Source organism: Haemophilus sp. THUN1692 (assembly GCF_059704395.1).
The window spans coordinates 1603718-1661388 of record NZ_AP046579.1 but is presented as its reverse complement, the minus strand read 5'-3'; the positions used below and the strand labels follow the sequence as shown (position 1 = coordinate 1661388).

The window sequence follows — 57671 nt, the reverse complement described above, 5'->3', positions numbered from 1 at the left end:
CTGAAACCGTATGGCGTCAAGCTAACAAATATGAAGTTCCGCGTATTGCGTTTGTAAACAAAATGGACCGTACTGGTGCTAACTTCTTACGTGTTGTTGAACAATTAAAAACTCGCTTAGGTGCTAATGCGGTTCCACTTCAACTTCCAATTGGTGCAGAAGAAAACTTCACAGGTGTAGTTGACCTGATCAAAATGAAAGCGATCAACTGGAATGAAGCTGATCAAGGTATGACTTTCACTTATGAAGATGTGCCTGCAAATATGCAAGCAGACTGTGAAGAATGGCGTCAAAACCTTGTAGAAGCCGCAGCTGAAGCGTCTGAGGAATTAATGGAGAAATACTTAGGCGGTGAAGACTTAACTGAAGAAGAAATTAAGTCTGCATTACGTCAGCGTGTATTAGCAAGTGAAATTATCTTAGTAACCTGTGGTTCTGCGTTCAAAAACAAAGGTGTTCAAGCTATGCTAGATGCCGTTGTTGAATATTTACCAGCGCCAACAGATATTCCAGCTATTAAAGGTATCAATCCAGATGAAACTGAAGGCGAACGTCATGCAAGTGATGAGGAACCATTCTCTTCATTAGCGTTTAAAATTGCAACTGACCCGTTCGTAGGTAACTTAACCTTCTTCCGTGTATATTCTGGTGTTATTAATTCTGGTGATACAGTATTAAACTCTGTACGTCAAAAACGTGAACGTTTTGGTCGTATCGTACAGATGCATGCTAACAAACGTGAAGAAATTAAAGAAGTTCGCGCAGGTGACATCGCAGCTGCTATCGGCTTAAAAGATGTAACTACTGGTGATACATTATGTGCAATTGAAGCACCAATCATCCTTGAGCGTATGGAATTCCCAGAGCCAGTAATTTCTGTTGCGGTAGAACCAAAAACTAAAGCTGACCAAGAAAAAATGGGCTTAGCATTAGGTCGTTTAGCGCAAGAAGACCCTTCATTCCGTGTTCACACTGATGAAGAATCTGGTGAAACCATCATTTCTGGTATGGGTGAATTACACTTAGATATCATCGTTGACCGTATGAAACGTGAGTTTAAAGTGGAAGCTAACATCGGTAAACCACAAGTATCTTACCGTGAAACTATCCGCACTCGTGTTAACGATGTGGAAGGTAAACACGCAAAACAATCTGGTGGTCGCGGTCAATATGGTCACGTTGTTATCGACTTATATCCATTAGATCCAGAAGGTCCTGGTTATGAATTTGTAAACGAAATCAAAGGTGGTGTAATCCCTGGTGAATACATTCCTGCGGTTGATAAAGGTATCCAAGAGCAACTTAAATCTGGTCCGTTAGCGGGTTACCCAGTAGTAGATCTTGGTGTACGTTTACACTTCGGTTCATACCATGATGTTGACTCATCTGAATTAGCGTTTAAATTAGCCGCTTCTTTAGCATTTAAAGCAGCGTTTGCTAAAGCAAACCCAGTTCTACTTGAGCCAATCATGAAAGTTGAAGTAGAAACTCCACCTGAGTATGTTGGTGATGTAATCGGTGACTTAAGCCGTCGTCGTGCTATGGTTAACGGTCAAGAAGCGAACGAATTCGTTGTTAAAATCGATGCAGAAGTTCCACTTTCTGAGATGTTTGGTTATGCAACAGACTTACGTTCACAAACTCAAGGTCGTGCATCATACTCAATGGAACCGTTAAAATATGCTGAAGCTCCAACAAGTGTTGCTGCTGCAGTAATTGAAGCGCGTAAAAAATAATTTTTTGTAACAATCCGCTCTATAAGTCGAATGGCTTATAGAGCATTTTCTAGGAAACTAAACAAATGTCTAAAGAAAAATTTGAACGTACAAAACCGCACGTAAACGTGGGTACAATCGGCCACGTTGACCACGGTAAAACAACTTTAACAGCAGCAATCACAACCGTATTAGCAAAACACTACGGTGGTGCAGCTCGTGCATTCGACCAAATTGATAACGCGCCAGAAGAAAAAGCGCGTGGTATCACCATCAACACCTCACACGTTGAATACGATACTCCAACTCGCCACTACGCACACGTTGACTGCCCAGGACACGCGGACTATGTTAAAAACATGATTACTGGTGCGGCACAAATGGATGGTGCTATCTTAGTAGTAGCAGCAACTGATGGTCCTATGCCACAAACTCGTGAGCACATCTTATTAGGTCGCCAAGTAGGTGTTCCATACATCATCGTATTCTTAAACAAATGCGACATGGTAGATGACGAAGAGTTATTAGAATTAGTAGAAATGGAAGTTCGTGAACTTCTTTCTCAATATGACTTCCCAGGTGACGATACTCCAATCGTACGTGGTTCTGCATTACAAGCATTAAACGGCGTAGCAGAATGGGAAGAAAAAATTCTTGAGTTAGCAAACCACTTAGATACTTACATCCCAGAGCCAGAGCGTGCGATTGACCAACCGTTCCTTCTTCCAATCGAAGATGTGTTCTCAATCTCAGGTCGTGGTACCGTAGTAACTGGTCGTGTTGAGCGTGGTATCATCCGTACTGGTGATGAAGTTGAAATCGTAGGTATCAAACCAACAGCGAAAACAACTGTAACTGGTGTTGAAATGTTCCGTAAATTACTTGACGAAGGTCGTGCAGGTGAGAACATCGGTGCATTATTACGTGGTACAAAACGTGAAGAAATCGAACGTGGTCAAGTATTAGCGAAACCAGGTTCAATCACTCCACACACTGATTTCGAATCAGAAGTTTACGTATTATCAAAAGATGAAGGTGGTCGTCACACTCCATTCTTCAAAGGTTACCGTCCACAATTCTATTTCCGTACAACTGACGTAACTGGTACAATCGAATTACCAGAAGGCGTGGAAATGGTAATGCCTGGTGATAACATCAAAATGACAGTAAGCTTAATCCACCCAATCGCGATGGACCAAGGTTTACGTTTCGCAATCCGTGAAGGTGGCCGTACAGTAGGTGCTGGCGTTGTTGCGAAAATCATCAAATAATTGATGTATTCTTGAATGTCTTAAGGACATAGAGAAGACAAAAGAAAGTGCGGGGAAAGTTCTTCGCACTTTTTGTTTATTCTATATCTGATAATTCGCTTGAGTATTTACTAGATTATTTGATTTTATAGTGATAGCTGCGGTGAATAATTTTCAGTGATTCCAACAAGTTCTTCTATTGAAATTAGTTTCATCTTGCTGTTTTGAGGTAAAAGTGCGGTGAGATTTCTTGCTAAAATATCTTGTTTCAATATCATGCAATTCCCTTTACATTTGACAAAATAATCAGGGTATTTTACTGCCAATAGCACACCATCTTGCCATAATACTACCGCATCTTTTTCTGTAATATATAAAAAGTAATCATCTAGTTCAGTTTTGGGGTAATCTGACTGGGAAAATGTATAAAGCATAATATTCCTTAGAAAGTGAACAATTTTTCTGTTTGATTAAGCTTTTCTATTAATAAAGAGCGGTCAATTTTTTCACAAGATAGGATGAGTTGCTTATCCTCTAGCTTAAATTTCTGTAAAGACTCCGTGCAGATAAAGCGTTGTTCTACATCATATAAATCTAATAATTTAAAGGTTCTAATGAAGTCTTTCTGTTGAATGAGTTCAGGTTGTTGATGATTAATAAGATTTAGTACACCATCATCTATAAAAAATACGCCAATGTCATCTGGATCACAAAAAGCTGTTGCGGCAAGAATTGCATCTAAGCCTTCTCGTGAAATGGATGTGCCATGTGGAGATGTACGAAATAAAAAGGCTATCTTCATAGGATTATTACTCGATCTGCTTTTAAACTTGCTGCCATAAATTCACCAAGACCTGCAATCGTGAATCCCTCTGCAAGATTATAGTCTTCTGTGGTTGGTGTGGTTAAGTTATCGACGACACCTCGTCGTTGAGATGCTGCAACACATAAATGCAAAGGAACATTGTGGGTTACGGAAAACATTTGCCAATGTTTTTGTAAATTAACTTCATCATTGGCTGGATACACTAATGCATTTCCGTTACTCACTCCATCTTGAAAGAAAAAAATCTGTGAGATTTCGTGTCCTTTTTTGATTAAAGCGTCTGCAAATTGATAAGCTAAAAATGCCCCCTGCTTTCCGTAAATAGGGCTTTTGACGGCGATAACATAGCGCATTATTCTTGCTCTTGTTTGATTTGGCGGATGTACAGGTAAACCGTATGTCGGGAAATATCTAAGCGTTCTGCTACTAAGTTAATTGCATCTTTAATATCAAAAATGCCTTTTTCGTAAAGAGAAAGAACGATTTGTCGGTTTTTCGTATTATTGGCAACAGAGCGATCCGCATTGACTTCTTCTATTGTTTTTTCAATAGTCTGCGCAACCAAGTCTTCCACTGAACTCGCAAAGTTCACTGAAGAGGTTTCATTCGTATGCTCCATTGGCATAAAGCATTGCAAAAATTGAGATATGGGTACATCTAAATTGATATTGATACAAAGCAAACCAATAATACGTTGAGTTTTATTACGAATGGCAATAGTGACTGATTTCATCAGTACGCTACCTTTTGCTCGTGTAAAATAAGGCTTTGAAACACTTTCGCTTTGCATATTTCGTAGCGAACGTAAGGCAAGATCGGTGATTGGCGAACCAACTTGTCGATTAGTGTTATGTCCGTTAGCAATACAAATAGCAGAATGTTCAATATCTTCTAGAGAATGAAGCACGATTTCGCAGTGTTCGCCAATCAGTGCGCTTACACCATCAACGACCGCTTTGTAGGAATTTATGATAGTACGATCTTCATCAGTGAAAGGATATTTTTCGTTTAAAGTCATGGTGTTAGGTTAAAAGTGCGGTAAAAATTCCGCTCGTTTTTATAATAAAAAGCACGCGTTAAAGAACGCGCGCTATTAAACTCATTAATTATTTTGCAGTTTTTGGATTGACGTCTAATACTTCCACATCAAAAATTAATGTTGAATTTGGTGGAATAGATGCGCCAGCACCTTGTTCGCCATAGCCTAATTCAGGAGCAATGACTAATTGAATTTTTCCGCCTTTTTTCACTAATTGAAGACCTTCAGTCCAGCCTTTAATTACCTGATCAAGTTGGAATTCTACAGGTTGACCACGCTCTACGGAGCTATCAAATACTTTTCCATTTGGTAATTTACCCGTGTAATGTACTTTAACTGTATCTGTTGCTTTGATTGCATCGCCTTTACCAGAATTTTCAATTTTGTACATTAAACCAGATTGTGTAGTTTTTACATCTTTACCTTTAGCAAATTCAGCACGGAATTTATCACCTTCTTCTTTTGCTTGTTTAGCAATCGATTCTGCTTTTGCTTTTGATGCAGCCATTAATTTTGCTTCAATAGATTCTAAGGTTTTTTGGATTTTTTCATCTTTACGAACATCCACTTTACCTTCTAAGGCATCTTTTAAACCATCTAAAATACGAGCATTATCATATTTGATGACTTCTTTGTGTGAATCTACAAGATCTTTCATTTGACCGCCCATGAGCGTACCCACGGCATAAGATGCTGCTTTCTCATCGAATGCACTATCTTCTGCAAAAACTTGGCCAGAAATCACCGCACTTACCATTAATGCTACGATAGATAATTTTTGAATTTTTAACATATGAGTTAATCCTTTATAATGAATGGAATAGTACGAGGAATAGATTAAATGGCTTTCTATCTATTCTCAACTTTTTTTTAGAATTTAGAGAAAATTTATGCAAATTCAACAAATGTTAGAAAATCGCATCGAGGAACTTGAAACGAAAATTGCATTTCAGGAACAGTTATTAGATGAATTAAATCACGCTTTAGTTCAACAGCAATTTGATATTGATAAAATGCAAGTCCAATTACGTTATATGGCAAATAAATTAAAAGATTTTCAACCGTCTAACATTGCAAGCCAATCTGAAGAAACACCCCCGCCACATTATTAAATTTTGCAATAAAATCGTACAAATGAAAAGGGCGCTTAATGCGCCCTTTAAATTACATTCCCAAATAATAATCAGCTAAATACTTGCCTTCTTATGCAAAGTATTTTTCCAAATCGTCGCTACCGCCAATGTGTTTACCACCGATAAATACTTGTGGAACAGTAGTACGACCTGAAACTGCACGTACGCTCACGATTGTTGCATCGTGACCTAATACGATTTCTTCGAAACTTAGGCCTTTATCGTGTAAAAGTTGTTTTGCTTTTGCACAGAAAGGACAGCCAGGTTTTGTGAAGATTGAAATAGACTCTTGCACTTGGTGTTGTGGCGCAAGGTATTTCAACATAGTGTCAGCATCTGATACTTTGAACGGATCGCCTGGTTCGTTTGGTTCGATAAACATTTTTTCAACTACGCCGTTTTTTACAAGCATAGAATAACGCCATGAACGTTTACCGAAACCTAAATCTTCTTTATCAACTAACATACCCATGCCTTCGGTAAATTCGCCATTACCATCTGGAATGAAAGTGATGTTTTCAGATTTTTCATCTTCTTTCCATGCGTTCATTACGAAAGTATCATTTACAGATACAACGAGAATATCATCTACACCGTATTTTTTGAATACTGGTGCTAATTCGTTGTAACGTGGTAAGTGTGATGATGAGCAAGTTGGAGTGAATGCGCCCGGTAATGAGAACACGATCACTGTTTTATTATCAAATAATTCAGAGGTAGTTACATCAACCCATTTATCACCCTGACGAGTGCGGAATGTCACTTGAGGGACTTTTTTTCTTTCCATACTAGACATTGTTTTTTCTCCTATTGGTTGTTAATTTAAATTTTACGCGCTGTATTATAGGGAAAATTATGATATAGTCATAATCAATTAATTCTATTCTTTTAATTGAATTTTTCTATAGGGAAAATCTCATGAATATCCGTGATCTAGAATATCTTGTTGCCTTATCTGAATATAAACATTTCCGCCGTGCTGCCGATTCTTGTAATGTGAGCCAACCAACATTAAGTGGTCAAATTCGTAAATTAGAAGATGAGCTCGGTATTATCTTGTTAGAGCGCACTAGCCGTAAAGTGTTGTTTACTCAATCTGGGATGTTATTGGTTGATCAGGCTCGCACAGTTCTTCGAGAAGTAAAATTATTGAAAGAAATGGCGAGTAATCAAGGTAAAGAAATGACAGGGCCATTACACATCGGTTTAATCCCAACAGTTGGTCCTTATTTGCTTCATTATATTGTGCCAACGTTAAAAGCGGCATTCCCTGATTTAGAAGTTTTTCTTTATGAAGCGCAAACGCATCAATTATTAGAACAATTGGAAACAGGGCGTTTAGATTGTGCCATCGTTGCAACTGTTCCTGAAACTGAGGCTTTTATTGAAGTACCTATTTTCAACGAGAAAATGTTACTTGCTGTATCTGAGCATCATCCTTGGGCTCAAGAAAGTAAACTTCCAATGAACCAGTTAAATGGGCAAGAAATGTTAATGCTTGATGATGGTCATTGTTTGCGTAATCAAGCGTTAGATTATTGTTTCACTGCTGGCGCAAAAGAAAATTCCCATTTCCAAGCAACTAGTCTTGAAACTTTGCGCAATATGGTGGCTGCAAATGCAGGTATCACTTTTATGCCTGAATTAGCGGTACTGAATGAAGGCTCGCGCAAAGGTGTGAAATATATTCCTTGTTATTCGCCTGAGCCATCACGCACCATTGCGTTGGTTTATCGTCCTGGTTCACCATTACGTAATCGTTATGAGCGTGTGGCAAGTGCGGTCAGCGATGAAGTTAAATCTATTCTAGGTGGGTTGAAATAATGGCTGGTGTTCGTGCTGTTCAAAAAGAAAAAACTCGTCGCGCTTTAGTGGATGCGGCATTTAATCAACTTAGCGCAGAAAAAAGTTTTTCTAATTTGAGTTTGAGAGAAGTTGCTCGCGAGGCTGGAATTGCGCCTACGTCTTTTTATCGCCATTTTAGTGATATGGATGAACTCGGCTTGGAAATGGTGGATGAAGCTGGTTTGATGTTGCGCCAACTAATGCGTCAAGCGCGTAAACGTATTGATGCTGGCGGTAGCGTTATTTCTGTTTCTGTGGATACATTTTTTGAATTTATCACTAACAGTACGAACGTTTTCCGCTTGCTATTACGCGAAAGCTCTGGAACTTCCCAAGCTTTTCGTACTGCGGCAGCACGTGAAATTAAGCATTTTGTTGATGAGTTAGCAGAATATATTTCCTATAAACATCAATATTCGCAATATGTTGCTTATGTTCAAGCGGAAGGTATCGTAACAATTGTATTCACTGCAGGGGCTAATGCTTTAGATATGAGTAAAGCTGAACGTGAGCAACTTAAAACTCGTGTGATTTTGCAGTTGAGAATGCTTGCAAAAGGTGCTGATTTTGCTGCGAATAAGGAAAGAGGCAAGTAAGATAGTTTATATCTAGCGTATTAGTTTTCTCTTTGTGCTTAGATATTCACTATCTTTTATTTTTCCGAATTATTTCTCATACCAAATTTTATTCACATAAAGTGTGATAAAACCTGAGGGCGTTTCTACCCGCACTTCGTCGTCTAATGTTTTTCCGATTAAAGCTCGAGCAACTGGGGAGTCAATGGATATCCAATTTTTCACAGGGGCAAATTCATCGCAACCGACGATACGATATTGCTTGATTTCACCATCTTCATTTTCCAATTCTACCCATGCCCCGAAGAAAACTTTTCCTTCTTGCTTTGGGTTGTAATCGACAATTTGTAGCACCTCTAATCTTTTAGTTAAAAAACGTACACGACGATCAATTTCACGTAAGCGGCGTTTACCATAAATATATTCGGCATTTTCGCTACGATCGCCTAAAGCAGCTGCATCGGAGACTGCTTGAGTGACTTTTGGGCGTTCTTCTTTCCACAAAAACTTAAGTTCTTGGTCAAGCTCATTCCAGCCTTGACGGGTAATATAATTTGATTTTGCCATAATAAAAATAAAAGAAAGTTTTTCGAATTATATTTGAGCCAACAGCCTAAAACCAGTATTCTATCCTCGTTTTTTCTCGAATCCTTTCATAACAAAGAAGTATGACAATGTTAAATCAACAAATTAGCCAAATTATTGCGGCTGAATTAACCGTTCAGCCTCAACAAATCCTTGCCGCTATTCAATTATTAGATGATGGCAACACCATTCCATTTATCGCCCGTTATCGTAAAGAAGCCACAGGTGGCTTAGATGACACCCAACTTCGTCATTTTGAAACGCGTTTAATTTATTTGCGTGAATTAGAAGATCGTCGTCAAACCATTTTGAAATCTATTGAAGAGCAAGGGAAATTGACCGATGAATTGTGTGACAAAATCCATGCGACACAAAGTAAAACCGAATTAGAAGATTTGTATTTGCCATACAAACCAAAACGTCGCACGAAAGGGCAAATTGCGATTGAGGCAGGTCTTGAACCATTGGCTGATTTACTTTGGAATGAGCCGAAAAATGACCCAGAATCAACCGCACTTTCCTTTGTTGATGCTGAAAAAGGCGTAGCTGATAGCAAAGCTGCGCTAGACGGTGCTCGCTATATTTTAATGGAACGTTTTGCTGAGGATGCGGGTTTATTAGCGAAAGTCCGCGATTATTTAGCAAAAAATGCCGTTATCGTATCGAAAGTGATCGAAGGCAAAGAAACGGAAGGGGCAAAATTCCAAGATTATTTCGACCATCAAGAATTATTGAAAAATGTGCCTTCTCACCGTGCATTGGCGATGTTCCGCGGACGTAATGAGGGCATTTTACAATTAAGCTTAAATGCTGATCCTGATGCGGAAGAGGGAAGTCGCCAAAGTTATTGCGAAGAAATTATTCGTGATTATTTAGATGTACGTTTCACGGGGCAGCCTGCGGATAAATGGCGTGAGCAAGTGATTGCGTGGACGTGGAAAATCAAAGTTTCGTTGCATTTAGAAACGGAATTAATGGCAAGTTTACGTGAAAAAGCGGAAGAAGAAGCCATTGATGTTTTCGCTCGAAATCTGACCGCACTTTTAATGGCGGCACCTGCTGGCGCGAAATGCACCATGGGCTTGGACCCAGGCTTGCGTACAGGTGTTAAAATCGCGGTGGTGGATAACACAGGTAAATTATTAGATACCACCACCATTTATCCACACACAGGCCGTGAAGCCGAAGCGCAAGTGGCGATTTTCAGCTTAATCCGCAAACATAACGTGGAATTAATTGCCATTGGTAACGGTACAGCTTCTCGTGAAACCGAACGTTTTGCGAAAGACGTGATTAAAGAAATTAAAGAAAATAAACCGCAAACCGTTGTGGTGAGCGAAGCGGGCGCATCGGTTTATTCCGCCTCTGAATTTGCGGCAAATGAATTCCCGAATTTAGATGTATCTTTACGTGGTGCGGTCTCTATTGCACGTCGTTTACAAGATCCATTGGCAGAATTAGTGAAAATAGAACCGAAAGCCATTGGTGTAGGGCAATATCAGCACGATGTAAACCAAACCCAACTTGCGCGTAAACTCGATGCGGTGGTGGAAGACTGTGTAAACGCGGTGGGTGTGGATTTGAATACAGCATCCGCACCATTATTAGCTCGCGTGGCGGGGATGACAAAAACTTTAGCGCAAAACATTGTGGAATATCGTGATGAAAATGGCCGTTTTGAAAGTCGCAGCGAATTGAAAAAAGTGTCGCGTTTAGGACCAAAAGCTTTTGAACAATGTGCAGGCTTTATGCGTATTGCAGACGGGAAAAATCCACTTGATGCTTCAGGTGTTCACCCAGAAGCTTACCCTGTGGTGGAAAAAATCTTACAAGCCACTGCGCAATCTATTCAAGATTTAATGGGTAATGCGGGTGTGGTACGTCAGCTTGATGCAAAACAATTTATTGATGAGCAATTTGGTTTACCGACTGTTCAAGATATTTTCAAAGAATTGGAAAAACCAGGGCGCGATCCGCGTGGTGAGTTTAAAACTGCTGTATTCGCAGAAGGCGTGGAAGAAATCACTGATTTAAAACCGGGCATGATTTTAGAAGGTACTGTCACTAATGTAACCAACTTCGGCGCATTTGTGGATATTGGGGTTCACCAAGACGGTTTAGTACACATTTCATCATTAAGCGATAAATTCGTGGAAGATCCACATCAAGTGGTGAAAACTGGCGATATCGTGAAAGTGAAAGTCTTGGAAGTGGATGTGCCGCGTAAACGTATTGCCTTGACGATGCGATTAGATGAAAGTGCGGTCAAAAATGACGGCAAATTTGACCGCACTTTATCTGCAAGACCTCGTGGAAATACGCAGCGAGAGGAGCGTAATTCAAGAGGTAATAATGCGATGGGCAATGCCTTTGCTGATGCGCTAAAAAATTGGAAAAAATAACAAGTTATAGGGCGAGATTATTCGCCCTTTTTTTATATCTTTCCTTTCCCGAAAAGCATCGCCAAAACGGCGATTTTTTGCTATAATTCCGCCTAGTTTTTATTTACAAAAGAATGAGATAAATTATGTCAGAAACGACCAATGATAACTATGGTGCATCGAGCATTAAAGTATTAAAAGGCCTTGATGCGGTGCGTAAACGTCCTGGTATGTATATCGGTGATACCGATGACGGTACTGGTTTGCACCATATGGTATTTGAAGTGGTGGATAATGCCATTGATGAAGCCCTCGCTGGCCATTGTTCCGATATTATCGTGACAATTCATGACGATAATTCAGTATCGGTGCAAGATGATGGGCGTGGTATTCCTGTGGATATTCACCCTGAAGAAGGCGTTTCTGCAGCAGAAGTGATTATGACCGTGCTTCACGCAGGTGGTAAATTTGACGATAACTCTTATAAAGTATCGGGTGGTTTACACGGTGTGGGTGTATCAGTGGTGAATGCGCTTTCTGATAAATTACAGTTAACCATTCGTCGTCAAGGTCACGTTCATGAGCAATTTTATCATTTAGGTGAGCCACAAGCGCCATTAACAGTGATTGGTGACACAGAGGCAACGGGGACAACGGTTCGTTTCTGGCCAAGCTCAGATATTTTTGCTATCACAACCTTTGATTACAAAATCTTAGCAAAACGCTTACGCGAGCTTTCTTTCTTGAATTCTGGCGTATCTATTCGTTTAATTGATAAACGTGATGGCTCTGAAGATCATTTCCATTACGAAGGCGGCATTCAAGCATTCGTAGAATATTTGAACAAAAATAAAAACCCAATTCATCCAAAGCCATTTTATTTTACAGCTGAGAAAGATGGCATCGGCGTAGAAGTCGCATTGCAGTGGAATGATGGTGTAAATGAAAACGTGTATTGCTTTACTAATAATATTCCTCAACGTGATGGCGGTACTCACCTAGCAGGTTTTCGTGGAGCTTTAACCCGTAGCTTAAATAGCTACATGGAAAACGAAGGTATGCTGAAAAAAGAAAAAGTGGCCACTTCAGGTGATGATGCTCGTGAAGGTTTGGTGGCGATTATTTCAGTTAAAGTGCCTGATCCAAAATTTTCATCTCAAACTAAAGATAAACTCGTGTCTTCAGAAGTGAAAAGTGCGGTGGAATCTGCGATGAATGAAAAAATGCAGGAATATTTATTGGAAAATCCTGCAGATGCAAAAATCATTGTAAACCAAATTATTATGGCTGCTCGTGCGCGTGAAGCAGCACGTAAAGCCCGTGAAATGACGCGCCGTAAAGGGGCATTAGATATTGCAGGTTTGCCAGGTAAACTTGCAGACTGCCAAGAAAAAGATCCTGCGCTTTCTGAACTTTACTTAGTGGAGGGGGACTCTGCAGGTGGTTCTGCAAAAGTTGGTCGTGATCGTAAAACTCAAGCAATTTTGCCATTGAAAGGTAAAATCTTAAACGTAGAAAAAGCACGTTTCGACAAAATGTTGTCTTCTCAAGAGGTGGGAACATTGATTACTGCCTTAGGTTGCGGTATTGGTCGTGATGAATATAACCCTGATAAATTACGCTATCATCATATCATTATCATGACCGATGCTGACGTGGATGGTTCTCACATTCGTACGCTGCTTTTAACATTCTTCTATCGTCAAATGCCTGAGCTTATTGAGCGTGGTTATGTTTACATTGCTCAGCCGCCACTTTACAAAGTGAAAAAAGGAAAACAAGAACGCTACATTAAAGATGCGGATGAAATGGAGCAATATGAATTAATGCTTGCGTTAGATGGCGCAGAATTACATATTAGCGCAAATGCACCAGCAATGAATGCCCTTGTATTTGAAAGATTGGTGGCAGAATATAACAGCGTACAAAAACTTATCGGTCGATTAAGTCGCCATTATCCAACGCCTGTGTTGCAAGGATTAATTTATCAGTCGCCAATTTCTGTTGAAATGATGAAAGACGAAAGTGCGGTTGAAAATTGGGGTAAATCTTTTTTTGAACAACTGACTGCAAAAGAAACAGAAGCACATCAATATTCAGTGCGTACACAATTTAACGCGGAACGCCAAGTATATGAAGCGGTGATTACAGTTCGTAAACACGGTATTGATACAGATTATTTCTTGAATTTTGATTTTGTTCACGGCAATGAATACGCGAAAATTGTTTCTCTTAATAAACAACTCAATGGTTTATTAGAAGAAGGCGCTTATGTCACACGTGGTGAAAAAGTACAACCAGTACGTAGTTTTGAACAAGCTGTTGAATGGCTAGTGAAAGAATCTCGTAAAGGCCTTGAAGTACAACGTTATAAAGGACTTGGTGAAATGAACGCAGACCAACTTTGGGAAACCACAATGGATCCAAATTCACGTCGTATGTTGAAGGTTTCCATTAAGGATGCCGTTGCTGCGGATCAACTCTTCACGACCTTAATGGGTGATGAAGTTGAGCCACGCCGTGAGTTCATTGAGTTGAATGCGTTAAGAGCAAATCTGGACGTGTAAATTTCCGTCTATTTTATATTAATAACTGAAAGGGCACTCAACTGCCCTTTCTTTGTTTATCTTATTATTTCATATCAGGATTACTATTGGTTTTTTGAACTTAAGTGAGTAAACTAAATGCACTCATTTTCTCAATGGAGAACCTTTATGAAACCTTATCTTATCGCCCCATCAATTCTTTCTGCCGATCTCGCTCGTCTTGGTGATGATGTACAAAACGTACTTAATGCAGGCGCGGATGTTATTCATTTTGATGTTATGGATAATCATTATGTACCTAATCTCACTTTTGGGCCTGCGGTATGTCAAGCTTTACGTGATTATGGCATTACTGCACCGATAGATGTGCATTTGATGGTAAAACCAGTCGATCGCATTATTCCCGATTTTGCTAAAGCAGGTGCGAACTACATCACTTTCCACCCAGAATCTAGCGAACATATTGACCGCTCTTTGCAGCTTATTCGTGATTGTGGTTGTAAATCTGGATTAGTTTTTAATCCTGCGACGCCGTTGAGTTACTTAGATTACGTTTTGGATAAAGTGGATGTGGTTTTATTAATGTCAGTGAATCCTGGATTTGGCGGACAATCTTTTATTCCAGCAACATTGAAGAAATTACAACAGGCTCGTAAGATCATTGATGAAAGTGGTTATGATATTCGTCTTGAAGTAGATGGCGGTGTGAAGGTTGATAATATTGCGGAAATCGCGGCGGCGGGGGCAGATATGTTCGTGGCAGGTTCTGCAATTTTTGGTAAGCCAGATTATAAACAAGTTATTGACCAAATGCGTACACAGTTAGCGAGTGTGAGCGCATAACCGTCGTTTTAATGAAATGCGATTGCAATAGAACAGAGAAAAACAATGAATACACAATTTAAACTTATTGGCTTTGATTTAGATGGCACTTTGGTAAATAGCCTGCCTGATTTAGCGCTATCCGTAAATTCAGCCTTAGCTGAGTTTGATTTACCGCAAGCGCCAGAAGAATTAGTGTTAACTTGGATCGGTAATGGTGCACCTGTATTAATTTCCCGTGCGTTAGATTGGGCGCAAAAACAAACAGGAAGAGTTTTAACTGAAGAAGAGATTAAACAGGTAACAGAGCGTTTTAATTTTTATTATGGCGAGAATTTATGTAATGTCAGTCGCCTGTATCCAAATGTAAAAGAAACTTTAGAAACCTTGAAAGAAAAAGGTTATGTCTTAGCAGTTGTTACCAATAAACCCACAAGACATGTTCAGCCAGTATTGGCCGCATTTGGAATTGATCATTTATTTAGTGAAATGTTAGGCGGTCAGTCTTTACCTGCTATTAAACCACATCCAGGTCCGCTTTATTATTTATGCGGAAAATTTGGTTTTGAACCACGCCAAGTGCTTTTCGTAGGCGATTCTAAAAATGATATTATCGCAGGTCACGCTGCGGGCTGTGCAGTTGTTGGTTTAACTTACGGTTACAATTACAATATCCCTATCAGTGAATCCAATCCAGATTGGGTGTTTGATGATTTTGCCCAGCTATTAACGATTCTTTAAGTTTCTTATCTAACAATAAAGTGCGGTTAACCTTGAGCTTCCCCAAAAACAGTTCGCACCGATGTGACAGAATTTCGAGTTGGGCAAAATAAACTCTATTTTGTCCCATTAATAGACTTATAAAAAAGCTGAGTCCCGTACAATACGGAACTCAGTATTTGATTAACTGTTCAATTTTGGGATATAGATCCAAAATTCACCACACTTTTATATGTAAGATCTTTATCATTAAAGAATAAAACGACTCAAGTCTTCATTTTCAACCACTTCGCCAAGTGCATCCGCTACATAAGCCGCATCAATATTGACCGTTTGACCATTCATATCGCTTGCGCTGAAAGAAATTTTATCCATTAAACGTTCCATTACCGTATGCAAACGACGCGCACCGATATTTTCCGTTTTTTCATTCACACGGAATGCAGCCTCAGCAATTTTCTTCACTGCATCGGTTGTAAATTCAATATTCACCCCTTCTGTTGCCATCAAAGCTTTATATTGCTCGGTTAAAGAGGCATTTGGCTCCGTTAAAATACGCTCAAAATCAGCCGCACTTAATGCGGTAAGTTCAACGCGAATCGGCAAACGCCCCTGTAACTCAGGAATTAAATCTGAAGGGCGAGCAACTTGGAATGCACCAGACGCAATAAATAAGATGTGATCGGTTTTTACCATTCCATGTTTGGTACTAACGGTCGAGCCTTCCACTAACGGAAGTAAATCACGTTGCACACCTTCACGTGATACATCAGCACCACTGTATTCACCTTTCTTACAAATTTTGTCAATTTCATCGATAAAGACAATACCATTTTGTTCTACCGCATCAATCGCTTTTTGTTTAAGTTCTTCAGAGTTAATTAATTTCGCTGCTTCATCATCAATCAACGCTTTCAACGCATCTTTAATTTTCATTTTGCGTTTTTTCGTTTTATCTGAACCCAAATTTTGGAACAATGATTGTAACTGGTTTGTCATTTCTTCCATGCCTGGAGGAGCCATAATTTCAACACCCATAGACACGCCCGCTGACACATCAATTTCGATTTCTTTATCATCTAATTGACCTTCACGTAATTTTTTACGGAACGCTTGGCGAGTACTGCTGTGACTATCATGGCTTTCAACTTCTCCCCATTGATTTTTTGCTGGAGGAAGTAAAGCATCCAAGATACGCTCTTCAGCCGCATCTTCAGCTCGCGCTCTGTTCTTCGCAATTTCCTGCTGACGAACAAGCTTCATCGCACTATCCGTTAAATCACGAATAATGGAATCCACCTCTTTCCCCACATAACCCACTTCGGTAAATTTCGTTGCTTCTACTTTGATAAATGGCGCGTTAGCTAATTTTGCCAAACGGCGCGCAATTTCAGTTTTACCCACACCAGTCGGGCCAATCATTAAAATATTTTTTGGGGTCACTTCATGACGCAAAGGTTCTTGAAGCTGCATACGACGCCAACGGTTACGCAACGCAATCGCCACAGCACGTTTTGCATCAGCTTGACCAATAATATGTTGATCTAATTCAGAAACTATTTCGCGAGGAGTCATTTCAGACATAGCTTTTTCCTTAATTCGGTAATTCTTCAATAGTGAAATTGGTATTTGTGAACACGCAAATATCACCAGCAATTTTCAAAGATTTTTCAACAATTTCACGAGCAGAAAGTTCGGTATTTTCCACCAATGCACGTGCTGCAGACAACGCATAGTTACCACCAGATCCGATTGCTAAAATTTGATCTTCTTCTGGTTGAACCACGTCGCCAATACCCGTGATGATTAAACTTTCTTTTTCATCTGCCACAATTAGCATAGCTTCTAACTTACGGAGTGCACGATCTGTACGCCAATCTTTTGCTAATTCCACCGCACTTTTTAGCAAGTGCCCTTGGTGCATTTCAAGTTTACGTTCAAATAATTCGAAAAGTGTAAATGCATCTGCAGTACCGCCCGCAAAACCAGCAATCACTTTGCCATTATATAAACGGCGCACTTTTCGTGCATTGCCTTTCATGACGGTATTACCCAAAGAAACTTGTCCATCACCGCCTACGACGACTTGCCCATTGCGACGTACGCTTACAATCGTTGTCATTGTTCTGTCCTTTATAAAGTGAAAAGTTGTTCGTTATATGGCGGTAAATTAACAAAATTCAAGGAAAAATACTCTTTTGCCTATTTATTCGCCAAAAATAATCAAAAAATGTGAGCCAGATCATACTTCAAGATAGCAAACGTTTGCTTTAAATTGATATAAAACATAGAATGTATATGATGCATAGCATTCAATGACCATCTAACTAGGAGTTTTTATGAAAAATATGATTAAGCTATCTGTCGTAGCTTTATTAACCGCAGCAGCAATTCCAGCTATGGCAGGAAAAACTGAGCCTTATACTCAATCAGGTACAAATGCACGTGAAATGTTGCAAGAACAACCAATTCACTGGATCTCAGTAGATCAAATCAAAAAAGAATTAGAAGGCAAAGGCCCAATTAATGTCAGCTTTGATATTGATGACACCGTACTTTTCAGCAGCCCTTGTTTCCATTATGGTCAACAAAAATATTCTCCAGGTAAACAAGACTACTTGAAAAACCAAGATTTCTGGAATGAAGTTAACGCAGGTTGCGACAAATACTCAATTCCAAAACAAATCGGCGTTGATTTGATCAAAATGCACCAAGAACGTGGAGACCAAATTTATTTTATTACAGGTCGTACTACAGGGAACGTGGATGGCGTAACACCTGTATTACAAAAAGCGTTTGATATTAAAAATATGCACCCTGTTGAATTTATGGGCGGACGTGAACGCACAACTAAATACAACAAAACCCCAGGCATTATTGCACATAAAGTTACCATTCACTATGGCGACAGCGATGATGATGTATTAGCAGCTAAAGAAGCGGGTATTCGTGGTATTCGTTTAATGCGTGCAGCAAACTCAACTTATCAACCAATGCCGACTTTAGGTGGCTACGGTGAAGAAGTGTTAATCAATTCAAGCTATTAATTGACCGCACTTTAACAACAAAAAAGGCAAGTTAGGATTCCTAGCTTGCCTTTTGTTTTACTACTTAATTAGTGTTTAGTTTGACCTTCTTCAGATTTTTCTTCTGCATTTTCTGCTTGTTGACGATTCATATATTCAACAAACAATGCATCAAAGTTTACTGGAGATAAATTCAACGCAGGGAACGTGCCGCGATTTACTAAGTTAGACACTAATTCACGCGCATAAGGGAAAAGCATATTCGGGCATTGAGAAGTTAAACAATGCGCCATTTGAACATCTTCTAAACCGCTAATAGTGAATACGCCCGCTTGTTTTACTTCACAAATAAATGCGACATCACCACTATCTTCAAGTGTAGTTTCAACAGAAATGTTTAATACTACTTCATATAAGTCATCACCAACTTGGGTTGTTTCTGTGCTTAAATCAAAACCAAGTTTTGGTTTCCATTCTTGTTGGAAAATATGTGGAAGATTCGGTGCTTCAAAAGATACATCTTTCACATAAATACGTTGAATTTGAAGAACGGGTTGTTGTTCTTCTGTTGCTGCAACATCTTGTTTTTGTTCTGACATTTTCTATTCCTTATTATTTATGTTTTTTAACTAAAGGTAAATTTGCCGCTGCCCATGCAGAAATGCCTTCTTTTAACACAAACACACGGTTAAAACCTTGTTTCGCTAAAAGTGTAGCTGAAGCTGGTGCGGAAACACCGTTAATATCCACCAACACAATTGCTTTCTCTTTGTGTTGTTCAATTTTACCGATGTTTTGATTTTTAATTTCGCTTGGAAGTAAATTAATGCTATCAATGATATGACCACGTTGAAATTCTTCAATACTACGTAAATCCACCACAATAGCTTCATCCGCATTTATTAAACGAATCACCTCATTGTGAGTGATGACTTTAAATTTACTCGTTGCGCCCTTATAGAAGGTATAAATTACCATCACTAAAATCGCAAACCAAGAAACCACTAAAAGAGTATGTTTTTGAGCAAACTCTGTTGCCATTGGGATAAATTCTTGCATTGTTTTCTCTACTGATTAAGTACGTCAAAATAGGGCTCAAGTATAACCGCACTTGGATTATCTTTCAAAAAAATTATGCTTAAATTCCGTACTTGCATAAAGGTTATACAATCAACAAAAAATTATGTGATCGGGATCATAAATTTACTTTTTCATTATTCAGAATGGCTCAATTTAGTTAGATCATTAGAAAGGAATTTTTATTCATTAGGAGAAATCTATGAAATTAACTAAATTAGCCTTATGTACTTTATTTGGTCTAGGTATTTCAATAGCAAATGCAGCAGACTTGCCAAATATTACTATCTTGGCAACGGGTGGTACCATTGCAGGAAGCGGGCAAAGTTCGGTAAATTCTGCGTATAAAGCTGGACAATTAAGTATTGATACTTTAATTGAAGCTGTACCAGAAATGAAAAATATTGCCAACATTAAAGGTGAGCAAATTGTAAAAATAGGTTCACAAGACATGAATGACGAAGTCTGGCTAAAACTTGCAAAAGCCATCAATGCTCAATGTAAAAGTACTGATGGATTTGTCATTACCCATGGTACAGATACCATGGAAGAGACGGCTTATTTCTTAGATTTAACCGCAAAATGTGAAAAACCGATTGTTCTCGTAGGGGCTATGCGTCCTGTAACAGAAAAAAGTGCTGATGGTCCATTAAATCTTTACAATGCAGTTGTTGTCGCAGCAGACAAAAAATCGAGTGGTCGTGGTGTTTTAGTCGCAATGAATAATGAAGTACTAGGTGCTCGCGATGTCACAAAAACCAGTACGACCGCAGTGCAAACTTTCCATTCACCAAATTATGGTTCTCTAGGCTATATTCATAACAGCAAAGTGGACTATGAACGTTCCCCAGAAAGCAAACATACCATCAACACTCCGTTTAACGTAGAAAAATTAGATAGCCTACCAAAAGTGGGAATTATTTATGCCTATTCAAATGCACCAGTTGAACCACTAAATGCATTACTCAACGCTGGCTATCAAGGGATTGTATCTGCTGGCGTTGGCAATGGAAATGTTAATGCTGCACACTTAGATCGCTTAGAAAAAGCTGCGAAAGATGGCGTCGTTGTAGTTCGTTCTTCTCGTGTACCAACTGGCTATACAACTCGTGATGCTGAAGTTGATGATAGTAAATATGGCTTTGTAGCATCAGGTACTTTAAATCCACAGAAAGCCCGCGTGCTCTTGCAATTAGCTTTAACTCAAACTAAAGATCCAAAAGTAATTCAACAATATTTCGAAGACTTCTAAGATCAATTGTAATAAACAAAAGTGCGGTTATAAATAACCGCACTTTTGACCACAATTGATTGATCCATGTTATGGAATCGATACCTATTTGTTGCTATATTAAGCACTGTTTTAACAAATAAAACAAAGATGTTTTTTCATTAACTTAGGGGGCAGTATGTCTGCAATGTTCTTACTACAATTTGCCATCGTATTATTGTGTATCTTTGTGGGTGCACGAGTAGGTGGTATCGGTTTAGGTGTATTTGGTGGTTTAGGTCTTGCTATTCTTTCTTTTGGCTTTGGTCTAAAACCAGCAGGTTTACCTATTGATGTTATGTTTATGATTATGGCTGTAGTAGCAGCGGCAGCGGCAATGCAAGCAGCTGGCGGTTTAGACTATATGATCAAAATCGCAACCAAAATCTTGCGTCGAAATCCTAAACACATTACTTTTATCGCTCCAGCAGTAACTTGGTTATTCACTTTCTTAGCGGGCACTGGCCATGTAGCATATTCTGTATTACCAGTTATCGCTGAAGTGAGCCGTCAAAATGGTATCCGTCCAGAACGTCCAATGTCAATGGCGGTAATCGCATCACAATTTGCTATCGTAGCAAGCCCTATTGCGGCAGCTGTTGTAGCGGTCGTTGCTTACCTTGAACCTCAAGGCATCCATCTTGGCGACGTATTAATGGTAACTATTCCTTCAACCATCTTAGGTATTTTTATTGCTTGTTTATTTGTAAACAAAATGGGTAAAGAATTAAAAGATGATCCGGAATATCAACGTCGCTTAAATGATCCAAAATATGCAGATACTTTTGCTTCTACCACTTCAGTTAAAGAAGTAGAAGTGAGAAAAACCGCTAAAATTTCTGTTTTTTTATTCTTATTTGGTGCATTACTTGTTGTAATCATGGGGGCAGTTCCATCTTTACGTCCAGTATTCGATGGCAAACCAATGGGTATGGCGCACACTATCGAAATCATTATGCTAGCGATTGGTGCATTAATCATCTTAACTTGTAAACCTGATGGCACTGAAATCACTAAAGGTTCTGTATTCCACGCTGGCATGCGTGCAGTAATCGCAATCTTCGGTATTGCATGGTTAGGCGATACATTGATGCAAGCGCACATGACTGAAGTAAAAGAAATGGTGAAAGGCTTAGTTGAAACTGCACCATGGGCATTTGCTTTCGCGCTATTTGTACTTTCAGTATTAGTAAACAGCCAAGGTGCAACAGTAGCCACATTGTTCCCACTTGGTATCGCATTAGGTATCCCAGCACCAGTATTAATCGGTGTATTTGTGGCAGTAAATGGTTACTTCTTTATCCCTAACTATGGCCCAATCATTGCGTCTCTTGACTTCGATACCACAGGTACAACCAAAATCGGTAAATACATTTTAAACCACAGCTTTATGATTCCTGGTTTATTGAGCATGCTTTTCTGCTTATTAATCGGTTTAGGTCTTTCTCACGTTATTCTTTAAAATGTGATTCGATAACAAAGAACGGTGCTGAAATAGCACCGTTTTTTATTTCCCAAATATAAACAAAAAAGAGATAAAAAATTACCGCACTTTAATATCTCAAAGTGCGGTAATTTTTATCAATATTTTTAACTACACATCATAAGTGGTAGAGGCTATATTCCCACCCCGACCAGTCCAGTTAGTATGGAAGAATTCGCCACGTGGTTTATCAGTACGCTCGTAAGTGTGCGCCCCGAAGTAGTCACGTTGTGCTTGCAATAAGTTTGCTGGTAAATGTGCTGAAGTATAACCATCTAAGAAAGTGATTGCAGACGCCATACAAGGCATTGGGATACCTACTTCGATAGATTTTGCCACCACTTTACGCCAGTCACTTAATGCATTTTCTAAAATGCCTTTGAAGTAACTATCTGAACCTAAGAAGATTAAATCTGGGTTCGCTTTGTATGCATCACGAATGTTACCTAAGAAACGGCTACGGATAATACAACCTTCACGCCATAATAACGCTGTTGCGCCGTAATTGATGTTCCAGCCGAATTGTTCAGAGGCTTCACGAATCAGCATAAAGCCTTGTGCGTAAGAAATGATTTTTGACGCCAATAAGGCTTTACGTACCGCTTCAATCCAAACTTTTTTATCGCCTTCAACAGGTTGAATTGTTTTGCCAAATAATTGGTTAGCGGCAACACGTTGATCTTTAAATGAAGAGACGCAACGAGCAAAGACAGATTCAGTGATTAAGGTTAATGGAATACCAAAATCTAATGCGTTGATACCCGTCCATTTACCTGTCCCTTTTTGACCAGCGGTATCTAAGATTTTTTCAACTAATGGCTCACCATCGGCATCTTTATAACCAAGAATGTCGGTAGTGATATCGATTAGATAGCTATCAAGTTCAGTTTTTTTCCATTCTGCGAAGATAGCTTGCATTTCGTCATAGCTTAAGCCTAAACCTTCTTTTAAGAATTGGTAAGCTTCACAGATTAATTGCATATCGCCGTATTCGATACCATTGTGAACCATTTTCACGAAGTGGCCTGCGCCTTCACCACCAACCCAGTCACAGCAAGGTTCGCCTTGTTCTGTTTTAGCAGAGATTGCTTGGAAGATTGGTTTAACATATGGCCATGCTTCGTGGTTACCACCAGGCATGATAGATGGTCCATGACGCGCGCCTTCTTCACCACCTGAAACCCCCGAGCCAATAAAGCGAATACCTTTCTCTGCCAATGCTTTTACACGACGATTTGTATCTGGGTAGTTTGAGTTACCGCCATCGATAATGATGTCACCTTTTTCTAAGTGCGGTAATAATGCCTCAATAAACTGATCAACTACCTCACCTGCACGCACCATTAACATCACTTTACGTGGTTTTTCTAATTTAGCAGCTAAATCTTCTAAAGAATATGCGCCAATAATATTGGTGCCTTTTGCCGAACCTTGTAAAAATTCATCCACTTTAGATGTGGTACGATTATATGCCACCACTTTAAAGCCGTGATCATTCATATTTAAAATGAGGTTTTGCCCCATTACGGCCAAGCCGATAACACCGATGTCGCCTTTTACTGACATTGTTTTCTCCTGTTTGTGAGGTACGGATGCACCTATCATTTAGTTATTTATTGTAAAGTATAAGAAGGTTGTCTCAGATATTCTATAGCAAAACTTCTTTTAAATTTCTCTAATTAAAGAGCTGCCTTGCTCTAACGTGTCTAGCCACTGCCATTTTTCATGACCGATGAGTTTACTATTTTCTAAAGAAAATGTTGTACAGCAACGCCCCAAACGATTTTCTAGAGATTGATTTAAATGTTGATATGTAAATTCAATTTGAGTATTGTCAATCCATTTCCCAATTAAAAAGCCTTTTAAAATTTCACCGCCACCATATTCGGCCCAAATCATTTTACCTTGTTGATGGTAATGAAATTCTGTTTGGCTACTCACCTCACCATTTGATGTATTTTCAACAGCAACGAATTTTTTATTATCTAAATTCAACATTAAAATCGCTCCGAATCTGATTCATCTATATCTTATTTTAATCCGTACAATGCTAATAAATTAACTCTTCGTCCATGCGCTCATATGTTGAGTAAATCCAATATGCGGATAATAATCCACGGCTTGTGGCGCCGATAACAGCACGATTTTGGCTTGTGGATGTAAGGCTTGTTTAGTATGTTCAATTAACTGTAAACCGATACCTTGTTTTTGATATTGTTCATCAACCGCTAAATCAGATAAATAACAGCAATAGGCAAAATCCGTCACGGAACGTGCTATGCCCACTAATTGTTCACCATCCCAAGCTGTGATTAATAAATCCGCATGATGCAACATCGCTGCGATTCGTTTTTCATCCTCTAACGGACGGCGTGCTCCGAGCGTTGTTTTATTTAGCAATTCAATAAATTGTTTAACTGAAATCGGTTCATTCACTTTGTAGTCTATCATTTTGCAAGCCTGTAATATTTGATGCCAACCTGTTATAGCAATTTAGCCGCCGCTTTATCTAAATACCATTCCGTCACGCCATTTTTTGCTTTAATTTTTGCAGCAGGGTAAGGTAGGTTTTCTGCTGGAGTCGTTTGGATTTCTTTTAAAATATCCGCTTTGCTTTCGCCCGTTACTAAGTAGGTAATGCGTTTGGCTTGTTCAATGAGTTTAGCTGTTTTAGAAATGCGAATTTGACCACTTTCAGGATGTTTTGCAATGACCGCAAGGTTTTCATCATCAAAATTGGTTTGATGTGGGAAGAGAGAAACGGTATGACCGTCAGTTCCCATACCTAAAATAATCCAATCAAAAACACCGTTTGGAATGACCGCACTTAATTCTTCTTCGAAGCGTTTTAGTTCAAAGTGCGGTTCATTTTCGCCACAAATTCGGTGAATATTTTCTGCTGGAATTTGAATATGATCGAATAAAAGTTTTTGCACTTCGCCATAGTTGCTTTCAGGATCAGATGGCGGAACCATACGATCATCTCCCCACCAAAAATGCAGATTTTTCCAGTTAATTTGTTCTGCATAAGGTGATTTGGCTAAAGTTTTAAATAGCAACTTAGGCGTTGAACCACCAGAAAGGGAAATATGCACAGGGTGAGTTAATTGGCTATAAATCACAAATTCTTGTGCAATTTTATCGACTGCGTGTTGAGCCGTTGGGAAGCTGATATAGTTCATTGATTTTCCGTAGAGTGGGGTTTAGCCCACAATTTATTATGTTCGATATTAAGATAGGTGGGCTAAAGCCCACCCTACATTAGATGAATTAAACTTTTTTCTTCATTAAACCTGTCGGTTTACGCCAAACCTTGCCTTGTTTTGCAATTAATTTATCGGCAGCCACAGGACCCCAAGTGCCTGCTTCATACTCATGAATACGACCACCATTAGCTTTGTAATCTAAAATCGGTTGCACAAATTTCCATGCGGCATGCACAGCATCAGTACGAGCAAACAAGGTGGCATCGCCTTTCATCGCATCTAACAATAAGCGTTCATAAGCGGTTAATACTTGTGCGCCTGCTAAATCTGCATAACGGAAATCCATTGATACTTCTTTCGCTTCAAAACCTGCACCTGGTTTTTTCAAACCAAAACGCATTGAAATCGCTTCATCAGGTTGAATACGAATAATCAATTTATTCTCTGGTGCATTTTGACTGAATACAGGATGTGGCGTAGTTTTAAAATGGATCACAATTTCAGTCACACGAGCCAGTAAGCGTTTACCCGTACGGACATAGAATGGCACACCAGCCCAACGCCAGTTTTCAATTTCACAACGCAATGCGATGTAGGTTTCAGTGCGAGAATCTGCTGGTACACCTTTTTCTTCTAGATAGCCGTTTTCCATTTTGCCGTTAATTTCAGCCGCAGTGTATTGACCCAAAACAAGGTTATTCTCCATATCTTCGGCAGTTAATGGACGCAAACTATGCATCACTTTTGCCACTTCATCACGCATTGAATTCGCATTAATAATCGCTGGCGGCTCCATTGCCACCATCGCTAATACTTGCAATAAATGGTTTTGGAACATATCGCGCATTGCGCCAGAACCATCATAATAGCCACCGCGCTCTTCCACGCCTATAGATTCTGCACCAGTAATTTCTACATAATCAATGAAATTACGGTTCCAAAGCGGTTCAAACCAACCATTTGAAAAACGTAATACGAGCAAGTTTTGAACGGTTTCTTTACCTAAATAATGGTCGATACGATAAATTTGGTGTTCTTCAAAGAAACGATGGATTTGTACGTCTAACGCTTGCGCTGTTTTTTCATCGTAACCAAAAGGTTTTTCAACAATAATACGCTTCCAGCCATATTCTTCCGTATTTAAACCATGTGCAGCCAAACACTCAGGAATCACTCCATAAAGACTTGGCGGAGTAGACATATAGTAAAGCGTGTTACCACAAGTTTTATATTTATCATGAAGATCATCTAAGCGTGGAACAAGTTTGCCATAATCTTGAGCATCCGAAGTATTCACAGCTTGGTAATAAAGATGGGAGCAGAAAGCATCTAAGGTTTCTGGTGTTGTTTCTTCATTATGGATTAACGCCTCACGCATTTTTTCGCGGAAAGTTTCATCGTTCAAGTCAGAACGTGCAACACCTAGAACGGAAAAGTTTTCACTCAAACGCCCGATTTTGTAGAGATTATAAAGGGCTGGAATGAGTTTACGGTGAGTTAAGTCACCAGACGCGCCAAAAATGACGATACAGTTATTATCAGTTTGCATAATTATTCCTTATAAGATTCCGAGTAATGTCGAAAATAATGCCGTATTCTAGAGAAAAAAACCAATCGAACCAATCAATTAAATTGAAAGATAGAACGCCAATCGAGCGATTGATCGCCCACCATGACAAAATGCGGATTAATCAAGGTTTCACGTTGGTTATAGGTTAAAGGCTCAAAATGAGAGTCAAAAATGGCACCGTGAGTTTCACCCAGCAGCACTTCAGCACCAGCGGTATCCCATTCGCCTGTTTGTCCTAGACGAACATAACAATCTACTGCACCTTCAGCCACTAAACCGCTTTTTAAGCTACTTGAACCAACCACAACAAATTCATAAGGAAAATCCTTCGGCAAAATTGACCGCACTTTTTCTTGTGAAGTGGTTGCACCTACCGCAATTCGTAAAGGGCGGTCAAAATTTGTCGTGTTTTTAGTGAGTTTTTTTACCTGATCCAGTTGTTTTTTAAACGCTCCGAAATTATCCATTGCATAATAAGTTGTCGATAAAATTGGTGCATGAATAATGCTTAATACTGGTTTATTTTTACGAACTAAGGTTATCAAAACAGAAAATTGATCGGTGCGATTAATAAATTGTTGTGTGCCATCAAGAGGATCAATCAACCAATATTCTTTCCAATTTTTACGTTCTTCAAAGGAAATATGACAATTTTCTTCCGAAAGAACAGGGACATTAGGGAAAAGTGCGGTCAATTTTTCGGTTAAAAATTGACTCACAAAAAGATCCGCTTCCGTCACAGGTGTGTTGTCTTCTTTCAATTCAACATGAACTTGTTTTTGATAAAACTGTTGCAAATGCTTACCCGCTTGATAAGCCATCAGCAATACTTGATTAAGTAAATGTTCGTTTAGCGTCAGCATAAAATTATTCTCTTGTTTTTGGCAGCAACCACGGCATCACAAATAGAGCATAAAACACCATTCCGCATGTGCTTATTAGCCCGAGGGATAATCCCCCTTCGGTCAACCAGCTCCAAAAGGAAATGTCTTGTTCGCCGAGCAATAGCAAATAAAAATAAGATGCCATATTGCAGTAAACAAATGAAATGATCGATGAAACTAATACAATCGAAGCAATGTTATAACGTGTGTAACGGAATTTTGCGGCTAAAAGTGCGGTTAAAAATGCAGGAATGGTGGCAAGAAGAAATGCTGTGAGAGCATAGCTAGAAAAAGGAACGATAACGCCACTTGAATCATCATCGAACCAAATCAAAAGTGCGGTGACGATTACCTGTAAAATCAGAGGGAAAAAAATAAGTGTTTTTAAATAAGATTTCATAATAAAAAAATAGGCTATCTAAAAGGTAGCCTATTCTAAAATAAATTTAAAGATTAATCAGATTTTTTCGCACGCAATACGCGAGATGCAAAAATCACAATGCCCACGATAAATACGATTAAACCTAACCACTCGCCAATAGTATCCCAATTTTCAAGATTTAAGGATAATGGCGCTTCAGAACCACCAGTGGTAACAGAAGCCGCAATAATGAATGCTAAAATGACACCCATTAAACTTTCACCTACGATTAAACCTGCAGAGAAAAGCGTACCGAAACGTTCTGCTTTAGCTGACACTTCTTTATTACCAAGTTTTGCAATATGACGAGTCATGATCCACGCTAAGAATGCACCAACAATAACAGGCATATTAATTGATGGTGGTAAGTAAATACCAATCCCCACAGCAATAACTGGCAAGCCAAAGACTTTATTGCTGACTTTTTTCAAGAATGCATCAATCGTAATTAACACAGCACCTAAACCTACACCAGTTAAGATGTAAGTCCATTCCAATTTATTTGTGAAAATACCTTGAGAAATGGTGGTCATTAATGTTGCTTGTGGTGCAGATAGAGCCTGTGAAGGATCCATATCTGGACGTGGCAACGCACCGCTGAAACCATACGCGTGATATAAGATTTCTAATACTGGTGCGATAACAAGCGCACCGACAAAGCAGCCGATAATTAATGCTACTTGTTGACGCCAAGGTGTCGCATCTACTAATAAACCGGTTTTTAAATCTTGCAAGTTATCATTAGAAATCGTTGCTGTGGTTAATACAATTGACGCAGTAAAGAGTGTAAGTGCGGTCAAAAATTTCTGACCATCTACGGTTTCAAATAAGCCAGATGCATTACCGATTGACACCAACACCAATGAAATCACGATAACAGAAATAATCCCGATACCAGAAATTGGGCTTGAAGATGAACCCACTAAACCCGCCATATAACCAGAAGCTGCAGCTACGAAGAAGCCGATAAATACCGCTAAGAAAGTACAAACTACAACTAATAAAATGGAAAGCTCAGGTGAAATCGGTGCAGATGCGATAAAGTGATGTAATGAAATAACAATTAACACAACTGTCGCGATTAAGATATAAATCATCGTTTTTGGAGAAAGGTCGATATCAACGCGATGCTCAGATTCAGCCTGTCCACCTTTCAACATACGGAAAGAATGTACCATCCCTTCAATCATTGGTTTCATTAAAATAAGTAATGTCCAAATCGCTGCGATACCAATTGTACCTACACCAATAAAGCGTACTTTCGTTTTCCAAACCACCATTGCGGCATCAATTAAGCTTGCATCTGCTGCGATATCACCAGACATAGTGAAATATGGCACAGCCACACCCCAAGTCAAAATAACACCGATCAACATCGCAATACCACCTACGATACCAATTAAATAACCCGCACCAAGTAAGGCAAGTGAGAAGCCCATTGGTAATTGGAAAGCTGCTTTACCAGTTTGAATCCAAGCGCTTGCGCCATCAGCCATAATGCGTAAACCATTAGTTAAAAATGCAACTAATCCCGCTAAAACACCACCGTAAGCAATATCTTTCACGCCATCTGCATGATTACCCGCTTTTAAGATTTCTGCAGCCGCTACACCTTCAGGGTAAGGTAAATCACTGTTTACCACCATCGCACGGCGTAATGGAATGGTGAATAACACGCCCAATGTACCACCCGCAGCACAAATCAACATAGTTTGCCAGAACGGGAAGTCTTGCCAGTAACCCATCATTAATAAGCCTGGTAAGACGAAAATCACAGAAGAAAGTGTTCCCGCTGAAGATGCTTGTGTTTGCACCATGTTATTTTCAAGAATACTGGAATCTTTGAAAAATTTGAGTACCGCCATAGAAATGACGGCCGCTGGAATAGATGAAGCAAATGTCATCCCCACTTTTAAACCGAGATACACATTGGATGCAGTGAAAATCACCGTAATCAATGCGCCGAGGATGATCCCTCGCACGGTCAATTCTTTTAAGTTTTCGTTATGCATAAAAATGTTCCTTGAGTAAAAAAAGAAAACACCTAAACATTGTCAAAAATCGAGTATTTTTTCAAGTTTTTTAAAGGGAAATTTGAGCTTATTAGAAAATATTTAATAAAAAGGGGAATATTTGAATGATATTTTATTTATAGATAAGCGAAGAAGGCTAACTCAGAGTGATGTTCATCTGGCTAGCCATGATTTTCCCCTTCAAAAGGGGAAAATGAGAGAACGATAATTAAATTAAGCCTATTATTTTTGGCTTAAATAATCTTTCAAAGAATAAAGTGCGGTCAAATTTCTAGCTTCATTGAAATTGGGCTCTGCAAGTAATTCATCGATTTTTGACAACGGAAAGCGGACAATTTCTAACGGTTCTGGCTCATCACCTTCTAACTGGCAAGGATAAAAATCCTGAGCAACAAAAATATGCATAACGCTACGCATATAACTTGGATTGGTCACCGTACGCAAAAGAAATCAATTTTATTAGCCCTCAGCCTCAACTCTTCCTTTAATTCACGATTTGCTGCATCTTTCGGTTCTTCATCTTTATCTACGCCGCCTTTAGGAAATCCTAATTCATAACGTTCTGTGCCAACTGAATATTCGCGAATCAATAACAGATCATCTCCATCAATGGGAACCATCATAACAACCTGTTGATTACCTGGTTTGAAACGCTCATAAGTACGTAATTCCCCATTAGAAAACGCTAAATCAACAGACTTAATTTCAAATAAACGAGACTTAGCAACGACTTGTGCGGTAAGAATTTTAGGTGATTTTTTGGATGAATCGGATAACATAAGTTTTCCTTTATTTTATGATAGGATTGGGACAAACTGTACCACAAAATAGCAAAAGAGAAATTCACAAATGGAAGAAAAAGAAGTCAGATTAGATAAATGGTTGTGGGCTGCACGATTTTACAAAACACGTAGTATTGCCAAAGCCATGATTGAAAGTGGTAAAGTGCATTACAACAACCAACGCGCGAAGGTAAGTAAAATTGTGGAAGTGGGCGCAATGTTAAAACTTCGCCAAGGAAACGAAGAAAAAGAAATAAAAATTATCGCCTTAAGCGATCAACGCCGAGGTGCGCCAGAAGCACAATTACTCTATCAAGAAACCGAAAACAGCGTGAAAAAAAGAGAAGAAATCGCGTGGGCAAGAAAAAACAATTCACTTTCAATGCCCCATCCTGATCGTCGCCCAAACAAAAAAGAGCGGAGAGATTTATTGAAATTTAAGCATCAGGATAAATTTGAATAAAAATTTCACCGCAATTTCTATGTTTTTAAGGTTTAATATCTCGCAAAATTGGATTTTGCATTGAAATCAAGGTTTCAGTGGACTGAATTTCATCTATTAACTGAATCTTGGTCGCCAAAACAGAATGTAATTCTGCGATTGTGTGAGTCATCACCTTTAAGAAAATCGAGTAATTGCCCGTTGTATAATAGGCTTCCACCACCTCATCGAAACTTTCTAACTTTTTGATCACTTTGTCATAATCTTTTGCGCTTTTTAGAATAATGCCGATAAAACAGCATACGTCATAACCTAATTTGCGCTCATCAATGATCACCTTCGTGCCTTCGATAATGCCCGATTGGCGCATTTTTTCAACTCTCACATGAATCGTTCCCGGGCTGACACCAAAGTTTTTAGCCATTTCGGCATAGGGAGTTCTCGCATCTTTGGTGAGTACACGTAAGATTTGCTGATCTAAACTATCGATGTTGTGCATAAAACCTTCTCCTTTAGATTTTATTTAATTTTTTCCCAAAAAATTAGATAATATTCAACTAAAAAAAAAAGTAAACAAAATACTTGAAATAAAATCATCATTTACTGAATAATACTCAAAAATATTATTTTTCTTTAAAAAAGGTTATCAAAATGAAAAAGACATTTATTTTACAACAACAAGAAATCAGCTTTGTGAAGAACACTTTTACCCAAAATCTTATTGAACAACTTGGCATTATTGAAGTGCAAGGTCCTATCTTGAGCCAAGTGGGTAACGGAATGCAAGATAACTTATCTGGCATTGAAAAAGCAGTGCAGGTTAATGTGAAATGTATTCCAAATGCCATATTTGAAGTTGTTCATTCCCTTGCGAAATGGAAACGCCATACATTGGCTCGCTTCCACTTTAAAGAAGGCGAAGGCTTGTTTGTTCATATGAAAGCATTACGCCCAGATGAAGATTCTCTTGACCCAACTCACTCTGTTTATGTGGATCAGTGGGACTGGGAAAAAGTGATTCCTGAAGGTCGTCGTAATTTTGCATACTTAAAAGAAACGGTAAATTCTATTTATCGTGCTATTCGTTTAACGGAATTAGCCGTAGAAGCACGTTTTGATATACCTTCAATTCTTCCAAAACACATTACCTTTGTGCACAGCGAAGATTTAGTAAAACGCTATCCAGATTTAAGCAGTAAAGAACGTGAAAACGCAATTTGTAAAGAATACGGCGCAGTATTTTTGATCGGGATTGGCGGCAAACTTTCAGATGGTAAACCTCACGATGGTCGTGCACCAGATTATGATGACTGGACAACCGAATCTGAAAATGGCTATAAAGGCTTAAATGGCGACATTTTGGTATGGAACGACCAATTAGGCAAAGCCTTTGAACTTTCCTCAATGGGTATCCGAGTAGATGAAAGTGCATTACGTTTACAAGTTGGCTTAACAGGCGATGAAGACCGTTTAAAAATGGATTGGCACCAAGATTTATTAAACGGGAAATTGCCATTAACTATCGGCGGTGGTATCGGTCAATCTCGCTTAGCGATGCTTTTACTTCGTAAAAAACATATCGGTGAAGTCCAATCAAGCGTATGGTCAAAAGAAATGTTAGAGGAATTTTCAAATATTCTGTAAATTGATTTGCCCCAAAACCTAGACTCTTTAATTAAGGACTGGTGACGATATTGTGTCGAATTCAGTCCTTTTAATTTCAGTTAAATTCATCGATAAGTCGCCATTTGATACGCCAGCCTTGGTTTGATCCATTGAGCTTATTTATTATAAAAACTAGCAGTATCTCTGATACTCATTTTCCTATTCAGAATTGGTTGGAGACCCTATTTTAAATTTGATTGTGTAATGTTTACCCGTAATAAAATCTTCACCTCAATGGTTGGTTTGCTTAGCCTAGCTTTTGGGATACAAATAAAATTTACCGCTCTTTTTTCTACCTATAAAAACAAAAAATGCACTTTCATTACAAAGTGCATTTTTCTTATTGTTAAGCATCCATCGACATACAAAGTAAGGTTAATGGGTGAATACAGGTCACGTTAGATGACATATCAATTTGCCATTTACAGGTTTGGCATTCCGATATGACGTAATCAAACCCACCTTCGTTAATATTATCGAATAGATTTTTACCAATAGATTGTGAAACCTCATAGTTTTCTGATTTAAAACCGTAAGTCCCTGCAATACCACAGCATTGGCTAGGTAACATAATGATTTCTAAACCAGGAATTTTTTTCAACACTTCCAAAGTATAAGGTGCCCAGCCTGCTTTATCTACGTGACAAGCGGTGTGATAAGCCACTCGAAGTTTGAGTGGTTTCAACGGTAATGTTTTACCTTCTTTGAACAGTTGGTATAGGAATGGCGTCACCATATGAATATGCGGACGCACTTTAGCATTGTCGATACCTAAAATATGATGGTATTCGTCACGCAGATTAAGTGAACAGCTTGATGCTTCACTGATCACGTCTAGTCCATTTTCGTCTACCATTTTTCCAATGTAATCGGTATTGAACTGTGCGATATTACGTGCACGTTCAGGGAAACCGTTCACCATTAATGGTAAACCGCAGCATTTTTCTTTTTCCAGTAACATCACCCCAATGTTCATCGTATTGAACACTTTAAGGAATTCTTTACCAAGCTGCGGATTATTATAGTTAACGTAGCAACCATGATAATACGCGACTTTACGCTCAAATTTTTGTTGGTCTTGTAACGCATTTTTCATATACCAGCTACGGAACGTGCCAAACGCATATTTAGGTAAAGTACGTTCTTTACTGATTTTAAGCGTTTTTTCCAACATAAATTTGGTGGCTTTTAGGCTCGTAATGGTGTTTACAATGGGCGCTAATGGCGTATTGATTTTCCCCATTACATCCGTGTTACTTAAAATCGCATCACGCAATTTATTCATTAACGGTTTTTTAGACTGCGCTAAGTGGTTATTACGCGCACGCACAATTAAATCACCGATTTTCACATCAGACGGACAAGCCACTTCACAACGTTTACAGTTGGTACAATATTTAAGTGCTTCATCGTAAAGCTCAGCTGATTTCAAGCGTAAACGCTCACCATCTGGACCAGATTGTTTTGGACCAGGATAAAGTGGGTTGTTACGTGAAACCGGACAAACAGCGGTACAAGCCGTACATTTAATACAGCTTTCAAAACTTTCGTCGATATATTTATGACTTTCAGGTGAATTAAGGGATTGTTTTGCACTATCAATGAGTCGTTGAATATTATTATCCATATTATTCCCCCTATTTCGCCAAGATTTCATCAGCAACCGCCAAGGCAGTTACAACTGCGACACCCGAACCACAACCAAGCTCAAGCGCATTAAACCCACCAATTACATTACCGACGGCATATAAATTCGTTAAATATTGACAGCTCTTTTTCACTTGGCATTGAGCATTAATTGCCACACCAGCAGATTGATAAGGTTGTGGATGAGCAAAACGATGAGCAGTCCAAGTGAAACGATCTTTATCGTTAAACCCTTCAACACCGATAATATCGGATTTAAAAACTGGCTCATAAATTTTATCGAATTCAGCAATGAGTCCTTTACTGAAAAAACTTCCTGAAGCCAGTACGAAATTATCTGCAGTAATTTCTTCATCTTCGAGCAAACGAGTGTTGATACAACGTACTTGATTTCCTTCAAATGTTGCACTCAATGCACTATCACCGTTAATCATTAAACCACCAAGAGATTCAAATTTACGGCGTAATTGAATACGCTGGCGCATACCGAGTAATGATGGTGGCAATGTTGGTAATTCAAATAATGCGAGCTTAGTTGCATCACGAAGTGCGGTCATAAATTCTTGGTTTTCTAAACCAAAACAAGCCGGTAAAAATACGGCTTCTGCACCTTGCGCTGATTCAATAATTTCTTTAACGAGATCATTGAATGCAAGTTTGTGCTCTAGAAGTTGAGAGATGTTTACACTACGGAACTCACGAGCATTTTTGCGAAGTTCATCTAATTGTGGAATATTTAAGAAACCACTGGTCACCTCACAATGCTCAAATTGTGGGTTTAACACTAAATTTGCCGCTAAAAGTTGCGGTTGAAAATCGTGATAACCTTCGATACCAAGCACAGCAATACGTTTATGCGGAAAACGTTCATTGCCTTGTACAGTTGGCACACTATTTGGTGAAAGCCACGCACCACGTAAACTGCCTAAGCCTGTTACACGCCAATGGTTCTTTTCCGTAGAACCAATTAAATCAAGATTTAATTCATTGGCTAAACGTTCAAAATCTTGTGCTTTAGCAAGCACTTTCTCTGCGCCCAATAAACTATAAGGATGGGCTGGTAATTCATTACGAAGTGCGGTGATATTTTCTTTTAAATTTTCTACCGCACGACTTTCCCCATTTGGAGTTGATGGTATACGGCTTAATAAATCTAAAGAACCAGATGCAAAATCAATGGCTGCTTGACCGTTGTTGATAATCACGCAACGTTTGCCGCGTTGTTGAAGAGCGATGCCACAGGTTAAACCCGCCAAACCACCGCCAATAATGGCTACATCAAAATTCATTGCTATCCGTCCCTTGTTGTGCTTGTTCATCAAGCGGTTTCACATCATTTAAACCTAATACGCTACCATACATCCAAGATGTAAATTCGGCTTCGCGAATAGCTTCACCCCAAGCAATCGGCTCAATACCGCGCCAGCGTTCTTCCATAAAGGCAGAAAGTTGAGTGGTTGATTGAGTTGGTGTTGCCACTTCAAAACGGTTCATTAAGCCTGCAGCACGACATGCACAAAGCTCAGCTTGGCAAGTCCCCATACCAACACGAGTACGGCGGCGTAAATCCACAATGTTATTTACACCTAGTTCATCAATCGCATAACGAACTTCGCCCACCGTCACCGCTTCACATTCGCACACCATTGAACGATCTAAACGTTCTTTTTCAAGCAAACGAGTAGCGCGTGAACCATGACGATACACGGCGGAATAACGAATGGTACTTGGTAATGAAATGACTTTTCGATTGGTTTCTTGACGGCTTTCAGTAGAGCCAGGCAAAGGTTGCTCTGCAGTTACACAACGTGCCGTTTTATTGAGTTTTTCACAAACAAGGTCGGTCGCCCATTCAGCCATTAAACGATAAGTCATTAACTTACCACCAGTGATAGTAATAAAGCCATCTAAGCCATCACGTTCTGCGTGGTCAAGTAGCACAATACCACGACTCACATTACGACCAGATGGATCATCATCGCTTGCAACTAATGGTCGCACCCCAGCATAAGCACGTAATACGCGAGTATGACGCAAGCTCGGTGCAAGTTTTTCACCTTCACGGAAAAGAATATCTACTTCTTCTGGCGTCACTTGCATGTTATCGATTTGATCATAAGGAACACGACTTGACGTTGTACCAATAACACAAATTGTATCGCCTGGAACAAGAATATCCGCATCAGCTGGTTTACGACAGCGGTTAATTACAAGTTTATTAATACGATGACCCATTACGAGCAATGCACCTTTCGCGGGGAACATCTTGATTTTGAGATCAGCATATTCCGCAATCCCTTGTCCCCAAATACCACCAGCATTCACAACAAGTGGTGCAAAAAATTGGCGTTCTCTACGATTTTTATGATCGTACACATTCACACCAATCACTTTTCCACCTTCACGAATCAAATTTTTTACTTCGCAATAAGTGAACATTTTTGCGCCGTTTTCTGTCGCATCCATCATATTAGAGGCTGTTAAACGGAATGGGTCAATAGAACCATCTGGCACAACAACTGCCCCCACTAAATCTGGGTTTACAGAAGGCTCCATAATTTTAGCTAAATCCGGATCAATGGCTTGCGCATCGATTCCAGATTTTGCACAGCTCTCAAGGAAGGTTTTTTGATAGTCGAGAGAATCTTCAGGCAACGTGATAAATAAGCCTTCCGTTTCATCTACGCAATGACGCGCAATTTTGCGCAAAATGCGGTTTTCTTTAATACATTCTTCAGCAGATTCTTGGTCGTTCACGGCATAACGTGCACCACTGTGTAATAATCCGTGGTTACGTCCTGTCGCACCCGTTGCGATGTCTCGGCGTTCCAATAAAATACAATCAATGCCACGAAGTGCACAGTCACGCGCAATACCTGCACCCGTTGCGCCACCACCGATAATAATGACATCGGTACTGAGTGGCGAGAAATCTCCAACATCTTTGTACATGCTAGGCGATAATCCCATGTTTACCCCCAATTCCCAAAATTTAACAAAAAAATAATATAAAAATCACAGGCATTGTAGAGAAGTGCGACCAAATTAACAACATTTTGAGCGCAAAAGAAAACAATTTTGTGATACTGATCACTATAATTTTCGCTTTCGCTCAAATGGTGTAAAAATTTTGTGAAACACTTCACATTTTTTACTTTTTTTACTTCCTTATTTTTTATTTTCTTTTATCATGCGCCCATCCCTTACTGTCTAATAAAGGGTGGATAAAACTTACACATAATTAAAAGTTGGAGAAAAAAATTATGTTTGGACCATTCAAACCCGCTCCGCATATTGCGGAACTTCCAGCGGAAAAAATTGATTCCACGTATAGACGCTTACGTTGGCAAGTATTCGCAGGGATCTTCTTTGGTTATGCCGCATACTATTTCGTGCGTGCAAACTTTGACTTAGCACAACCTGGTTTAATTCAAGCTGGTCTTTATACAAAAGCTGAGCTTGGTGTAATCGGTTCTGCAGCTGGTCTTGCTTACGGTTTATCAAAATTCGTAATGGCTGGTATGTCTGACCGTTCTAACCCTCGTGTATTCCTACCATTTGGTTTATTACTATCTGGTTTATGTATGACCTTAATGGGTCTATTCCCATGGGCAACCTCTGGCATCGCTATCATGTGGGCGATGATCTTCTTAAATGGTTGGTTCCAAGGTATGGGATGGCCTCCATGTGGTCGTACTATGGTGCACTGGTGGTCTAAATCTGAACGCGGTACTATCGTGTCAATTTGGAATACTGCGCACAATATCGGTGGTATGATGCCTGGTGCAATGGTGTTATTAGCTAGTGCAATTTTCTTCAGCACTCACGGTATTGAAGCGCAAGCAAAAGACATCTGGCAACAATCTTTATACTACCCTGGTATTGCAGCAATGATCTGTGCAATTCCTGTGTACTTCGTCATGCGCGATACTCCACAATCTTGTGGTTTACCATCAATCGAAAAATGGCGTAATGATTACCCTGATGACTATAACGAAAAAACTTACGAAAACGATTTAACTGCAAAAGAAATCTTCGTAACTTATGTATTAAAAAACAAATTGTTATGGTACATCGCGATTGCTAACGTATTCGTATATTTAATCCGCTACGGCGTATTAAAATGGTCTCCCGTTTACTTGAGCGAAGTAAAACACTTCAACATCAAAGGTACCGCATGGGCATACACAATCTATGAATTAGCAGCAGTTCCAGGTACATTATTATGTGGTTGGGTATCAGATAAAGTGTTCAAAGGTAAACGTGGTTTAACAGGTTTCATCTTCATGATCTTAACTACTGCAGCGGTTGTTGCGTACTGGATGAACCCAGCTACACCAGAAGCTGAGTTAGCGAACTACAGCGCATGGTATCAAAACCCATACCAATTAACTGACTTCATTTTAATGACTTTAATCGGTTTCTTAATCTATGGTCCTGTAATGTTAATCGGTTTACATGCTCTTGAGTTAGCACCGAAAAAAGCAGCAGGTACTGCAGCAGGTTTCACCGGTTTATTCGGTTACTTAGGTGGTACAGTTTCTGCATCTGTAGTTATCGGTTGGGCAGCTCAACATTACGGATGGGACGGTGGTTTCTACGTAATGATCGGCGGTGGCGTATTAGCAGTGTTATTACTCTTAGTCGTAATGGTTGAAGAAGGTAAACATAAAGCTAAATTAGGCGATACCTATGGAACTAAATAATTAGTTTAAAAAAGGTGGCGGGCAAATTGCTTGGTCGCCTTTTTTGTAACTAAAATCTAAAAAATCCATAAAAATTTACCGCACTCTTAAGGAGAAAATACTTATGAAACTTAAAACTTTAGCGCTTTCTTTATTAGCAGCTGGTGTACTTGCAGGTTGTAGCAGCCATTCATCAAGCATGGCAAACACCCAAATGAAATCAGATAAAATCATTATTGCTCACCGTGGTGCTAGCGGTTATTTACCAGAGCATACTTTAGAATCTAAAGCACTTGCGTTTGCACAACATGCTGATTATTTAGAGCAAGATTTAGCAATGACTAAAGATGGTCGCTTAGTGGTTATTCACGATCACTTTTTAGATGGTTTGACTGATGTAGCGAAAAAATTCCCACATCGTCACCGTAAAGATGGTCGTTACTATGTCATCGACTTTACCTTAAAAGAAATTCAAAGTTTAGAAATGACAGAAAACTTTGAAACCAAAGATGGCAAACAAGCACAGGTTTATCCTGGTCGTTTCCCACTTTGGAAATCACACTTCAGAATTCACACCTTTGAAGATGAAATTGAATTTATCCAAGGCTTAGAAAAATCTACAGGCAAAAAAGTAGGGATTTATCCAGAAATCAAAGCACCTTGGTTCCACCATCAAAATGGCAAAGATATTGCAGCTGAAACCCTCAAAGTGTTGAAAAAATATGGCTATGATAAGAAAACCGATATGGTTTACTTACAAACTTTCGACTTTAATGAGTTAAAACGTATCAAAACTGAATTACTTCCAAAAATGGGCATGGATTTGAAATTAGTTCAATTAGTAGCTTATACAGATTGGAAAGAAACGCAAGAAAAAGATGCGAAAGGTAAATGGGTAAACTACGATTACGATTGGATGTTTAAACCAGGTGCAATGGCAGAAGTGGTGAAATATGCTAATGGTGTTGGTCCAGGTTGGTATATGTTAGTAGATAAAGAACAATCTAAACCAGGCAACATTGTATACACACCATTAGTAAAAGAGCTTGCTCAATACAAAGTTGAACTTCATCCATATACAGTGCGTAAAGACGCATTGCCAGAATTCTTCACAGACGTAAATCAAATGTACGATGCATTATTGAATAAATCAGGTGCAACAGGCGTATTTACTGATTTCCCAGATACTGGCGTGGAATTCTTAAAAGGGAAAAATAATATCCCTCATAACCGTGGGTAAACATACCCACGGTTAAATAGGTTTCTATATCGTAGAAACTAAAAATCTACTCTAACAGAGTAACATCATAATCAATCTAGGTGTTCTAACCTAGAATTCAAATAAGGAGGCTATTTCAAAACACTCCGTATTCTTTTTTAATAGATTCTTCTTCCCTTTTATTTAGGGAAAACACCCTTCGTTTCAACCGCACTTCTAAGGAGTGATCTATGGATAAATCATTAAAAGCTAACTGTATTGGCGAGTTTTTAGGTACAGCCTTATTGATTTTCTTTGGTGTGGGCTGCGTTGCAGCACTAAAAGTAGCAGGCGCTAGTTTTGGCTTGTGGGAAATCAGCATTATGTGGGGGATGGGCGTTGCTCTTGCAGTATATGCAACAGCTGGTTTATCTGGCGCTCATTTAAACCCAGCAGTAACCATTGCCCTTTGGAAATTTGCTTGCTTTGACGGCAAAAAAGTAATTCCTTACATCATTTCACAAATGCTCGGCGCATTCTTTGCTGCAGCATTAGTTTATGCCTTATACCGTAATGTTTTTATCGATTATGAAACAGCCCACAATATTGTTCGTGGTACACAAGAAAGTTTGAGCCTTGCGGGTACATTCTCCACTTATCCTTATCCAAGTTTAAGCATTGGTGGAGCCTTTGCTGTGGAATTTGTGATTACTGCAATTCTTATGGCATTAATTATGGCATTAACTGACGATGGAAACGGTGTACCTCGTGGTCCACTTGCCCCATTACTAATTGGTGTATTAATCGCAGTTCTCGGCGGTGCTATGGGCCCTTTAACCGGTTTTGCCATGAATCCAGCACGCGACTTCGGACCAAAATTCTTTGCTTATCTCGCTGGCTGGGGCGAACTCGCTTTAACTGGCGGACGTGAAATCCCTTATTTTATCGTTCCAATGGTTGCACCTGTTTTAGGCGCATTAGCTGGTGCATGGTTATACAAAAAAGCAATTGGCGGCAATTTACCTTGTAATTGCGGCTGCGAATAATTATTTGAAGGAGTAATACTATGACAGACAAAAAATACATCATTGCATTAGACCAAGGTACAACAAGCTCTCGCGCAGTATTATTAGATCATAATGCGAATGTGGTTGAAATTGCACAACGTGAATTTACCCAAATCTACCCTCGAGCTGGTTGGGTAGAACATAACCCAATGGAAATTTGGGCAACTCAAAGCTCAACCTTAAACGAAGTCGTTGCAAAAGCGGGCATTACATCTGATGAAATTGCCGCTATCGGTATCACCAACCAACGTGAAACCACCATTGTATGGGAAAAAGCAACTGGTACACCTGTTTACAACGCTATCGTATGGCAATGCCGCCGTACAGCAGACATTACCGATAAATTAAAAGACGATGGTCATGAGGAATACATTCGTAATACCACAGGCTTAGTGGTTGACCCTTACTTCTCTGGTACAAAAGTAAAATGGATTTTGGATAACGTTGAAGGTGCTAGAGAAAAAGCAGAACGAGGCGAATTATTATTTGGTACCGTTGATACTTGGCTTGTATGGAAACTGACTCAAGGCCGAGTGCATGTAACAGATTATACCAATGCATCTCGTACCATGTTATTCAACATTCACACCAAGCAATGGGACGACAAGATGCTTGAAATCTTGAATATTCCACGTTCAATGTTACCTGAGGTACGTAATTCTTCTGAAATTTACGGCCAAACCAATATCGGTGGTAAAGGTGGTGTTCGTATTCCTGTTGCAGGGATTGCAGGTGACCAACAAGCCGCTCTTTACGGACATCTTTGCGTACATGCAGGCCAAGCCAAAAACACTTACGGCACAGGCTGCTTTATGTTGCTCCACACAGGTAATAAAGCCATTACATCCAAAAATGGACTTCTCACAACCATTGCCTGTAATGCAAAAGGCGAACCAGAATATGCCTTAGAAGGTTCTGTATTTATCGCGGGTGCATCAATACAATGGCTCCGTGATGAACTCAAAATTGTTCACGACAGTTTTGACTCTGAATACTTTGCACAAAAAGTGACTGATAGTAATGGCGTATATGTTGTTCCAGCTTTCACGGGTTTAGGTGCACCATATTGGGATCCATATGCGCGCGGTGCAATTTTTGGTCTTTCTCGCGGTGCAAACCGTAATCACATCGTTCGTGCAACCTTAGAATCTATTGCTTACCAAACCCGTGATGTCTTAGAGGCTATGCAATCAGATTCTGGTGAACGTTTACAATATCTCCGTGTGGATGGTGGCGCGACAAACAATAACTTCTTAATGCAATTCCAAGCTGATATTTTAGATGTAAATGTTGAGCGTCCAGTCGTGAAAGAAGTGACCGCTCTAGGTGCTGCTTATCTTGCTGGTTTAGCAACAGGCTTCTGGAAAGATTTAGACGAGCTTCGCGATAAAGCCCGTGTAGAACGCACTTTCAGTCCAGACAGCGACAATGACAAACGCGAACGTCGCTACAAAGGCTGGAAAAAAGCCGTTAAACGCTCATTAGAATGGGCAAAAGAAGATGAAGAATAATTTATAATTCTCATATAAAGAGCGGTCAAAACTTCTTTTATTTTGACCGCTCTTTTATTCTGTATCTGTATAAAAATTATTTTCTAGATAGAGGTGGAACAAAGGTTAAACCTAAATCCCAAGGTTGCTCAATCCAAGTATTTTGTGGAATATCAATCACGTAATCATCCACTAATTCTGCACCTGCAGGTTTTGCAAATACAGTCACAAATTTTGCATTAGGGTACATTTGACGAATCGCACGCGCTGTATTACCGGTATCAACTAAATCATCTACAACGATAAATCCTTCACCACCATTTGGCACCTGAGCAGCATGAAGAACTTGTAATTCACCTTGATTGTTATGATCATGATAACTAGCGATACAAACAGTCTCAATATGGCGAAGGCCTAACTCGCGAGCCAAAACAGCTGCTGGAAATAAACCACCACGGCTCACCGCAATAATACCTTTCCATTGAGAAGCCGGAAGTAAACGTTCAGATAATTTGCGGGCATGCATTTGGAACATATCCCAAGTCACCACATATTTTTCGCTCATAATTGCACCTTAGAAATTTATCGATAAATAAAAATTGCGTAAGGATAACCCGAAATGGCGTTTTATGCTATTATTTCATGAAATTTTTCAGTAAAAAGGAGTGACTATGTCTGAAATTACAATACTTAAACCAGCATTACTGTGGAAATGGTTCGATCAAATCTGTGCAATCCCTCATCCTTCTCATCATGAAGATGCGTTAGCTAACTTTATTGTAAACTGGGCGAAAGAAAAGCATTTTTTTGTTGAACGCGATGAGGTGGGGAATGTCCTCATTCGTAAACCCGCAACAAAAGGAATGGAAAATCACACGCCTGTTGTTCTACAAGCGCACTTAGATATGGTGCCGCAAGCTAATGAAGGCAATCCACATGATTTTACCAAAGATCCGATTCAACCTTATATTGACGGGGAATGGGTGAAAGCACGAGGTACAACGTTAGGATCTGACAATGGTATCGGTTTAGCCTCTACTTTAGCGGTGTTAGAAAGCGATGATTTAGCGCATCCACCTCTTGAAGTGCTTTTAACAATGACAGAAGAAACCGGCATGGATGGCGCGAAAGGTTTGCGTCATAACTGGTTACAATCTGAGATTTTAATCAATACAGATACCGAAGAAATTGGCGAAATTTACATTGGTTGTGCGGGCGGGATTAACGCAAACTTCGAAATTCCAGTTCAATATGAAACCAATACGTTTGAGCACAGCGCACAAATCACCCTTAAAGGTTTACGTGGCGGCCACTCTGGCGGCGATATCCATACAGGGCGTGCAAATGCAATCAAAGTGTTAGCGCGAGTATTAGCAAAACTCTCTCAAAATGAACCGCACTTTGCGCTCTCTGAAATTCGTGGTGGCTCAATTCGTAATGCAATTCCTCGAGAAGCTGTAGCCGTATTAGCCTTTAATGGTAATGTAAAAGCCATAGAAAGTGCGGTAGAAAATCTAGCAGCTGTTCTTAAAGAAGAATTAGCAATTGCAGAACCTAATTTCTCACTTTTTGTAGAGTCAGCAGAAAAAGCCCATACCGTATTCACTACACAAAGTACTCAAACGGTAATTAACGCACTCAACGTATTGCCAAACGGTGTAATCCGCAATAGTGATGTAGTTAAAAATGTTGTAGAAAGTTCATTAAGTGTTGGCGTATTGAAAACAGAAGGTAACGCTGTAAAAAGCACCATTTTAGTTCGTTCATTAATTGAAAGCGGTAAATATTCTGTAACAGAAATGCTTAGCTCACTTGCAATCTTAGCGAATGCAAAAGTCGAGTTTTCTGCGCCTTATCCAGGCTGGCAACCTGTAAATGATTCAGTTATCTTAGACGTTACTCGCAAACATTATGCTGAAGTGCTAGGCGAGCAACCTGTTGTGAAAGTCATTCACGCAGGATTAGAATGTGGTCTTTTAAAAGAACATTATCCACACATTGAAATGATTTCTATCGGGCCAACAATTCGAAATGCTCACTCACCAGATGAGAAAGTGGAAATTGCAACGGTACAAACCTATTGGGATTTATTGACGAGAGTATTAGCGGACATTCCAGCAAAGTAATCCAGTATTAATCAAAAAGGGCGGTCAAAATTAAAAACGGTTTTGACCGCTATTTATTTTTATAAAAAATAGAAATGATAAAAATGAAATATTGAAGAAATATACAGGATTAGCGGAGGGAATGGGAGTTGAATTTCAGCTGTAACATTATGAAAAACAAGGATATTATTTTTTAGCATCAAAAATATAGTACAAAATATGGTACTAAAAAAATTTTTTCGTTAATTTTTGATTGCTTTTTAAGCAAATTTGAGAGCAACCCTAAATGATGATTTACCAGTGCCAAAAATCAAACTTTAAACATCTTAACCACGTAATGATAGCTCACTATCTTTTATAGTAAAAAATAAAAATTTTCGCGGGAGATTTTTTTTGTGAAGTTTAATCACTTATTCACTTCTAACGGTCATTTTTCATCGTAAACATTTGATTATAAAAGACAAAAAGACAAGTGATTAACAAGTGATACACAAGTGATAAAGTGATTAATGAAAGTGATTTATCACTTTTTTTGCCATTTAATCACTTCTAGCCACCAGCAAAAAAGAAAAATGCGATCTATTTGACCGCACTTTATTATTTGATATTTGCTTGGCTGTTTTCCTTAATCCACGTTTGAAAATATGGGCTGTTTATTTTTATTGTGCCGTTCGTGTTACGTGTAATCAGCTCTTTTCTTTCTAGCTTTCTCACTTTCCCTTGTATTGTGCTTGAGCTAATATCTTCTACTCCTAACGCCTTAGCAAAATAGGATCGTTTTTCTTTGCTATATAGCGCATTTTCGCCATTTACAACGCTCTTTAATATTTCCTGCTCTATTGAGCTTAATTCGCTCCATATCTTCATATGGTCGCCTAATTCACTCATTTGAGCAAGTCTATATTCTGATGCCTGTTTAAGTGATAGATTAGGGTTGATAATCATATCTTGAGCGATTGAGCGCATATAAAGAGGGGTAAAATTAAATCGTTCAAAGAGTTCATAAAACTGACGCTTGTCGATTTCTTGCCCTGTTCTGCTGTGATAAATATCGGCTAGAAAATCAGTAAAATCCTTGCCTAAATTTGGGAAATCTAAAGGGTGTGCAAAATGAAAAAACGGTGCTTTGTTGTCATTAAACATTGCCCGCAATCCATTTGTGCTACTCCCTGTGAAAATCACTTTTATCTTTTGTTGATTTATATCTAAACCAGTGCGCAATGAACGAATCAGACCTACTGTATGGCTCACTCTCGCCAGCTCTTGAACTTCATCAAGTAACATTAAAACGGGTTTATTGCTAGATTCTGTAATGGCATTAATAATCTGAACAAGGCTTAATTCATCAAGTTTAGTTTGAGTTTTATCTTGTAATTCAACGCCTACACCCATTAAGTCAATGGCTTTTAGTTTATCAAACAAGTTATTAGTTTTACCGTCCACCTCATCAAGAAAATGTATTAACTCGCGCGTAAAAACATTGCCCAATTCGTTACTAGTGCGATCCATAAAACTAAAATAGAACACATTAAACCCTAATTTCTCTGCTTTCGGCTTTACGTCATTAAGCAAGAATTGGGTTTTTCCCATTCTACGGGGAGCAAAAAGGGTTATAGCGTGCAATATTCCGTCTTTTAGACTTGATAATAACCGCTCTGCTAATTCAGAACGGGGGAAATAAAGCGGGTCTGCCTGTGTCATTTTTAGCCTCTTTATATTATTTTATACTCTCTTTGTATAATTATACGTTCAATGTATAAAAATGTATAAAACTTTATACTATTTCTGCTGCTTGTCGTGCAATGATGAGTGATGATTATCGCTAGTAGCTAGAGATTAAAAGGTACTCCTAAGAGGATCCCCTTTCCACGGGGTTTCGGGCGCGCGGTTTTCGGCTAATTTTTAGGTTTCTAGGCATCATCATCTTTCATCTAAAATATTAATTTTGCGGTTGTAAAAATTGAGTTGAATGTACGGTTTTGACAGGTAAGCCCATAGCGATTTTACCCCTCGCGTGCGCGTACTGGTCGCAAAACTCAATAAAAAAACGCCTAAAGTAGGCGTTCTATCATTAATAGCGTTGATGATTGATTATTATATCCCAGCGATAAGCTCAAAGGTTTGCGGTGCTTTATCCACCATACGCAACAATAAAGAGGCGTGCGCGCTAGGTTTGGTTTTGCCCTGCTCCCAACCTTGATAGGTTCTTACACTGGTTCGTAACTTCTGCGCAAAGACAGCTTGAGAAAGGTTTAATTTCTCTCTAATAGCTTTCACTTCCTCTGCCGTAATGCTTGCAGGTTCGATTCGTTCGCGAGTCTCTACTCTTAGCGTTATTTTCCCCTGTGTAAAGTCTTTATAGGCATTTAGCCCCTCTATAAGCTCATCAAATAATTCACTCATTGCTCTAGCTCCTTTGCACTAGCTAGATTTGGTATCGTGTCAAAATCATCATTTACGCGTTGCGTTATTCGCTCTAAATCATAAGTAAAAGAATAATGATTGATTTTACCAACCTGTGTGCGAAAGAATGATTTTAATAGGGATATTGAAATTATTTTGTTTTTCCCCGCCTCGTAAGTTTGTAACCACGGCTCTTCTTCGTGTGTCATATCCCTTAATTTCCATGCGGAGAATTGACCGTACTCACAATAAACATCATCTAATAGCTTGCCTATATGTTTAGGATAAATAGACTCATCAAAGTTACTAGGGGTTGGCAAAGCATCAGATTTATAGGTTTTATATGATTGATAGAGTGCGCTAACAACTGGGCCGTAATCCCATGCCTCTATAGGGTCATTAAATAATGGCTCATCGAATAATGCGATAGAAAACCCTTGCGCATAATAAACTAACTTTTGAAGTTTTAAGTTTGAGATTAAGTCATTTTCTTTAGAAGATGTGCCATATTTTGCTAGAAAATAATTTGCTACATCATAACAAGTCAGCATAATCTCCCCCCTTTTTTTAATTCATGTTTCTCTTAGGCGTTCCCCTCGATTGAGCAAGAATTTTACAGGCACATCATCAAAAAGCAACATTCAAAGGTCGTTATTTAAATATAAACGGGTGTAAATAGTGATTTATATTGCTTTATAACAAAAAAGGCTCAATGCACTGCACTAAGCCTTGTTCTTATCTCCACTACGTTTAGTAAAGTTTTACCTATGAATCAATCAGAGCTATCCACCACCTAAAAAAATAAAAAAGTGTATAGATAACTAAAAAACACCGGGCACGCTGGGCATTTGGGCACGCACCTTTAAAATCAATAACTTAAATGCGATTTTCGTGCCCAATGCACTGGGCACGGCTGGGCACAAATTGGGCACGGTGAAAGATTGATTATTTTTTGACTGGGCACGGAAAGCCTATTTTTGGGCACGGAAAGCCTATTTTTGGGCACGGAAAGGGGTAATTTGGGCACGCTATTTTTTATAAGTTATTGATATATTTATATTTTGTTGTTCTCGTGCCCAAAATGCCCAATATTTTTTAACTCATCTACACACGGAAAAAATTTTTTTTGTTTTTTTCCGTTGGTGGAATAAAAAAAAGAGCAAATCAATTATGATCTGCTCTTTATTATTGATAGTCTACACCTTTCAAAATGGGCTTTTTATTCTATTTCTTCGCTTTCCTCGTCCTCGTTTAAGATTTCCAGCACATAACATCGGATAGTTTTCCCTCCGCTTATTGTTTTGGGTAAACGGTTGAGGTATTTACGACCTCTCTCTTTTCCCTGTATTAACATTCCTGCACCCAATAAGATTTCATTTGCCTGTTTTTCATTAAAGCCTTTGATAACATCTTGAATATAAACTTGCGGAAATACCCAATATTTTTCGCTCTCTTGCAATTCTTTACTGTCGGCTAACTGGCGATAGCCTGCCGTATCGTTTGGTTCTTTCTGATTCGGATTGAAAGGAAAATCTAGAAATCTTGCCCCATTGCGTAAAAGCCAGCCATTCACCTGCTCAATGATTTGCTTTTCTTCTCGAGAATGTAGCCCATATTCATTTATCCATTCATTAAATCCGTGCAGAAGTGCGGTTTTATTTTCGCTTGTTTCCCAGCCTGTTAAATGCGCTGCCAACTGTAAAGCGGTTTCTAAAATGGCAAATCGCCCTGCCACTCGTTTTACTTGTGAGCTTGCATCATTTGGTAGCATCGCTTGCCATTGTTCGCTTAAACGCCCATATTCAACCGCTACCGCACTTTTATTTTCAAGCAGCCATTCTATCCACGCTCTGCCCATTGTGCCGTAGTAACGCCTTGTCATTGCGTTCAAATGGTCGGCATGGGCTTTACCATTGCCAAAATGATAAAACGTGCTAGTGGGCGTAATAGGGATATTTAACAGGCGGACTAATTGCCCTGCGTTAGTTTTGATATTGTCTTGTTTTAAATAAAGCTCTAAATCTTGCTCGCCCGTAGAAAATGCCAAAATACGCCAGCGGTTTAATTCTCTGTTTCCGCCGTCTTTTGCACCTTGTATTTTTCCCACACCATTAAATAACGCATAGGCGGTTTGCTCTACGTGCTTTTTGCTTGCCCCTTGTCCGATTTCATCAAGAGGAATAAAGCCATCATTACGCGCAGAAGCCTCGTTAATCAATCCTAGGCTTGTGCCGTTCCACGATAAACGGATTAAATCAGGCTCGCCATAAATTGAACTTGCAATATTGGCTATGGTGGTTTTTCCTGCGCTGGATTTACCAAATAAATGTACGCCAAAACTTTCCGCACCAATTAAGCCAATCAACGGGGCGGATAAAGAACAAGCCACGCCCAGCATCATTGAATGGTTGCCTCGGAGATATTGCCCTATTTCCCGTTGCCAGTCGCTTAGCGTACCTTTAGCTTGATAGCCTGTGCTGGTGGTTGATTTGCTGTTGAAATAAAGAGGGCGTTCAGGTTTTCCCAATACCTCGCCACTCGGCAGCACATAGGCGTTAAAGTCTGATTGCCAGCCCGTTTCATTTACGATTTGATAAATCGGCTTGTTCTGGGTATCTTGAAGAAAATCGGCTAAATGCGGTTTTAAGCGTTGGCTATTGGTAATTCTTAACCCGTTTTGTTTGAGTAATTGCCAGCCTGCACGCTCGCCAATATCCGCCCAGGGTAAGGCAATTAAAATCGGCTCGGGCTTGCCTTGTGCTTGAAATGAAAGCATTGAAAAATAATCGCTATCAGAAAGCCCAATCCCCACGACATCAACACAATCAGCCAACCATTCGCATTTATCCATCATTTCGCCCGTGTCCTTGTCTAACTTCGGCACAACCCTAAAAAGCCCCTCTATGCCATTCTCCTTGCGTTTTTCGGTGTAGGGCTGGTGGTTATCTCGGACAGGTTCACAAATTGGCTTAATTTCCCCGTGATAGGTGTCTCCATTGCGTAACCGTTGAATATATCGGCTTACATCGTCCAATACTTCGCCCGCCTCATTGCAATAAATGACACTATCTGCGCTGGTGGATTGCACGATATTTAAATAAATACGCTCAAGCGTTTCATTTGAGAGGGCTACGCCATTATTCGCCTGTATTAAGCGGATAGACTGGGTATTTTTAGGCGCAATGCGATAACTTTCTATATGCTCTAAAATCTCACTATCAATCACCACGCAAGGGAATGATTTCCCTTGCTCGCCTAGTGTGTTTTCTAACTCAATTTCTACCGCACTTTTGCCCATTTCATTAAAATGCTTTGCGATGGTTTGCGCTTGCGTGCCTATGCAGATAGTAACAAGGCTTTGCCCTGTGGGGTCTTGTTGTTTAGCGTAAGGGGCATTGATTAATTTAGCCATTTCTTGCCCCCTTGCGCTGCATCAATCCCTAATCCAATTCCTGCACATTGCTTAAATAGAAACGTATCTTTAAACTGAATCACACGAATTTGCGCAGTAGGGTAGATAGATTTAAAAGGTGCTATCGCCTCCTCTAAATCTGTACGTTCTCTTTTCCCCTCTGCGTGAATAATGGGCGCTCGCGCATTGCCTAAGACAAATTCTAGCGTGTAATGGTTTAAATTAATGGCTCTGACGTTCGTTAGTTTCCCTTGTCGAGCATAAGCGCGGTGAAGGCTTAAAATATCCCCTTTGGTTTCTCGCATTGCGACAACAGTCAGCATAAATAAATCATCAACAACATGATAGCCAGCAGTCAAAATAAAGGCGGTTTTACTCATTGCCCACCCCCTGTAATTTCTCGCCCTCGATGTGTTCAATATTTAGTCGCTCAATTTGAGCCACTACCTTGCCGAACTTATGAATCAAATAGCCGTTAGCTTGATTAAAGTCTTTTAGGGTAGATTGATTGTCTCGGCAAAATGTTACCCCTTGAGATTTAGCCAGCGCATTAAAGAGCTTTCCACCCGCTTTTAGTCGGTCGATTAAGTCCATCATTTCATCACGCATTTTTAGCTTATGATGAAAATCATCGGGGTAAACTTCTAAGCACTTACGGTTGCTATCTAAAATCAGCTTAAATTGGCGCGTCAGCTGGGCAAATTGAAAGGCTAAGGGGTTAGCATATAGTTTCCCTTGATATTTGCTTTTAACCTCGCTACATGCGTTTCCTTGCGTATTTTTAACCGCTTTGCTACTTTCGCAAATTGCTTCATACTTTCGCAGTTTGCTTTCGCAGTTTTCATTCACAACGCCAGTATTTACAAGGGATTGTGAGGAAACTAACCTTTTGGTAAATCGCTTCGCACTTTCGCAGTTTTTAACCGCGCTTTTAACCGATTCATTTTTGGTTTCGTTGTTGCTGGTGGCTTTATGGTTCATTTCATTCACGAACTGATTTATCTTTCTTTGCTCGTTGTTTTTCTTCCATTGCTCAAGCTGTGCCATTGCATTAGTTGGTTTCATTTTCTTCCCCTTTCAAAATCGTGATCACTTCTAACACTCGACCGCAAATATCGGATTGTCCTATTTCGTGCTTACATCTGATTTTTGCCTGTAACGCCTCTCTAAGCGTGCCATATTTGCCCGCTATGAATTGGTCGCCATCGTCATAAACAAAGATTAATTGATAGGGTAGGTTTACTTGCTCAGTCATTGCTTGCCTCCTGTACGCCTTCAATAAAAGCTATGCGTTCTTCCATATCAACCTTGATATAGCTCAATAGGTTCTTAATACCTTTGATAGTGTAGGCAATATCAAAAGAATCCATTTCATCGAACACATTAGGGTTGATATATAACGCCAATAACATGCTTTCTAATTGACTTAATCCATCCATCTGGAGTTTTAACAAATTAATCTGGCATTGTTCTACTTGGATAATGCGGTTAGCCATGTGCCACCTCCATTTCAGTAGATACAGAAAGGGTAGGAAGTACCGCTAAAGTGCGGTTGTTTTTGGGGTAGATTTTCATTGTTGGATTTCCGTGTTTAGTATTTTTGGAAGTATCGCCCATAGGGTGCGATACGGTCTCAACTACTCCACGAAAAGAGCGGATCTGATTCGTGCTTAAAGCCTTATTTCGATCTCTCAACCGTACCGCAAATTCGATATAAGACAACGCACCCGATTTTTCAGGAACGTGCAAGGAATGAATTTTAGGTAAAAAAATACCGCATTGATAAGGGTTGCGGTTGCCCTTTCGTGTAATAGTGCTTTCAATACTACCTACATCTTCACATTTCGGCAAGCTGTGATTATTTACAGAGAGAGGAAAACGCGCGGCTAAAGTGCGGTTATTTTGAGGATTGATTCTCGCCACCACCGCAATAAAACGATAATCAGCAGATAGGCTCAAGCGTGCCTGTTCTTCGGTGGTGGAATTAAGAGATATGACGCATAAGTTAAAATGCGATTGTGTGCGATTGACGCAAAGAAATTTGTAAATCATTTCTGCGGTGTCCTTGTATAAATTTTTAGGAACTACCGCTAGACTTGTCACGGTCGGGCGGTAGAGCATAACAGGGTGACAAACTGCCATACAAGGAAAGCAGCCAACCACTAAGGGTTGCCCATTACGCTCTACCATTGAGAGAATGATCGGATTTAGATTAAAAACAAAATCCGCATATTCTTTAGGTGTGCGAATGTTACGAACAAAAAAAGCACGGTCTAATGGCGTGCTATCGTTCGCCTTGTATAAATTCAGCTTGTCACGGCTGGCAATCACTTTTTCTGATTGCAGGGAAATCATAGCGACTTTCTGGAACGCTGGCAAGCTGTGATTATTTCCATTAGTTGAAAACGTGCGGTTGTTTTTCAGTGGGTTTTGATTAATTCTGCCAACGAATAACAAGGTATCGCCATCGGTAAAACGTGAGCGTGCTTGTTGTTCATTATCGGCAAGAAGTCTGATTTTGATTTGAGGTGCGCGAATAAGCGCGAAAATGAATTGATACATTTTGCGTAACTCCAATTGTAAACACTTGAGAGTTACCGCGTAAAGTTTCGAGGCTTTGGCGGTAACGTGTAACGGTCTCGAAAACTGCGACAATTGGAACACAGCAAAGGGCGAACCTTTACCGCTACACGCTACCATTGAGAGAAAGATTGGATTTTGAATAGATAAAACAAAATCCGCAAATTCTTTGGGTGTGCGAATGTTACGCATAAAAAAACACGCTTTAGGCGTGCTCTGCGCCAATTGTAAATAAGTCGAGTTTCGAGGCTCGGCAATCGTTTTTTGCGACTGCAGGGAAATAATGCCAAATTTCACCGCACTTTGTAAAGGGTTTAAATTGTAAAAGTTTTCATCATTGCTATAATGTTGATGAATTAACTTCATATTAATTCCTAGTTTAATTGGTTGCATAAGATAATTCCTTAGTTACGCCGTAGGGTTGTTTGTTTCCCTATGGCGTTTTGTTTTATAGGGTTGATGCAAGGCTAAAAGCCACCAGCAATAAGGCGATAAAGATTAGAAATTGCATCATCTCGGTAAAGTCATTCATTGTGTTTCTCCTTTATTCCGCTCTTTCACGCTCTGCCAGTTCGGATAATCTGCCTTTCCGCTCATGATAGCCCATATCAAGATTGATTAAGGCTGTGTTCGTTGTTTGTAATGTTTTTAATAGCTTCAGTTGCGATACATTAAACGCATCTCGAACATTGCCTACAATGCTGTGTTTAGCTTTCCATTTCCGCACATTTGAACCAATAACAAGGCTATCTAGCATTTCTTGATTTTGGCTGTAGTGATAGGCTTTAGGTTTCACGCCCGCCCGCACCAATTGCGCCTTGATTGCATCGGTCATTTCCTTGTTTCGGTCTATGCTTTCCAATCTCTCTATAGTTTTTGATAGGGTGTTTTTATATATGGCAGGTGATGAAGTTCTTAGCTGTTTTTCAGCCTCAATAAAATGCTGTCTTATTGCTCGCCCTATTTCGTTCTTTTCCATTAAACATAGGTGCTTTGCCATATCTAAAGACACGATATAATCAATCAGCTTTTGCGGTCGTGCCATCGGTGAAAGCTGTTCATTATTTGCGCTCACCAATTCGGGGGAGCTCAAATTTTCTACAACCACAAAATCTTGATTTTCGATAAAGCCTGCTTGTTTGATTCTGGCTCTAATCCATGTGGAATAATCCCGCCCCACTTTTAAGAATCGGTGCACATCTCGAACATTGATTCCGCTCACGCCATTAAAACGGTTCTGCGGATTAGCTAATAGGTTGATAATTTCTGCTTTGCTTGTATCAAGCTCTGATAAATCTAGTTCAATTCTATTTTTCATTGTCTATTTCCTTACGCTGCTTTGCGCTGTTTGGTACATTGGCTGGCGTTTATTGTGTTCATTCTGATAATAGGACGGCTGGAAATTGAGCCGTCTAAAATCCTCTGAACAATCTAAATTTTTAATCGCCTATCTCCTGTTTTCTTTTTCTCATCATCTCTAAGTGTTTTTTCGTGGTGTAAAAACTCGTTTCTAATCGCTCGTTCTTCCGTAGCCCTGCTGTCATCTTCGTGAAGTCGTCTATTTCGCACTGAATCGCTACAAGGCGCTGTTCTAACACTTCAATAACCTCATCTATCGGGTATGGCTCGTTATCGCTGTATAGGCTCATAAACGTGAAGATTTGATGCGATTTTCTATAGTGTTGAATGGCTTGTTTAAGTAGAAAAAGATTGTTTTTTGCTATGGTGCATTTCACTATAAATTCTCCTCTTGGGGTTCATCGCTAAAGGTTACGTTAATCACGGCTGGCAAGGGTTTTATATCGCCCTCAAGATTGATTGTTTGTTTATCAAAGCCTAAAACTTTTGCTTGCCCCATTACGGCAGATACTGCAGAGGATAGATTGCCCTTTTTCATTGCCTCGCTGTAAATATCTTCTAGCTTGTTCAGAATGTCGCTCACAGTAATGTTATGTTCTTTGCGGTGTTCTACCTGCAATGCCTCAATCCTTGCCTTAATCTTGCTGTTTTCCATTAAATCAAAGGCTCGGCGATTGACGGTTTCAGGCTTCATATTTTCAGCGTCATAGGCTCGGCGATAGGCTTCGCTTGCGTTACCTGTTTCAATGTAAAACAGACAAAAATCACTTTGTTTAACCGTTAATTCATTCATCATTTCTTCTTCCTTTGCCTGTTAATCCACCAGCGGTAAATAATTCACATCATCTTTGTGTTCTTGATGAATAGCCAGCACTTCGATTTGCCGTTTCAAGTCGTCAATATCTGATAGCACTACACTTAATCTATCTAAAACGAACTCTAAGCCGTCTTTGTGAGTGAATGGGATTTGTACTTTCTCCCCGTCTTCGGTGGTGGCTGTTTTGGTAATTTTGCCATCTAATGTTGCATCTGCTATTTCGTAAGTTTCCTCAATAGCTCGGTAAATACTCCATAGCGTTGCATACTCGCGTTTTTCGGTGTTGGTCTGTTGATTTGTCTTAGTCATTTTTTCAGTCGCTCCTTAGTCGTTATATTGATGATTTTGGCTTACTTCATTTTGGTGCAGTACATACACGCCCACACGGTGCGATAATCCGCTTGAATCGGTTTCTTTGCGGTAAAAGGTATCAATATGAAAGCCTTTATCTCTGAGTTCCTTAATACGTGCTGGTGGAAAGTAAATTCCTAGCTCTCGCAATTCGTTCGTGCTGTATGGGCGAACATATAAGCACTGCAAAATGTATTTCTGTTGTTCATAAACGCTAGTTGTATTGATTGCCATAATTCCGCCTTATGCTGCTGGTTTAAAACTACTAAGCCACGTCATCACATCGGCATAACGCCAACGTGAAGAACGACCTATTTTTACTGGTGGTGGTAATGCACCTGCTTTAACTTGCTTGTAAATGTAAGTGTGAGAAAGTCCACCCGATAGCGTGCGAATTTCAGACATCGCAATAAGACGGTTTTGATCTGCTTGTGATAGGTTTTCCATTTATCCCCCTTGTGTTTATAAACTGAAATAATCCACTTGTTCTGTGCGGTTCGGGGGTATTGTGGTAGGGGAAATAATAGAAAAGGGGAAATTTCCCCTAAAAAGGTTTAATTTCCCCTAAATATTTTTTGCTGGTAGGTTAGTTGGTTTTAAACTCTGATATATCTACATCTTTTAGCATATCTGCAAGGTAACGACCTGAAAACGGTACTTTATAGCCTTTCTTATCAAATGCCTTTTGTATTGCCCCGTCTGAATATTTAACACCTTGAGTAGTATCATTTTCCGCTATATTTGAGCGGATTTTACACGCCACATCTTCGCCATAAGAGACGGCAATAAATAGTTTAAGTGCTTGTTTTAATCTAATTGAAACATTTTCTTTTTCTTGATTAGCAGTTTCTGTTTTTAAGTTACTACCGTTCTCTAAAATCTTAATATGCTCTGATTTTAACAATGAAAACCCTATAACCTTTTCTAGAGCTAATCGATTTACGCCAATGCATTCTAATTCTTTTTTAACTTCATCTTTTAGAGCTGTTTTTGCTGCAATGATTGCTTTAAGGGTTCTAGATACTTGATGCTCTGGCATTGTAGAGGGTGGAAGGAAATCGCAAATAGGATCATAATCCTTTAAATCAAAAAAATAATTCCCTTTTTTTAGATATTCTTTCAAATGAAAAGAAAGGAACGCAACCGCCTCTTGAGGTGAGTCGATTTTACTTAGAATCACCTCAAAAATATAAGCAAAGTTTAAATATTCATAACGCTGCGATAACTCAAAATAACTAACGGGATCTAGTAAGTTTATATT

General features: G+C 39.4%; 58 protein-coding genes and 1 pseudogene (2 of these 59 running past the window's edge). 19 read left to right on the top strand and 40 right to left on the bottom strand.

Annotated elements, in window-relative coordinates; all coding sequences use genetic code 11:
• Together fusA and tuf are read left to right on the top strand one after the other, a co-directional pair.
• A protein-coding gene (gene fusA, locus AC6H0A_RS08390) for an elongation factor G (protein ID WP_005643407.1) crosses the window boundary here: on the top strand, window positions 1-1736 show its 3' portion. It extends 367 nt beyond the left edge of the window; only the last 1736 of its 2103 coding nucleotides appear in the window; its start codon lies beyond the left edge, outside the window; its stop codon occupies window positions 1734-1736.
• 65 nt (window positions 1737-1801) lie between these two features.
• Window positions 1802-2986, top strand: a complete 1185-nt coding sequence (gene tuf, locus AC6H0A_RS08385; protein ID WP_005635637.1) for an elongation factor Tu — start codon at window positions 1802-1804, stop codon at window positions 2984-2986.
• A 125-nt stretch (window positions 2987-3111) separates the two neighbouring features.
• Here tuf and AC6H0A_RS08380 read toward each other — a convergent pair whose 3' ends face one another.
• From AC6H0A_RS08380 to fkpA, 5 genes are all read right to left on the bottom strand, one after another.
• The gene (locus AC6H0A_RS08380) at window positions 3112-3399 is read right to left on the bottom strand and encodes a DsrH/TusB family sulfur relay protein (protein WP_005640323.1); all 288 of its coding nucleotides are present in this window, start codon (window positions 3397-3399) and stop codon (window positions 3112-3114) included.
• Between the two features lie 8 nt (window positions 3400-3407).
• A complete protein-coding gene (tusC, locus tag AC6H0A_RS08375) occupies window positions 3408-3767 on the bottom strand; it encodes a sulfurtransferase complex subunit TusC (protein WP_005640321.1) in 360 nt (119 codons plus the stop codon).
• A complete protein-coding gene (tusD, locus tag AC6H0A_RS08370; protein ID WP_005640319.1) occupies window positions 3764-4144 on the bottom strand; it encodes a sulfurtransferase complex subunit TusD in 381 nt (126 codons plus the stop codon). The genes tusC and tusD overlap by 4 nt, the downstream gene beginning before the upstream one ends.
• Window positions 4144-4809, bottom strand: a complete 666-nt coding sequence (locus AC6H0A_RS08365) for a helix-turn-helix transcriptional regulator (RefSeq protein ID WP_005640317.1) — start codon at window positions 4807-4809, stop codon at window positions 4144-4146. Before AC6H0A_RS08365 ends, tusD begins: the two co-directional genes overlap by 1 nt.
• An 88-nt stretch (window positions 4810-4897) precedes the next feature.
• On the bottom strand, window positions 4898-5623 hold the full coding sequence (gene fkpA, locus AC6H0A_RS08360) for an FKBP-type peptidyl-prolyl cis-trans isomerase (protein WP_005640315.1): 726 nt from the start codon (window positions 5621-5623) through the stop codon (window positions 4898-4900).
• A 97-nt stretch (window positions 5624-5720) separates the two neighbouring features.
• Between fkpA and AC6H0A_RS08355 the strand changes: the two genes are divergently transcribed.
• The gene (locus tag AC6H0A_RS08355) at window positions 5721-5942 is read left to right on the top strand and encodes a SlyX family protein (protein ID WP_005630530.1); all 222 of its coding nucleotides are present in this window, start codon (window positions 5721-5723) and stop codon (window positions 5940-5942) included.
• Between the two features lie 91 nt (window positions 5943-6033).
• Here the strand turns inward: AC6H0A_RS08355 and pgdx are convergent, their stop codons facing one another.
• Entirely contained in the window at window positions 6034-6759 is a 726-nt protein-coding gene (pgdx, locus tag AC6H0A_RS08350) for a hybrid peroxiredoxin PGdx (RefSeq protein WP_005640312.1), read from the bottom strand.
• Window positions 6760-6881: 122 nt separating this feature from the next.
• On the opposite strand from pgdx, the gene oxyR reads away from it, so the two are divergent.
• Window positions 6882-7787, top strand: a complete 906-nt coding sequence (gene oxyR / locus AC6H0A_RS08345; protein ID WP_179230912.1) for a DNA-binding transcriptional regulator OxyR — start codon at window positions 6882-6884, stop codon at window positions 7785-7787.
• Window positions 7787-8404 (top strand): HTH-type transcriptional repressor FabR, encoded by a 618-nt coding sequence (fabR, locus tag AC6H0A_RS08340; protein ID WP_005640308.1) that lies wholly within the window; start codon window positions 7787-7789, stop codon window positions 8402-8404. Before oxyR ends, fabR begins: the two co-directional genes overlap by 1 nt.
• Window positions 8405-8473: 69 nt before the next feature.
• Here the strand turns inward: fabR and greB are convergent, their stop codons facing one another.
• Window positions 8474-8950 carry a transcription elongation factor GreB gene (gene greB, locus AC6H0A_RS08335; protein ID WP_005640305.1) on the bottom strand — a complete coding sequence of 159 codons (477 nt, stop codon included), beginning with the start codon at window positions 8948-8950 and terminating at the stop codon, window positions 8474-8476.
• 107 nt (window positions 8951-9057) lie between these two features.
• On the opposite strand from greB, the gene AC6H0A_RS08330 reads away from it, so the two are divergent.
• The 4 genes from AC6H0A_RS08330 (at window position 9058) to AC6H0A_RS08315 (ending at window position 15458) form a co-directional block, all read left to right on the top strand.
• The gene (locus AC6H0A_RS08330) at window positions 9058-11370 is read left to right on the top strand and encodes a Tex family protein (RefSeq protein WP_005640304.1); all 2313 of its coding nucleotides are present in this window, start codon (window positions 9058-9060) and stop codon (window positions 11368-11370) included.
• Window positions 11371-11495: 125 nt separating this feature from the next.
• Window positions 11496-13916 carry a DNA topoisomerase (ATP-hydrolyzing) subunit B gene (gene gyrB, locus AC6H0A_RS08325; protein WP_070047005.1) on the top strand — a complete coding sequence of 807 codons (2421 nt, stop codon included), beginning with the start codon at window positions 11496-11498 and terminating at the stop codon, window positions 13914-13916.
• A 147-nt stretch (window positions 13917-14063) separates the two neighbouring features.
• Entirely contained in the window at window positions 14064-14738 is a 675-nt protein-coding gene (rpe, locus tag AC6H0A_RS08320) for a ribulose-phosphate 3-epimerase (RefSeq protein ID WP_005630536.1), read from the top strand.
• Between the two features lie 45 nt (window positions 14739-14783).
• Window positions 14784-15458 carry a phosphoglycolate phosphatase gene (locus tag AC6H0A_RS08315; RefSeq protein ID WP_005640297.1) on the top strand — a complete coding sequence of 225 codons (675 nt, stop codon included), beginning with the start codon at window positions 14784-14786 and terminating at the stop codon, window positions 15456-15458.
• A 228-nt stretch (window positions 15459-15686) separates the two neighbouring features.
• Here the strand turns inward: AC6H0A_RS08315 and hslU are convergent, their stop codons facing one another.
• Together hslU and hslV are read right to left on the bottom strand one after the other, a co-directional pair.
• A complete protein-coding gene (gene hslU, locus AC6H0A_RS08310) occupies window positions 15687-17021 on the bottom strand; it encodes an ATP-dependent protease ATPase subunit HslU (RefSeq protein WP_005640295.1) in 1335 nt (444 codons plus the stop codon).
• 10 nt (window positions 17022-17031) lie between these two features.
• Window positions 17032-17559 (bottom strand): ATP-dependent protease subunit HslV, encoded by a 528-nt coding sequence (gene hslV / locus AC6H0A_RS08305; RefSeq protein WP_005629407.1) that lies wholly within the window; start codon window positions 17557-17559, stop codon window positions 17032-17034.
• Between the two features lie 217 nt (window positions 17560-17776).
• Between hslV and aphA the strand changes: the two genes are divergently transcribed.
• Complete coding sequence (aphA, locus tag AC6H0A_RS08300; RefSeq protein WP_005640293.1) at window positions 17777-18484, top strand: acid phosphatase AphA; 708 nt, start codon at window positions 17777-17779, stop codon at window positions 18482-18484.
• A 68-nt stretch (window positions 18485-18552) separates the two neighbouring features.
• Here aphA and secB read toward each other — a convergent pair whose 3' ends face one another.
• Together secB and AC6H0A_RS08290 are read right to left on the bottom strand one after the other, a co-directional pair.
• Window positions 18553-19062 (bottom strand): protein-export chaperone SecB, encoded by a 510-nt coding sequence (secB, locus tag AC6H0A_RS08295; protein WP_005629412.1) that lies wholly within the window; start codon window positions 19060-19062, stop codon window positions 18553-18555.
• A 13-nt stretch (window positions 19063-19075) separates the two neighbouring features.
• Window positions 19076-19522: a rhodanese-like domain-containing protein gene (locus AC6H0A_RS08290; protein WP_005640289.1), complete on the bottom strand. Its 447-nt coding sequence runs from the start codon at window positions 19520-19522 to the stop codon at window positions 19076-19078.
• Window positions 19523-19742: 220 nt separating this feature from the next.
• On the opposite strand from AC6H0A_RS08290, the gene ansB reads away from it, so the two are divergent.
• Window positions 19743-20792 (top strand): L-asparaginase 2, encoded by a 1050-nt coding sequence (gene ansB / locus AC6H0A_RS08285; protein WP_497512621.1) that lies wholly within the window; start codon window positions 19743-19745, stop codon window positions 20790-20792.
• 157 nt (window positions 20793-20949) lie between these two features.
• Window positions 20950-22272, top strand: a complete 1323-nt coding sequence (locus tag AC6H0A_RS08280; protein ID WP_005640285.1) for an anaerobic C4-dicarboxylate transporter — start codon at window positions 20950-20952, stop codon at window positions 22270-22272.
• 132 nt (window positions 22273-22404) lie between these two features.
• Here the strand turns inward: AC6H0A_RS08280 and gnd are convergent, their stop codons facing one another.
• The 9 genes and pseudogenes from gnd to nudE all read right to left on the bottom strand — a co-directional run bounded on the left by gnd (window position 22405) and on the right by nudE (window position 31186).
• Entirely contained in the window at window positions 22405-23859 is a 1455-nt protein-coding gene (gene gnd, locus AC6H0A_RS08275) for a decarboxylating NADP(+)-dependent phosphogluconate dehydrogenase (protein WP_005640283.1), read from the bottom strand.
• Window positions 23860-23958: 99 nt separating this feature from the next.
• Window positions 23959-24291: an avidin-fold protein gene (locus AC6H0A_RS08270; protein ID WP_005640281.1), complete on the bottom strand. Its 333-nt coding sequence runs from the start codon at window positions 24289-24291 to the stop codon at window positions 23959-23961.
• Window positions 24292-24351: 60 nt separating this feature from the next.
• A complete protein-coding gene (locus AC6H0A_RS08265; RefSeq protein ID WP_005640279.1) occupies window positions 24352-24744 on the bottom strand; it encodes a GNAT family N-acetyltransferase in 393 nt (130 codons plus the stop codon).
• Between the two features lie 32 nt (window positions 24745-24776).
• Complete coding sequence (pgl, locus tag AC6H0A_RS08260) at window positions 24777-25475, bottom strand: 6-phosphogluconolactonase (protein WP_005640277.1); 699 nt, start codon at window positions 25473-25475, stop codon at window positions 24777-24779.
• A gap of 88 nt (window positions 25476-25563) precedes the next feature.
• Window positions 25564-27048: a glucose-6-phosphate dehydrogenase gene (gene zwf, locus AC6H0A_RS08255; protein ID WP_005640275.1), complete on the bottom strand. Its 1485-nt coding sequence runs from the start codon at window positions 27046-27048 to the stop codon at window positions 25564-25566.
• A gap of 74 nt (window positions 27049-27122) precedes the next feature.
• Window positions 27123-27932: a 3'(2'),5'-bisphosphate nucleotidase CysQ gene (cysQ, locus tag AC6H0A_RS08250; RefSeq protein ID WP_005640272.1), complete on the bottom strand. Its 810-nt coding sequence runs from the start codon at window positions 27930-27932 to the stop codon at window positions 27123-27125.
• A gap of 4 nt (window positions 27933-27936) precedes the next feature.
• Complete coding sequence (locus AC6H0A_RS08245; protein WP_005640271.1) at window positions 27937-28353, bottom strand: HI_0559 family membrane protein; 417 nt, start codon at window positions 28351-28353, stop codon at window positions 27937-27939.
• A 53-nt stretch (window positions 28354-28406) separates the two neighbouring features.
• Window positions 28407-30386 (bottom strand): OPT family oligopeptide transporter, encoded by a 1980-nt coding sequence (locus tag AC6H0A_RS08240; protein WP_005640268.1) that lies wholly within the window; start codon window positions 30384-30386, stop codon window positions 28407-28409.
• Window positions 30387-30629: 243 nt separating this feature from the next.
• Window positions 30630-31186, bottom strand: a pseudogene (gene nudE / locus AC6H0A_RS08235) (ADP compounds hydrolase NudE).
• Between the two features lie 70 nt (window positions 31187-31256).
• Between nudE and hslR the strand changes: the two are divergent.
• Window positions 31257-31652, top strand: coding sequence for a ribosome-associated heat shock protein Hsp15 (gene hslR / locus AC6H0A_RS08230; protein ID WP_005626656.1), 396 nt, complete (start codon window positions 31257-31259; stop codon window positions 31650-31652).
• A gap of 25 nt (window positions 31653-31677) precedes the next feature.
• Here the strand turns inward: hslR and asnC are convergent, their stop codons facing one another.
• Entirely contained in the window at window positions 31678-32130 is a 453-nt protein-coding gene (gene asnC, locus AC6H0A_RS08225) for a transcriptional regulator AsnC (RefSeq protein WP_005640264.1), read from the bottom strand.
• Window positions 32131-32282: 152 nt separating this feature from the next.
• Here asnC and asnA point away from each other — a divergent pair, with 152 nt between their 5' ends.
• Window positions 32283-33275, top strand: a complete 993-nt coding sequence (gene asnA, locus AC6H0A_RS08220) for an aspartate--ammonia ligase (RefSeq protein ID WP_005640262.1) — start codon at window positions 32283-32285, stop codon at window positions 33273-33275.
• A 367-nt stretch (window positions 33276-33642) separates the two neighbouring features.
• Here asnA and glpC read toward each other — a convergent pair whose 3' ends face one another.
• The 3 genes from glpC to glpA are packed head-to-tail and all read right to left on the bottom strand — an operon-like array spanning window position 33643 to window position 37913.
• The gene (gene glpC / locus AC6H0A_RS08215) at window positions 33643-34923 is read right to left on the bottom strand and encodes an anaerobic glycerol-3-phosphate dehydrogenase subunit GlpC (protein WP_005638401.1); all 1281 of its coding nucleotides are present in this window, start codon (window positions 34921-34923) and stop codon (window positions 33643-33645) included.
• 10 nt (window positions 34924-34933) lie between these two features.
• Window positions 34934-36232, bottom strand: coding sequence for a glycerol-3-phosphate dehydrogenase subunit GlpB (gene glpB / locus AC6H0A_RS08210; RefSeq protein WP_005640261.1), 1299 nt, complete (start codon window positions 36230-36232; stop codon window positions 34934-34936).
• On the bottom strand, window positions 36222-37913 hold the full coding sequence (gene glpA / locus AC6H0A_RS08205; RefSeq protein ID WP_179230910.1) for an anaerobic glycerol-3-phosphate dehydrogenase subunit A: 1692 nt from the start codon (window positions 37911-37913) through the stop codon (window positions 36222-36224). Before glpA ends, glpB begins: the two co-directional genes overlap by 11 nt.
• Before the next feature lie 293 nt (window positions 37914-38206).
• Between glpA and glpT the strand changes: the two genes are divergently transcribed.
• The 4 genes from glpT (at window position 38207) to glpK (ending at window position 43404) form a co-directional block, all read left to right on the top strand.
• Entirely contained in the window at window positions 38207-39649 is a 1443-nt protein-coding gene (glpT, locus tag AC6H0A_RS08200) for a glycerol-3-phosphate transporter (RefSeq protein WP_005640257.1), read from the top strand.
• A gap of 103 nt (window positions 39650-39752) precedes the next feature.
• Window positions 39753-40868, top strand: coding sequence for a glycerophosphodiester phosphodiesterase (gene glpQ, locus AC6H0A_RS08195; RefSeq protein ID WP_005640255.1), 1116 nt, complete (start codon window positions 39753-39755; stop codon window positions 40866-40868).
• 209 nt (window positions 40869-41077) lie between these two features.
• Complete coding sequence (locus AC6H0A_RS08190) at window positions 41078-41872, top strand: MIP/aquaporin family protein (protein WP_005640252.1); 795 nt, start codon at window positions 41078-41080, stop codon at window positions 41870-41872.
• Between the two features lie 20 nt (window positions 41873-41892).
• Window positions 41893-43404 carry a glycerol kinase GlpK gene (gene glpK, locus AC6H0A_RS08185; protein ID WP_005640250.1) on the top strand — a complete coding sequence of 504 codons (1512 nt, stop codon included), beginning with the start codon at window positions 41893-41895 and terminating at the stop codon, window positions 43402-43404.
• Between the two features lie 76 nt (window positions 43405-43480).
• On the opposite strand, the gene gpt is transcribed toward glpK, so the two are convergent.
• A complete protein-coding gene (gene gpt / locus AC6H0A_RS08180; RefSeq protein ID WP_005632242.1) occupies window positions 43481-43948 on the bottom strand; it encodes a xanthine phosphoribosyltransferase in 468 nt (155 codons plus the stop codon).
• A gap of 106 nt (window positions 43949-44054) precedes the next feature.
• Here gpt and AC6H0A_RS08175 point away from each other — a divergent pair, with 106 nt between their 5' ends.
• Window positions 44055-45509: an aminoacyl-histidine dipeptidase gene (locus tag AC6H0A_RS08175; protein WP_005640248.1), complete on the top strand. Its 1455-nt coding sequence runs from the start codon at window positions 44055-44057 to the stop codon at window positions 45507-45509.
• Between the two features lie 576 nt (window positions 45510-46085).
• Here AC6H0A_RS08175 and AC6H0A_RS08170 read toward each other — a convergent pair.
• From AC6H0A_RS08170 to AC6H0A_RS08100, 15 genes are all read right to left on the bottom strand, one after another.
• Window positions 46086-47189 (bottom strand): ATP-binding protein, encoded by a 1104-nt coding sequence (locus tag AC6H0A_RS08170; RefSeq protein WP_005640246.1) that lies wholly within the window; start codon window positions 47187-47189, stop codon window positions 46086-46088.
• A 393-nt stretch (window positions 47190-47582) separates the two neighbouring features.
• The gene (locus AC6H0A_RS08165) at window positions 47583-47891 is read right to left on the bottom strand and encodes a helix-turn-helix domain-containing protein (RefSeq protein WP_005640244.1); all 309 of its coding nucleotides are present in this window, start codon (window positions 47889-47891) and stop codon (window positions 47583-47585) included.
• A complete protein-coding gene (locus AC6H0A_RS08160; RefSeq protein ID WP_005640243.1) occupies window positions 47888-48442 on the bottom strand; it encodes a Panacea domain-containing protein in 555 nt (184 codons plus the stop codon). The genes AC6H0A_RS08165 and AC6H0A_RS08160 overlap by 4 nt, the downstream gene beginning before the upstream one ends.
• 668 nt (window positions 48443-49110) lie before the next feature.
• The gene (locus AC6H0A_RS08155) at window positions 49111-51303 is read right to left on the bottom strand and encodes a DUF927 domain-containing protein (protein ID WP_497512426.1); all 2193 of its coding nucleotides are present in this window, start codon (window positions 51301-51303) and stop codon (window positions 49111-49113) included.
• Window positions 51291-51683: a hypothetical protein gene (locus AC6H0A_RS08150; protein WP_005642346.1), complete on the bottom strand. Its 393-nt coding sequence runs from the start codon at window positions 51681-51683 to the stop codon at window positions 51291-51293. The genes AC6H0A_RS08155 and AC6H0A_RS08150 overlap by 13 nt, the downstream gene beginning before the upstream one ends.
• Window positions 51676-52368 (bottom strand): hypothetical protein, encoded by a 693-nt coding sequence (locus AC6H0A_RS08145; protein ID WP_179230907.1) that lies wholly within the window; start codon window positions 52366-52368, stop codon window positions 51676-51678. Before AC6H0A_RS08145 ends, AC6H0A_RS08150 begins: the two co-directional genes overlap by 8 nt.
• Entirely contained in the window at window positions 52355-52558 is a 204-nt protein-coding gene (locus AC6H0A_RS08140) for a hypothetical protein (protein ID WP_179230906.1), read from the bottom strand. The genes AC6H0A_RS08145 and AC6H0A_RS08140 overlap by 14 nt, the downstream gene beginning before the upstream one ends.
• A complete protein-coding gene (locus AC6H0A_RS08135; protein WP_179230905.1) occupies window positions 52551-52799 on the bottom strand; it encodes a hypothetical protein in 249 nt (82 codons plus the stop codon). Before AC6H0A_RS08135 ends, AC6H0A_RS08140 begins: the two co-directional genes overlap by 8 nt.
• Window positions 52792-54276, bottom strand: coding sequence for a host cell division inhibitor Icd-like protein (locus AC6H0A_RS08130; RefSeq protein WP_257008505.1), 1485 nt, complete (start codon window positions 54274-54276; stop codon window positions 52792-52794). Before AC6H0A_RS08130 ends, AC6H0A_RS08135 begins: the two co-directional genes overlap by 8 nt.
• 151 nt (window positions 54277-54427) lie before the next feature.
• Window positions 54428-55201: an antA/AntB antirepressor family protein gene (locus AC6H0A_RS08125; RefSeq protein ID WP_179230904.1), complete on the bottom strand. Its 774-nt coding sequence runs from the start codon at window positions 55199-55201 to the stop codon at window positions 54428-54430.
• A 417-nt stretch (window positions 55202-55618) separates the two neighbouring features.
• Window positions 55619-56038 (bottom strand): terminase small subunit, encoded by a 420-nt coding sequence (locus AC6H0A_RS08120; protein WP_005641961.1) that lies wholly within the window; start codon window positions 56036-56038, stop codon window positions 55619-55621.
• A gap of 18 nt (window positions 56039-56056) precedes the next feature.
• A complete protein-coding gene (locus AC6H0A_RS08115) occupies window positions 56057-56368 on the bottom strand; it encodes a hypothetical protein (RefSeq protein ID WP_497512620.1) in 312 nt (103 codons plus the stop codon).
• A gap of 15 nt (window positions 56369-56383) precedes the next feature.
• On the bottom strand, window positions 56384-56644 hold the full coding sequence (locus AC6H0A_RS08110) for a helix-turn-helix domain-containing protein (protein ID WP_005642579.1): 261 nt from the start codon (window positions 56642-56644) through the stop codon (window positions 56384-56386).
• A gap of 9 nt (window positions 56645-56653) precedes the next feature.
• A complete protein-coding gene (locus AC6H0A_RS08105; RefSeq protein ID WP_005642577.1) occupies window positions 56654-56857 on the bottom strand; it encodes a helix-turn-helix transcriptional regulator in 204 nt (67 codons plus the stop codon).
• A 139-nt stretch (window positions 56858-56996) separates the two neighbouring features.
• A protein-coding gene (locus tag AC6H0A_RS08100) for a hypothetical protein (protein WP_179230901.1) crosses the window boundary here: on the bottom strand, window positions 56997-57671 show its 3' portion. Its footprint extends 3 nt past the window's final position; the window shows 675 of its 678 coding nt (coding positions 4-678); its start codon lies beyond the right edge, outside the window; its stop codon occupies window positions 56997-56999.

Coding starts and splice junctions, on each gene's coding strand:
- tuf (WP_005635637.1), top strand. CDS start 1,802: ATGTCTAAAGAAAAATTTGAACGTACAAAACCGCACGTAAACGTGGGT.
- AC6H0A_RS08380 (WP_005640323.1), bottom strand. CDS start 3,399: ATGCTTTATACATTTTCCCAGTCAGATTACCCCAAAACTGAACTAGAT.
- tusC (WP_005640321.1), bottom strand. CDS start 3,767: ATGAAGATAGCCTTTTTATTTCGTACATCTCCACATGGCACATCCATT.
- tusD (WP_005640319.1), bottom strand. CDS start 4,144: ATGCGCTATGTTATCGCCGTCAAAAGCCCTATTTACGGAAAGCAGGGG.
- AC6H0A_RS08365 (WP_005640317.1), bottom strand. CDS start 4,809: ATGACTTTAAACGAAAAATATCCTTTCACTGATGAAGATCGTACTATC.
- fkpA (WP_005640315.1), bottom strand. CDS start 5,623: ATGTTAAAAATTCAAAAATTATCTATCGTAGCATTAATGGTAAGTGCG.
- AC6H0A_RS08355 (WP_005630530.1), top strand. CDS start 5,721: ATGCAAATTCAACAAATGTTAGAAAATCGCATCGAGGAACTTGAAACG.
- pgdx (WP_005640312.1), bottom strand. CDS start 6,759: ATGTCTAGTATGGAAAGAAAAAAAGTCCCTCAAGTGACATTCCGCACT.
- oxyR (WP_179230912.1), top strand. CDS start 6,882: ATGAATATCCGTGATCTAGAATATCTTGTTGCCTTATCTGAATATAAA.
- fabR (WP_005640308.1), top strand. CDS start 7,787: ATGGCTGGTGTTCGTGCTGTTCAAAAAGAAAAAACTCGTCGCGCTTTA.
- greB (WP_005640305.1), bottom strand. CDS start 8,950: ATGGCAAAATCAAATTATATTACCCGTCAAGGCTGGAATGAGCTTGAC.
- AC6H0A_RS08330 (WP_005640304.1), top strand. CDS start 9,058: ATGTTAAATCAACAAATTAGCCAAATTATTGCGGCTGAATTAACCGTT.
- gyrB (WP_070047005.1), top strand. CDS start 11,496: ATGTCAGAAACGACCAATGATAACTATGGTGCATCGAGCATTAAAGTA.
- rpe (WP_005630536.1), top strand. CDS start 14,064: ATGAAACCTTATCTTATCGCCCCATCAATTCTTTCTGCCGATCTCGCT.
- AC6H0A_RS08315 (WP_005640297.1), top strand. CDS start 14,784: ATGAATACACAATTTAAACTTATTGGCTTTGATTTAGATGGCACTTTG.
- hslU (WP_005640295.1), bottom strand. CDS start 17,021: ATGTCTGAAATGACTCCTCGCGAAATAGTTTCTGAATTAGATCAACAT.
- hslV (WP_005629407.1), bottom strand. CDS start 17,559: ATGACAACGATTGTAAGCGTACGTCGCAATGGGCAAGTCGTCGTAGGC.
- aphA (WP_005640293.1), top strand. CDS start 17,777: ATGAAAAATATGATTAAGCTATCTGTCGTAGCTTTATTAACCGCAGCA.
- secB (WP_005629412.1), bottom strand. CDS start 19,062: ATGTCAGAACAAAAACAAGATGTTGCAGCAACAGAAGAACAACAACCC.
- AC6H0A_RS08290 (WP_005640289.1), bottom strand. CDS start 19,522: ATGCAAGAATTTATCCCAATGGCAACAGAGTTTGCTCAAAAACATACT.
- ansB (WP_497512621.1), top strand. CDS start 19,743: ATGAAATTAACTAAATTAGCCTTATGTACTTTATTTGGTCTAGGTATT.
- AC6H0A_RS08280 (WP_005640285.1), top strand. CDS start 20,950: ATGTCTGCAATGTTCTTACTACAATTTGCCATCGTATTATTGTGTATC.
- gnd (WP_005640283.1), bottom strand. CDS start 23,859: ATGTCAGTAAAAGGCGACATCGGTGTTATCGGCTTGGCCGTAATGGGG.
- AC6H0A_RS08270 (WP_005640281.1), bottom strand. CDS start 24,291: ATGTTGAATTTAGATAATAAAAAATTCGTTGCTGTTGAAAATACATCA.
- AC6H0A_RS08265 (WP_005640279.1), bottom strand. CDS start 24,744: ATGATAGACTACAAAGTGAATGAACCGATTTCAGTTAAACAATTTATT.
- pgl (WP_005640277.1), bottom strand. CDS start 25,475: ATGAACTATATCAGCTTCCCAACGGCTCAACACGCAGTCGATAAAATT.
- zwf (WP_005640275.1), bottom strand. CDS start 27,048: ATGCAAACTGATAATAACTGTATCGTCATTTTTGGCGCGTCTGGTGAC.
- cysQ (WP_005640272.1), bottom strand. CDS start 27,932: ATGCTGACGCTAAACGAACATTTACTTAATCAAGTATTGCTGATGGCT.
- AC6H0A_RS08245 (WP_005640271.1), bottom strand. CDS start 28,353: ATGAAATCTTATTTAAAAACACTTATTTTTTTCCCTCTGATTTTACAG.
- AC6H0A_RS08240 (WP_005640268.1), bottom strand. CDS start 30,386: ATGCATAACGAAAACTTAAAAGAATTGACCGTGCGAGGGATCATCCTC.
- hslR (WP_005626656.1), top strand. CDS start 31,257: ATGGAAGAAAAAGAAGTCAGATTAGATAAATGGTTGTGGGCTGCACGA.
- asnC (WP_005640264.1), bottom strand. CDS start 32,130: ATGCACAACATCGATAGTTTAGATCAGCAAATCTTACGTGTACTCACC.
- asnA (WP_005640262.1), top strand. CDS start 32,283: ATGAAAAAGACATTTATTTTACAACAACAAGAAATCAGCTTTGTGAAG.
- glpC (WP_005638401.1), bottom strand. CDS start 34,923: ATGGATAATAATATTCAACGACTCATTGATAGTGCAAAACAATCCCTT.
- glpB (WP_005640261.1), bottom strand. CDS start 36,232: ATGAATTTTGATGTAGCCATTATTGGCGGTGGTTTGGCGGGTTTAACC.
- glpA (WP_179230910.1), bottom strand. CDS start 37,913: ATGGGATTATCGCCTAGCATGTACAAAGATGTTGGAGATTTCTCGCCA.
- glpT (WP_005640257.1), top strand. CDS start 38,207: ATGTTTGGACCATTCAAACCCGCTCCGCATATTGCGGAACTTCCAGCG.
- glpQ (WP_005640255.1), top strand. CDS start 39,753: ATGAAACTTAAAACTTTAGCGCTTTCTTTATTAGCAGCTGGTGTACTT.
- AC6H0A_RS08190 (WP_005640252.1), top strand. CDS start 41,078: ATGGATAAATCATTAAAAGCTAACTGTATTGGCGAGTTTTTAGGTACA.
- glpK (WP_005640250.1), top strand. CDS start 41,893: ATGACAGACAAAAAATACATCATTGCATTAGACCAAGGTACAACAAGC.
- gpt (WP_005632242.1), bottom strand. CDS start 43,948: ATGAGCGAAAAATATGTGGTGACTTGGGATATGTTCCAAATGCATGCC.
- AC6H0A_RS08175 (WP_005640248.1), top strand. CDS start 44,055: ATGTCTGAAATTACAATACTTAAACCAGCATTACTGTGGAAATGGTTC.
- AC6H0A_RS08170 (WP_005640246.1), bottom strand. CDS start 47,189: ATGACACAGGCAGACCCGCTTTATTTCCCCCGTTCTGAATTAGCAGAG.
- AC6H0A_RS08165 (WP_005640244.1), bottom strand. CDS start 47,891: ATGAGTGAATTATTTGATGAGCTTATAGAGGGGCTAAATGCCTATAAA.
- AC6H0A_RS08160 (WP_005640243.1), bottom strand. CDS start 48,442: ATGCTGACTTGTTATGATGTAGCAAATTATTTTCTAGCAAAATATGGC.
- AC6H0A_RS08155 (WP_497512426.1), bottom strand. CDS start 51,303: ATGGCTAAATTAATCAATGCCCCTTACGCTAAACAACAAGACCCCACA.
- AC6H0A_RS08150 (WP_005642346.1), bottom strand. CDS start 51,683: ATGAGTAAAACCGCCTTTATTTTGACTGCTGGCTATCATGTTGTTGAT.
- AC6H0A_RS08145 (WP_179230907.1), bottom strand. CDS start 52,368: ATGAAACCAACTAATGCAATGGCACAGCTTGAGCAATGGAAGAAAAAC.
- AC6H0A_RS08140 (WP_179230906.1), bottom strand. CDS start 52,558: ATGACTGAGCAAGTAAACCTACCCTATCAATTAATCTTTGTTTATGAC.
- AC6H0A_RS08135 (WP_179230905.1), bottom strand. CDS start 52,799: ATGGCTAACCGCATTATCCAAGTAGAACAATGCCAGATTAATTTGTTA.
- AC6H0A_RS08130 (WP_257008505.1), bottom strand. CDS start 54,276: ATGCAACCAATTAAACTAGGAATTAATATGAAGTTAATTCATCAACAT.
- AC6H0A_RS08125 (WP_179230904.1), bottom strand. CDS start 55,201: ATGAAAAATAGAATTGAACTAGATTTATCAGAGCTTGATACAAGCAAA.
- AC6H0A_RS08120 (WP_005641961.1), bottom strand. CDS start 56,038: ATGATGAATGAATTAACGGTTAAACAAAGTGATTTTTGTCTGTTTTAC.
- AC6H0A_RS08115 (WP_497512620.1), bottom strand. CDS start 56,368: ATGACTAAGACAAATCAACAGACCAACACCGAAAAACGCGAGTATGCA.
- AC6H0A_RS08110 (WP_005642579.1), bottom strand. CDS start 56,644: ATGGCAATCAATACAACTAGCGTTTATGAACAACAGAAATACATTTTG.
- AC6H0A_RS08105 (WP_005642577.1), bottom strand. CDS start 56,857: ATGGAAAACCTATCACAAGCAGATCAAAACCGTCTTATTGCGATGTCT.